This window comes from Paracoccus alkenifer, assembly GCF_900108405.1.
In the GTDB taxonomy this organism is placed as follows: domain Bacteria; phylum Pseudomonadota; class Alphaproteobacteria; order Rhodobacterales; family Rhodobacteraceae; genus Paracoccus; species Paracoccus alkenifer.
Map to the genome: position 1 here is coordinate 166293 of NZ_FNXG01000002.1, position 53775 is coordinate 220067.

The following is a 53775-nucleotide window of genomic DNA, read 5'->3' on the forward strand; positions in this document are numbered from 1 at the left end:
GTGCTGGCGCGCGGCCATGTGACCAAGCCGATCTTTTCGCGCGAGGGTGCGGGGGTGGTGATCGTCGAGGACGGGCGCGAAACCGCCCGCGCCCCCGACGACAGCTATTCCCACCATCCGCAGGTGGTGCAGGCGCTGGCGACCCTGCCCGAATTCGACGGCTTCCACCCGGTGCTGGGCGCCTGGATGGTGGGCGAGGACTGCGTCGGGCTGGGCCTGCGCGAGGACCGCGCCCGCATCACCCATAATCTTTCCCGTTTCAAACCGCATTTCATCGAAGGGTAAGGCCATGACCGCAACCTCTGACCGCCCCGCAACCACCCTCCGCCCCTCGAAGCGCTCGCGCCATGTGGCGCTGATGCTGGCGGGCGCTGCCGTGCTGACCCTTGCCGCGTGCGAGGACGACAAGGTCGATGCGCAGGCCTTTCCCGATCTCGACAGCTGCCTTGCCGCCGCGCAGACCGACGGGCTGTGGTTCAGCGCCGATGACTGCCGCACCCAGTTCGCCGCGGCCGCGCAGGAACATCTGGAAACCGCCCCGCGCTACGAATCGCGCGAGCTGTGTGAACAGGAACACGGGGTGGGCGCCTGCGGGGCCGACCCGGCGGCGGGCGAGGCGGGGGCGCAGCAGGGCGGCGGGTTCAGCTTCATGCCGCTGCTGATGGGCTATATGATGGGTTCGATGCTGGCGCGGGGCGGCGGCGTGTTCAGCCAGCCGATGGTGCGTTCGCCCGGCGGATATTCCACCCCCTCGGGCAACCAGAGCTTCGCCAGCAACGCGGGCACGGGCAAGGTGCCGGCCGCCACCTTCAACCGCGCACCCTCGACCATCGGCAAGCCGCCGATGAGCCAGGCGCAGGTGGCGCAGCGCGGCGGCTTCGGCGCCTCTGCGACCTCGCGGACCGGTGGCGCGCGCAGTTCGGGCGGCTAGGGCGGCCTCTTATTCCTTGTAGAAATATCCCGGGGCGTCCGAGCGCCCGGAAACGGTCCGGTTAACCGTTTTCAACAAGTGCGGCCGTGGCAGCGGCCCGGGGGGCGAGCAGCCCCCGGTCCGGCCCTGCCGGTGCCGGCGCGCCTCTGCCCTTGCACCTTGGCTGCAATAGTCGCAGGGTCCGCCGGTGTTTTTTCGTCACTCGTCAGGCCCGCCATGCCCCCTGTAAACCAGTCCGCCCATATCCGCGAAATCTGCGCGCTGGCGCCGGTGATTCCGGTGCTTGTCGTCGAGGATGCCGCCTGGGCGGTGCCGCTGGCGCAGGCGCTGGTCGCGGGCGGCTTGCCGGTGCTTGAGGTGACGCTGCGCACCCCGGCGGCGCTGGATGCGATCGCGGCGATGGTGCAGGTGCCGGGTGCGATCGTGGGGGCGGGCACGGTGCTGGGCGCGCAGGACGCCCGCGCCGCCCGCGCGGCAGGGGCCGGGTTCGCGGTCTCGCCGGGGATGACCGGCGCACTTGCCGCCGCCTGCGCGGAAACCGGGTTGCCGCTGCTGCCCGGCGTCGCCACCGCGTCCGAGGTGATGCAGGCGCAAGAGGCCGGGTTCGACGCGCTCAAGTTCTTTCCGGCCGGGCCGGCGGGAGGGGCGGGTTATCTCAAGGCGCTGGCCGGGCCGCTGCCGCGAATCGGCTTTTGTCCCACGGGCGACATCTCGGCGCAGAACGCCACCGCCTATCTCAGCCTGCCGAACGTGCTGTGCGTCGGCGGCAGCTGGGTCGCGCCCGCGGCGATGATGCGCGCGGGCGACTGGGCGGGGATCGAGGCGCTGGCCCGGCAGGCGGCCGAACTGGGCGCGGGGCTTGAGCGATGACCGCCGCTGTCGCCGACACCCCGCAAAACCGCCGCCGTGCCTGGTCGAACCTGTGGGTGCTGGCCGCCGCACAGGCGCTGGTGGGCTCGCAGATGTCGATGGTCTTCATCACGGCAGGGCTGGCGGGGGCGATGATCGCGCCCAACCCGTGCCTTGCGACGCTGCCGGTGTCGATGACGATGCTGGGCTCGACCATCTCGGCGCGGTTCCTGTCGGGCTTCATGGCGCGCCACGGGCGCAGGCTGGGGTTTACGCTGGCCTGCATGATCGCGGCTCTGGGCGCGGGCGTGGCCTTTGTCGGGCTGGAATGGAGCAGCTTCCTGCTGTTCACCCTCGGCTGCACCCTGATCGGCGCCTATATGTCGGCGCAGGGGTTTTACCGCTTCGCCGTCGCCGATGTCGCACCCGAGCCGTTGCAGCCGCGCATGATCAGCCTTGTGCAGGCGGGAGGGCTGGTCTCGGCGCTGATCGGACCGCAGCTGGCCAGCATCACGGCCGAGGCCTCGGCCGTGCCCTTTGCGATGACCTTTGCGGTCATCATCGGGCTGAACCTGCTGGGTCCGCTGATCTTTTCGCTTCTGCGCATCCCGCTGCCGCCAAGCTCCGGCAGCGGCGCGAATGCCGCAACCCGCCCCGGCCGCAGCACGTCCGAGCTGCTGCGCACCCCTGAAATCGCGGTCGCGATCATCTGCGCCATGGTGTCCTATGCGTTGATGAACCTGGTGATGACCTCGACCCCGCTGGCGATCGTGGGCTGCGGCTTTGGCACCTCGGATGCAGCGAATGTGACGGCGGCGCATATCATCGCGATGTTCGCGCCCGCGTTTTTCACCGGCAGCCTGATCACCCGCTTTGGCGCGGAACGGGTGGTGGCGACGGGGCTGGTGATCCTGGCGGGGGCGGGTGCGGTGGCGCTGAGCGGCGTGTCGCTGGACAAGTTCTACCTGGCGCTGATCCTGCTGGGGGTGGGCTGGAATTTCGGCTTTATCGGCGCGACCGCCATGGTCACCGCCGCCCACCGCCCCGAGGAACGCGGCCGCGTGCAGGGCATCAACGACACCATCGTGTTCGGCGGGGTGTTCCTGGCGTCGCTGTCCTCGGGGGCGCTGATGGGGTGCAGCGGAGGGACCGCGGAACAGGGCTGGTCGGCGGTCAACCTGGCGATGGTGCCGTTCCTGATCCTGGCCGGGGGCGCGCTGATCTGGCTGACCCTGCGCCCGCGCGAGACCGCGTGAACCCTGCACCAAGGCGCAAGGCGGCGCGGCCGGAACGGGTATTTGGACCAGAAAGAAATCCCCGTTCAGGCCCGGCCGAGGGCTTCTTTCTGGTTCAAATACCCATGTCACCGCGGTGCCGGCACAAGCTGGCCTAGAACAGGGATCCCTGATCCGGTTTCCGGCGCGACACCCGTTTTTGCGGTTTTTCCGGCTGTGCGGGGGGCGGTTCGGTTTCGGGGCGCACCGGCAGGCGGCCGTCGTGGAATTCCAGTTCCAGCCGCCCCGCCGCCCCGGCTGTCGCGGCCGAGGTGAGCAGCTGCCCCTTGGGCCCCCGCACGATGGCAAAGCCGCGTTTGAGGGTCTCGGCGTGGCCCAGGGTCTGGCGCAGCCGGTCCAGCGTCTCAAGCGCGGCGCGGCGTTCCGCCGTCAGCCTTGGCGCCAGCGCATCGAGCCGCTGTCCGGCCTCGGCCAGCCGGGCGTGTGCGTCCAGCTGGCTGCGCCTTGTGCGGGTCTGCACCGCCTCCAGCCGCGCGGTGGCCGAGGCCAGCCGCCGCTGTGCCGCCATCTGCGCCATGCGCACCGCGCCCGGGCGCAGCATCGGCAGCGCCGTGCGGCGGCGTTGCAGCTCGCGCGCGGGGGCCTGCGCCAGCGCCGTGCCGGTGCGGGTCAGCGCCTCGCGTCGGCTGGCCATGAACTGGCGCAGCGCCGACAGCGGCAGATGCAGCGAATCGGTGCGGTGGCGACAGTCGCGCACAAACCCGCGCAGTGCCGATTCCAGCCGCGGCCCGGTCAGGTCCAGCCGTTGCCGCGCCGGTTCCATCAGCGCCTGCGGCCGCCCCAGCGCGCGGCCCATGTCGCCCAGCCGCTGGGCGGGCAGCTCGATCCGCGCGCGCGTCGCCCGCAGCAGCCGCGCCTGCGTTTCGGCCATGCGCGCGGCCAGATCACCCAGCACCGGCACCGCCATTTCCGCCGCCGCCGTGGGGGTGGGGGCGCGCAGGTCGGCGGCGTGGTCGATCAGCGTGGTGTCGGTTTCATGGCCCACCGCCGAGATCAGCGGGATCGTCCCCGCCGCCACCGCGCGGATCACCGCTTCGTCGTTGAAGCCCCACAGATCCTCGACCGAGCCGCCGCCGCGCGCCACGATGATCAGGTCGGGGCGCGGCACCGGCCCGCCGGGTGCGATCGCGTTCAGCCGGGTGATCGCGTCGGCCACCTGCGGCGCGCAGGCGCTGCCCTGCACCGCCACCGGCCAGATCAGCACCCGCGACGGGAACCGGTCGCGCAGCCGGTGCAGGATGTCGCGGATCACCGCGCCTGAGGGCGAGGTCACCACCGCGATCACCCCGGGCAGGAACGGGATCGGACGCTTGCGGGCGGGGTCGAACAGCCCCTCGGCCGCCAGCGCCCGGCGGCGCTGTTCCAGCATCGCCATCAGCGCACCGACGCCCGCAGGCTCGATCTGCTCGACGATCAGCTGGTATTTCGACTGGCCGGGATAGGTGGTCAGCCGGCCGGTGGCGATGATCTCCATCCCTTCTTCGGGGCGGTGGGCCAGCCTTGCGGCCTGTCCCTTCCAGCAGATCCCGGCGATGCTGGCGTTGTCGTCCTTGAGGTCGAAATACAGATGCCCCGAGGCCGGGCGCGACACCCGCCCCACCTCTCCGCGCACGCGCACGCGGCCGAATTCGCCCTCGATCACGCGTTTGACCGCGCCCGACAGCTCGGAAACGCTAAGCGCCGGGGCGTTGCCGCCAGCGCCCTCGCCGGTGCCTTCGGGGGTGTCGGATTCGAACAGGTTCATCCCTGCTTGATGGACCGGGGCGGCGCGCGGGGCAAGCGGCAGGGGGCTGGACAGTGCGGCGCGGATCGTTACCCCTTGGGCCCTGGAAACAAAGGGGGGAGGGGGCCGATGGATCTGGCACATCTGAACCGGCGCGGGCTGGTGCTGGTCGGCTGCGGCCGCATGGGCGGCGCGCTGTTGCAGGGCTGGCTGGCGCGGGGACTGGCGCCGGGGGCGGTGCATGTCATCGACCCGAATGCGCCCGCTTGGGTGGCGGAACGGGGCGTTTCGGTCAACGGGGCGCTGCCGGCTGATCCGGCGGTGCTGGTGCTGGCGGTCAAGCCGCAGATGATGGGGGATGTGCTGGCGGGGCTTGGGGCTGCCTCGGGGGCGCTGGTGGTGTCGGTTGCCGCGGGGGTGACGCTGGCGGCTTACGGGCGCGCCTTTCCGGGGGCGGCGGTGGTGCGGGCGATGCCGAACACCCCGGCCGCGATCGGTCAGGGGATCACCGCCATTGTCGGCAATGCGCAGGCCGATGCCGCGGCGCTGGATCTGGCGCAGTCGTTGATGGAGGCCGTGGGCCGCGTCGTGCGGCTGGGGGACGAATCGCAGATGGACGCGGTGACGGCGGTGTCGGGTTCCGGCCCCGCCTATGTATTCCACCTGATCGAGACGCTGGCCGCCGCAGGCGCGGCCGAGGGACTGCCCGCCGATCTGGCGCTGGACCTTGCCAGCGCCACCGTCGCGGGCGCCGGCGCGCTGGCCATGCAAGAGGGTGGCGATCCCGCGCGGCTGCGCGAGGCGGTGACCTCGCCCGCGGGCACCACCGCGGCGGGGCTTTCGCAGCTGATGGACCCGGAAACCGGGCTGGGGCCGCTGATCGCCCGCACCGTCGCCGCCGCCGCCGCCCGCGGGCGCGAGTTGGGGCAATGAGCGACGCCGGGGCCGCGACCCCGCAGATCGCCTGGGACGATTTCGCCCGCGTCGACATTCGCGTGGGCACCGTGACCCGCGCCGAGCCCTACCCCGAGGCGCGGGTTCCCGCGATCAAGCTGTGGGTGGATTTCGGCGAGCTGGGCGAAAAGCGCAGCTCGGCGCAGATCACCCGCCATTACGACCCGGCCGAGCTGATCGGGCGGCAGGTGCTCGCCGTGGTCAATTTCCCGGCGCGTCAGATCGGCAAGGTTCGTTCCGAGGTGCTGGTGCTGGGCCTGCCCGACGCGGCGGGCGAGGTGGTTCTGATCGGCCCCGACCGGCCGATCCCCGATGGAGGAAGGCTTTACTGATGCGACTGTTGGTGACACGGCGGATGACCGAACGCGCCGAGGCGGCGATAAGTGCCGAGTTCGACGCCGATTTCCGCGACGAGACCACCCCTCTGACCGAGGCCGAGGCGCTGGCTGCGCTGCGCGACTATGATGCGGTGCTGCCGACGCTGGGCGATCCGTTCAACGCCTCGGTGCTGGGGGCGGGGGATTTGCGGGCCGGGATGCTGGCCAATTTCGGCGCCGGTTATAATCACATCGACGTCGAGGCCGCGCGCGCCGCTGGGATCGCGGTCAGCAACACCCCCGAGGTGGTGACGGAATCGACCGCCGACATCGCGCTTGCGCTGATCCTGATGGTGGCGCGCCGGGCGGGCGAGGGCGAGCGGTTGCTGCGCGCCGGCGGCTGGACCGGCTGGCACCCGACGCAGATGCTGGGGCGCAACGTTTCAGGCGCAACGGTGGGCATCGTCGGCATGGGCCGCATCGGGCAGGCCATTGCCCGGCGCTGCCATCACGGTTTCGGCATGCGGGTGGTGTTTCACAATCGCTCAACGGTGTCGGGGCTGGAGTTCCCGGCGACGCAGCTGCCGTTGCCCGAGGTTCTGGCGCAGGCGGATTTTGTGGTGCTGGCGGTGCCCGGCGGCGGCGCAAGCCGGCATCTGATCGGCGCGCCTGAACTCGCGGCGATGCAGCGGGGCGCGTTCCTGATCAATATCGCCCGCGGCGACGTGGTGGACGAATCCGCCCTGATCGCCGCCCTGCAAGAGCGCAGGATCGCCGGTGCCGGGCTGGATGTCTATGAACACGAGCCGCAGGTTCCCGCGGCGCTGGTCGCGCTGGAAAACGCGGTGCTGCTGCCCCATCTGGGCACCGCCGCCGACGAGGTGCGCACCGCCATGGCCCTGCGGGCGCTGGACAACCTGCTGGCCTGGCGGGCGGGGCGCGAGCCGGGCGACCGTGTGGCCTGAGCCGCCCGCCTTCGGAACCATCCAGGGGTGGAGGCGTTCAATTCCCGTAAACGCAACCGCACAACGGAGACTGCGCAATGAACTGGGATGTCATCGAAGGCAAATGGGGTCAGCTCAAGGGTTCGGTCAAGGAACAATGGGGCGACCTGACCGATGACGAGCTGACCGAGATCGACGGCAAGCGCGACAAGCTGGCCGGCAAGTTGCAGGAACGCTATGGCTGGGCCAAGGATGAGGTCGAAACCAAGATGAATGATTTCTTCGGCCGCCACATGTGATCCGGGCCATGGCCGGATGAAGAAGAGGCGCCTTGCGGGGCGCCTCTTTTGCAATGATGCGCCCAAACCGGCGGCGCGGTTGCAAGCGGGGACTCGCCCGACCCTTGGCGTGGCTGTCCTCGCTGGGAGCGGTCGGCCTGAGTGTTTTCGGGGCGCTCGGGGGCCGCAGGGGATATTTGGGGCAAGATGAAAGAGCCTGGCGGCGGTAAAAGGGGGCCTGCGTGACGGAATACCGGCGTTATGCGATTTATGATCCGGGGCCGGAGGCGCTGGCCGATTTCGGGGCCGAGTGGCTGGGCTGGGACACTCGGCGCGGGTGCGAGACCCGGGGCCTGGGCGGCGCGCTGGCGGACAGCCCGCGCCGCTACGGGTTTCACGCCACCATCAAGGCGCCGTTCCGGCTGGCGCCGGGCTGCTCGCCCTTGGCTCTGGTCGCGGCGTTCGAGCGGGTCTGCGCCGGGCTGGCGCCGGTCGCGGCCCAGCCGGGGTTGCAGCTGCGCCGGATCGCCGGGGTTCTGGCGCTGGTGTTCGACCCGCAGCCCGTTGCCGTGGGGGCGCTTGCCGCCGCGGTGGTTCGCGGGCTGGACGGGTTTCGCGCCCCCCTGACCCCCGAGGAACGCGCCCGCCGCCGCCCCGAGCTGTTGACCGCGGCGCAGCGCGCGCTGCTGGACCGCTGGGGCTATCCTTGGGTGATGGAGGAGTTCCGCTATCACATGACCCTGACCGGCGCCTTGTCCTCTGATGCCGAGCTGGGCGCGCGCCAGCGGCTGGCGCCGCTGCTGGCGGGGTTGCTGCCATGCCCGCATCCGATCAGCGCGCTGGCGCTGATGGGTGAGGACGGCGCCGGGCGATTCCACCTGCTGCACCACGCCGACCTGCGGGGCTGAGGGGTCACGCTGCGGGTCCGATCAACGCCCGGACGCGGCGCCAGGCCGGCACCAGCACCGCATTGCTGAACGGGATCAGCAGCAGCCCCAGCACCAGCCCGAACATCCCGTCGAGCGTCGCCGTGACCAGCCAGCTCAGCACCCGCCCGGCCTGCGGGACCGCATGGCCGGCGAACTCGGACCAGTGGCGGACCGTTTCATACGGCAGGCCCAGCCCCAGGGTTTCCAGCCCGTGCAGCACGATATTGCCCCCGACCCACAGCATCGCCGCGGTGCCGACCCCCGTCAGCGCCTGCATGAACCCGGGCATCGCCTTGACCAGCCTGCGCCCGGCGCTTTGCAGCCAGCCCCCGCGGGTGCGTGCCAGCGCCAGCCCATAGTCGTCCGCCTTGACGATCAGCGCCACCGCCCCATAGACGGCGCTGGTGATCGCCAGCGCCACCACCAGCAGCACCGCGGCGCGCATCACCAGCCCCTGCCCGGGCGGAATCGCCGCCAGCGCGATGGTCATGATTTCCGCCGACAGGATGAAGTCGGTCTTGATCGCGCCGGCGACCCTGGTCTCTTCGAGAAAGGTCGGATCGTCGGGCGGGGCCGCGTCCTGCGGGTCGTGCGCGGGGTGCGGACCGAAGGCGTGCCAGATTTTCTCGGCGCCCTCGAAACACAGATAGGCGCCGCCCAGCATCAGCAGCGGGGTGATGAGCCACGGCGCGAATTGCGACAGGATCAGCGCCGCGGGCAGCAGGATCACCACCTTGTTGAACACCGACCCCTTGGCGATGCGCCAGACGATCGGGATCTCGCGGCTGGCGTCGAAGCCGTGGACGTATTTGGGCGTGACCGCCGCATCGTCGATCACCGCGCCCGCGGCCTTGGCCCCGGCCTTGGCGGACATTCCGGCCACGTCATCCACCGATGCCGCCGCCACCTTGGCGATCCCCGCCACATCGTCGAGAAGTGCGATCAGTCCGCTCATTCCGCCTGTCGTCCCCTGAAGTTTTCGCGGTGCTGCCCGACCCCGCCCAAGCCGCGCCGCGCGACAGCGAACGCACCGGGCCGAGTTTCGGTTCGGCGATGGTCGGCCGCCGGAACGCCTTGCGCAAGCGGCAAGGATGTTCCATCACCGGGCCTGAGGACTGAAAGGACGTGGAACGATGGCCGATCTGGATGTGAATGCGAAACCCACCGAAGAGATCGACATCCGCGACGTCTTCGGCATCGACAGCGACATGAAGGTCAAAGGGTTCGCGCAACGCACCGAGCGGGTGCCGGACCTGGACCTGACCTATAAATTCGACCCCGACACGACCCTGGCGATTCTGGCCGGTTTCGTCTATAACCGCCGGGTGATGATCCAGGGCTATCACGGCACCGGCAAATCCACCCATATCGAGCAGGTGGCGGCCCGGCTGAACTGGCCCTGCGTGCGGGTGAACCTGGACAGCCACGTCAGCCGCATCGACCTGATCGGCAAGGATGCGATCAAGCTGGTGGACGGCAAGCAGGTGACCGTGTTCCACGAGGGCATCCTGCCCTGGGCGCTGCGCAACCCCACCGCCATCGTGTTCGACGAATACGACGCCGGCCGCGCCGATGTGATGTTCGTGATCCAGCGCGTGCTTGAGGCCGACGGCAAGCTGACCCTGCTGGACCAGAACGAGGTCATCACCCCCAACCCGTATTTCCGCCTGTTCGCCACCGCCAACACCGTGGGTCTGGGCGACACCACCGGGCTTTACCACGGCACCCAGCAGATCAACCAGGGCCAGATGGACCGCTGGTCGCTGGTCTCGACCCTGAACTATCTCAGCCACGACGCCGAGGTGGCGATCGTGCTGTCCAAGAACCCGGCCTACAACACCGAAAAGGGCCGTCGCACCATCAGCCAGATGGTGACGTTGGCCGACCTGACCCGCACCGCCTTCATGCAGGGCGACCTGTCCACGGTGATGTCGCCCCGCACGGTGATCGCCTGGGCGCAGAACGCCCGCATCTTCGGCGACAATATCGGCTATGCCTTCCGCCTGACCTTCCTGAACAAATGCGACGAGCTGGAGCGCCAGACGGTCGCCGAGTTCTATCAGCGCCTGTTCGACGAGGAACTGCCCGAAAGCGCGGTGGTCAAGGCGGGGTAGGTCAGGCGGGGGTGGGGGCGCTGCCCCCGTCGCTGCGCGACTCCCCCGGGATATTTGGGGCAAGATGAAAGTGCAAAAAGGCGCCGCTGTCGGGGCGCCTTTGCTGTTTCAGCCCTCGCGCGCGGCTTTGGTCGCCCTGGTCCACCAGACCAGCTCGTCCAGCATCGCGTCCAGCGAGGGTTTCAGGATGCCCTCGATCTCGGACAGGGGGGCGTTCTGGCCGCCGCTCCAGACCTTGAAAAAGTCGCTGCCGCCGATGTGGACGGCGTTGCGCAGCGGCACCATCTGCACCTCGACCATCACGTTGCGCAGATGTTCCAGCGCGCGGGCGCCACCCATCGAGCCATAGGCCAGCGCGCCGCCGGGCTTTCGGTTCCAGCCCACGTAATCCTGATCGAATGCGTTCTTCAGCGCCGCCGGCATCGAGTGGTTGTATTCGGCCAGCACGAACAGATAGCCGTCAAAACCCGCCACCTTTTCCTGCCAGCGCTGCGCGCGTTCGTCCTGCGACGGCGCCCACAGGTTCGAGGCGGCCTCGTCAAAGAACGGCAGATCCTGGTCGCGCAGGTCGACCAGTTCGAAATCCAGTTCCGGGTGGTTGGCGACCTGCGCCATCAGCCAGGCGGCGGGTTTGTCGGCAAAGCGTGCCTTGCGGGTCGAGCTGATGATGACGGCGATTCTGGGCTTGGACATAGTGGTTTCCGTAATTAACATGGTTTCCATAAGATACTTCGGATCAGTTAGAGACCTGCGCCGGACCCCGCAAGAAGGCACCGAAATGATACCAACCGACACCCATGACACCGGCACCTGCCAGCGCATCAGCGAATTGCTGTCCCGCATCGGCGATAAATGGACGCTGCTGATCGTGCGCGCGCTGGGGCAGGGGCCGAAACGGTTCTCGGCGCTCAAGCGCGAACTGGGCAGCATCTCGCAGAAGATGCTGACGCGGACGCTGCGCAACCTGGAACGCGACGGGTTCGTCAGCCGGACGGTGACGCCGGTGACGCCGCCGCAGGTGGAATATGCGCTGACCCCGATGGGGCTGGACCTGTTTTGCCCGATTGCGGCGCTGGCCGAGTGGACCTTTGCCCATGCCGATGCGATCGACGCGGCGCGCCATGCCTATGATGCGCGCCACCCCGACGCAGGTTACCGGCCTGCGTGATCCATCAGGGCGCGGAACAGCTCGGGCGGCAGGTTCTGCGGGTCGGTGATGGTGATGGTGGCGCCCGGCGGCAGCGCCTCGGGTGATTCGGCCGGCGCAATCCCGCCGCCGGAATGGCGCGCCAGCGGCGGCAGGCTTGGCATTCCGGCCCCTGCCGCCACCGGCCCCTGCGCGGCCAGCGCGCCCGCCTGCGCCTCGGCCAGCCGCGAATCAAGCTCGCGGCGCCGGTCCGCCTCGATCCGGGTCAGCTGCGCGTCCACCTGCGCCTGCACGTCGGCCTGGATCTGCGCGGTGACCGCACCCAGCTGCGCGTTCACCGCCTCGACCCCGGCCGAAAACCCCTCGCGCCAGGCCGCCTGTGCCGCCGCGCCGCACTCGGGCGTGTCGGCCGCAAGCGGCAGGGGCAGCAGCGCCGCCGCCAGAACCAGCATCGCCCGCATCACGACTCCTTTCCGTGTCTGCCCACCGAACGCCCCGCCCCGGCGCCGGTTTCATTGTTTCTTCATCACCCAAATATCCCGGGGTCCGGGGGCTGGCCCCCGGTCCGGCGGCAATGCTTATGGACAGCCGCCGCCGAACGGCTCAAAACACTACCATGAAAAGATCCGACAACCCCGCCGATCCGTTCAAGAAGGCCCTGGCCGAGGCCACGCGCGCGCTGGCCGACGAGCATGAGCTGACCGTCACCTTCACCGCCGACCCCTCGGGGGTGGCGGGCGACACCATGCGCCTGCCGCAGGTCAGCCGGCGCATGACCCGCGACGAGATCCTTCAGGCCCGCGGCACCGCCGACGCGCTGGCGATGAAGCTGCGCCACCACGACCCCGCGACCCACGCCCGCTATGTCCCCGCCGGCCCGATGGCGCGCGAGCTTTACGAGGCGATGGAGACTGCCCGTTGCGAGGCTTTGGGCGCGCGCGACATGCCCGGGGCGCTGTCGAATATCGACGCAAAGCTGGGGGCCGAGGCCGAGCGGCGCGGGTTCGCGCAGATCAAGTCGCCTTCGGACGCGCCGCTGGCGGCGGCGGCGGGCTATATCCTGCGCCAGGCCGCCACTGGCCGGCCGCTGCCCCATGCGGCGCAGCATGTCGCGGACCTTTGGCGCCCCTTTGTCGAACAGCAGGCCGGCGAGGCGCTGGCCGACATCGACGCGGCGCTGCCCGATCAGGCGGCCTTTGCCCGGCTGGCGCGGCGGATGATCGCCGATCTCGGCTATGGCGACCAGCTGGGCGACGACCCCGACCAGCCCGAACCCGACGCCCCCGACGAGGATGCCGAACAGCAGCAGGAATCGGGCAGCGAGGAATCCGCCGAACAGGCCGATGCCGAAGATACCGAGGCCAGCCCAGAGCGCAGCCAGGAACGCACCCAGGACGAACGCCAGGCTCAGGTCAGCCTTGACGACCAGTCCGACGAGGAACTGGTCGAGGACGCCGAGCAGCCCGACAGCGAAATGCCGCCCGAGCTGCCGCCCCCGGTCAGCGACGCCAGCCCCGATTACCGCGTCTATACCCAGATTTTCGACGAGGAAATCCGCGCCGAGGATCTGGCCGATCCGGCCGAACTGGAACGGCTGCGCGCCTATCTCGACAAGCAGTTGGAACCGCTGCGCGGCGCGGTCAGCCGGCTGGCCAACAAGCTGCAACGCCGCCTGCAAGCCCAGCAGAACCGCAGCTGGGAATTCGACAAGGAAGAAGGGGTGCTGGACGCCGGCCGTCTGGCGCGCGTGGTCGCCAACCCGACGACTCCGCTGTCCTTCAAGGTCGAAAAGGACACCGAGTTCCGCGACACCGTGGTGACGATCCTCATCGACAACTCGGGCTCGATGCGCGGGCGCCCGATCAGCATCGCCGCGATCTGCGCCGATGTGCTGGCGCGCACGCTGGAACGCTGCTCGGTCAAGGTCGAGCTGCTGGGCTTTACCACGCGCGCGTGGAAAGGCGGGCAAAGCCGGGAAAAATGGCTGAAAGACGGGCGCCCGGCCGGGCCGGGGCGGCTGAACGACCTGCGCCACATCATCTACAAGGGCGCGGATGCGCCGTGGCGGCGGGTGCGGCCGAACCTTGGCCTGATGATGAAAGAGGGGCTGCTCAAGGAAAACATCGACGGCGAGGCGCTGGAATGGGCGCATCGGCGGCTGGTCAAGCGGGCCGAGGCGCGGCGCATCCTGATGGTGATTTCGGACGGCGCGCCGGTGGACGATTCCACCCTGTCGGTGAACCCGGCGAATTATCTGGAAAAACACCTGCGCGACGTGATCGCCATGGTCGAGCGGCGGCGGCAGGTCGAACTGATCGCCATTGGCATCGGCCACGACGTGACCCGCTATTACCAGCGCGCGGTGACCATCACCGACGTGGAACAGCTGGCCGGCGCGATGACCGAACAGCTGGCCGCGCTGTTCGAGGCCGACCCCCGCAAGCGCGCCCGCGCCATGGCGGTGGGCGGTCGGCGGGGTTTCTGAGGGCGGCCCCGTGGGGGGCAGGAGGTTTCGCGATGCTGAACAGCCGTTTGCCGCGTCGTGCGGTGCTGGCGCTGGCGGCGCCGGCGGCGTTGTCGGCCTGCGGGCTGACGGCTGCGCGCTTTACCGCCGACCCGCCGCCCGCGGGGGTCGCGGCCGCGCCGCCCGGCTACGGGACGATCCGCGTCTGGGGCGATCAGCCCGGCCCGCCGGACCTGCTGGAAAGCGATCCGGCGTATGGGCTGCTGTCCTCGGCCGCGCGGGTGGACCTGCTGGCGCTGTCGGGCGGCAGCGACGGCGGCGCTTACGGCGCCGGGTTCCTCAAGGGCTGGAGCGAGCGCGGCGACCGGCCGCGTTTCGATTACGTCACCGGGGTCTCGACCGGGGCGCTGATCGCGCCGCTGGCGTTTCTGGGGTCGCATTACGACCCGCATCTGGAACATTTCTATACCGAGACCCGCTCGGCCGATGTGCTGCTGCTGAAACCGTTGCAGGTATTGACCGGCGCACCCGCTGTCGGTGATCCGGCGCCGCTGCGCCGGCGCATCGCGGCCATCGTGTCGCCCCGGATGGTCGATGCGATCGCGGCCGAACGCGAACGGGGCCGGATCCTGCTGATCGGCACCACCAATCTGGACGCGCAGCGGCAGGTGGTCTGGGATATCGGGCGCATTGCGGCCTCGGGGCAGCCCGACCGGGTCGAGTTGATCCGGCAGGTGCTGCTGGCCTCGGCCTCGATCCCCGGGGCGTTCCCGCCGGTGCCGATCGAGGTGGTGGCGGACGGGCGGCGCTATGCGGAATTGCATGTCGATGGCGGTGTGACCCACGGCATCTTTGCCTATCCGCCATGGGTCCGGCCGCCGCGCGGGCGCGGGCAGCGCAATCTGTGGGTGATCCGCAACTCCAAGCTGGCGCCGGAACTGCGGGCGACCGGCGGCTCGGCGGTGGCGGTGGTCGAACGCGGGCTGGACACGATGATCAAGTCGCAGGCCCACAGCGACATGGACACCATCGCCCGGCAGGCCAGCCGCGACGGGTTCCGGCTGCGGATGACCGCGGTGCCGCCGGATTTCCCCTATATCTCCAGCGTGCCGTTCGATCCGCTTTACATGCAGACGCTGTTTCGCACCGGCCATGCCGCCGGGCTGTCGGGCCGCGCCTGGGCCGAGGATATCGCGCCGCTGCTGGGCGCGGCCGCGCCGCAGGCGGCGATGGAGGGCTGACCATGTGGCAGGATTTCGGCAATGCCGCCGACCCCTCCGCGGCAGGACCGCGGGTGGCGGCGCTGCGCGGGCTGATGGCACGCGAGGGGCTGGAGGCGGTGATCGTGCCGCGCGCCGATGCGTATCAGGGCGAATATGTCGCTGATTCGGACGCGCGGCTGCGCTGGCTGACCGGGTTTTCCGGCAGCGCCGGCTTTGCCATTATCACCGCGTTGCAGGCGGGGGTGTTCATCGACGGCCGCTACCGCGTGCAGGTGCGGGCTGAAACCGACTCGGCGGTCTTTACTCCGGTGCCATGGCCCGAGACCTCGGCCGCCGCCTGGCTGCGCGAGGCGCTGCCCCATGGCGGCGTGCTGGGGTTCGATGCGTGGCTGCACAGCCGCACCGAGATCGAGACGCTGTCCCGCGGGCTGGACGGCAGCGGCATCACCCTGCGCACGATCCCGAACCCGGTCGATGCGATCTGGCCTGAGCGCCCGGCGCCGCCGCAGGGGGCCGCACGGGTGCATGACGCGGCGCTGGCCGGGGCGACCTCGGCCCAGCGGCGCGAGGCGGTGGCGCAGGCGCTGCGCGCCGAGGGGCAGGGGGCGACGGTGCTGACCCTGCCCGATTCCATCGCCTGGCTGCTGAACATTCGCGGCGCCGACATTCCCCGCAACCCGGTGGTGCAGGCGTTTGCCACGGTGGATGCCAAAGGCCGGGTCGGGCTTTACGCCGATCCCGGGAAATTCGACGCCGAGGTTCGCGCGCATCTGGGCAACGGCGTGACCATCGCGCCCCCTGACCAGTTCGCCGCCGGGCTGGCGGCGCTGCCGGGCGCCGTCCGGCTGGACCCCGACAGCGCCCCCGAGGCGGTGTTTCGCGCGCTTGAAACCGCAGGGCGCGAGATCGCCCGCGCCCGCGACCCGGTGGCGCTGCCCAAGGCCCGCAAGACCCCGGCCGAGCTTTCGGGGATGCGCGCCGCCCATCGCCGCGACGCGGTGGCGATGATCCGGGCGCTTTCCTGGATCGACGCGCAGGCGCCGGGCAGTTTCAGCGAAATCGACGTGGTGCGCGCACTGGAAGGGTTCCGGCGCGAGGCCGGCGCCATCGACATCAGCTTCGACACCATCTGCGGGGCCGGGCCGAACGGCGCCATCGTGCATTACCGCGTGACCGAGGCCACCGACCGCACCATCCGTCCGGGCGATCTGCTGCTGCTCGATTCGGGCGGGCAATATCCCGACGGCACCACCGACATCACCCGCACCATCGCCACCGGCCCGGCGTCCGAGGTGGCGCGCGATGCCTATACCCGCGTGTTGCAAGGGATGATCGGGCTGAGCCGGCTGCGCTTTCCCCGCGGCATGGCCGGGCGCGACATCGAGGCGGTGGCGCGGGCGCCCTTGTGGACCGCGGGGCTGGATTTCGACCACGGCACCGGCCACGGCGTCGGCGCGGCGCTGTGCGTCCACGAAGGGCCGCTGCGGATTTCCCGGCGATCCGAGCTGCCGCTGGAGCCGGGGATGATCTTTTCCAACGAGCCCGGCTATTACCGCGAGGGCGAATGGGGCATCCGCATCGAGAACCTGATCGCGGTGGAACCCGCCCCCAGCCCCGACGGCCGCGACATGCTGGGGTTCGAGACCCTGACCCTGGTGCCCATCGACCGCCGGTTGATCGAGCCGGGGATGCTGAGCCGCGCCGAGACCGCCTGGCTTGACGCCTATCACGCAAGGGTGCGGGCCGAGATCGGCCCCCTGCTGCCCGAGGGGCTGCGCGGCTGGCTGGAGCAGGCGACGGCGCCTTTGTAGCCGTGCGGGCGGCTGGGGGGTGCGGGCGGTCGGGGGCGCTGCCCCCGTCGTCTGCGGCCACTGCCGTGGCCTTGTTCGCTGAAAACAGTCCACAGGACTGTTTTCCGGGCGCTCACAAGCCACGGGATATTTGGGGCAAGATGAAAGCGCCTGTTGCCGCAGGGACGCGATCCGGTCTTGAGAGCGGCGGGACGCGGTGGCAGATTTATCCGCGACCTTGAGGAGTCTGACGATGCCCATTCCCGAGAATGTCCTGTCCGAATTGCGCGCCGTTCTGGGCGAGCGGCTGTCCACCGGCGAATCCGAACGCGCGCTGCATGGCGCGTCCGAGACGTTCCACCGCGCGCCGCCGCCCGATGCGGTGGCCTTTCCGTTGAACACGGGCGAGGTTTCGGCGATCCTGCGGATCTGCAACGCCCATGGCGTGCCGGTGATCGGCTGGGGCACCGGCACCTCGTTGGAAGGCCACGCGCTGGCGATCCATGGCGGGCTGGTGGTGGACCTGATGCGGATGGACCGCGTGCTTGAGGTGCGCCCCGAGGACATGCTGGCCGTGGTCCAGCCCGGCGTGACGCGCGAGGGGCTGAACACCGAGCTGCGCGCAACCGGGTTGATGTTCCCGCTGGACCCCGGCGCCAATGCCAGTCTGGGCGGCATGGCCGCGACCCGCGCCAGCGGCACCACCGCGGTGCGTTACGGCACCATGCGCCAGAACGTGCTGGCGCTTGAGGTCGTGCTGGCCGACGGGCGGGTGATCCGCACCGGCACGCGGGCGGCGAAATCCAGCGCCGGCTATGACCTGACCGCGCTGATGGTGGGGTCCGAAGGCACGCTGGGCATCATCACCGAGCTGACCCTGCGGCTTTACGGCCAGCCCGAAGAGGTCGCGGCCGCCGTCTGCGCGTTCCCGACCCTGACCGAGGCGGTGACCTGCGTCGCGCAGACCATGCAGATGGGCATTCCCATGGCGCGGATCGAATTCATGAACCCGCTGGCGATGCGCGCGATCAACCTTGAGCTGGGGACCGAGCGTTACCCTGAAAAACCGCATCTGCTGGTCGAGTTCACCGGCTCGCCCGATTCGGTCAAGGCCGATGCCGAGGCGTTCGGGGCGCTGGCCGAGGATAACGGCGGCGAGAGGTTCGAGTGGGCCTCGGACCGGGATGAACGCAACCGGCTGTGGGCGGCGCGCCATGCCGCATACACCGCCACGCTCAAGCTGCGGCCCGGGGCGACGGGGGTGACGACGGATATCTGCGTGCCGATGTCGGAACTGCCCGGCGCGGTGGCCGCCGCCGCGGCGGACATGGAAAAGGCCGGCATCTTCGGCAATATCGTGGGCCATGTCGGCGACGGCAATTTCCACATGCTGATGCTGGTCGAGCCGGGCAACGAAGCCGAGATCGCAAGCGCCAAGCGCATCGCCCGCGGCATGGCCGAGCGCGCGCTGAAGGTCGGCGGCACGATCAGCGGCGAACACGGGGTGGGCATCGGCAAGCTGGACCTGATGCGCGATCAGCACGGCGACGATGCCATTGCCGTGATGCAGGCGATCAAGCTGGCGCTGGATCCCAACAACATCATGAACCCGGGCAAGCTGGTGCCGGGGATCGGCTGAAACGCGCACCCGGCCTGACGCTTTCGTGATCCTGCGCCGGGGCCGCGCCGAAAGTCCCGGCGTGGCTTTGGTCGCTGGCCTGTGGAATAATCCGGCCAAAGATACAAAAGAAACTGCACGAGGCGGGACATGAGACAGTGGGTCAGGGCGGCTGCCTTGGTGGCGGTGACGGCGCTTGCCGCCTGTGGCGGCGGCGGGCCGCGCGGCATCGTCGGCGGCAGCTATACGGGCGGCGCCGTGCCGGCCTTTGGCGACACCGCCCCCCATGTCTGGAAACACGGCCACCCCTATAACCTGCCGGTGCATGGCGTCGATGTCTCGCGCTATCAGGGCAATGTGGACTGGCACGCCGCCCGCCGCGCCGGCGTCAGTTTCGCCTTTATCAAGGCGACCGAGGGGGGCGATCATTCCGACCCGAATTTCCGCCGCTACTGGGCCGACGCCAGGGCCGCGGGCGTGCCGCGCGGGGCGTATCATTTCTATTACTTCTGCCGCGGCGGGGCCGAGCAGGCCGCATGGTTCATCGCCAATGTGCCGCGCGAACGCGGCGCGCTGCCGCCGGTGCTGGATCTGGAATGGAACCACGCCTCGCGCAACTGCCGCCACAAGCCCTCGGCCGCCGAGGTGCAGCGCGAGGTCTCGGCCTTTCTGTCGGTCATCACCCAGTATTACGGGCAGCGGCCGATCATCTACACCACGGTTGATTTCTACCGCGACACCAATATCCGTCACCTGAACGCCGAGTTCTGGCTGCGCTCGGTCGCCGACCACCCGCGCGAGACCTATCCGGGCCAGCGCTGGACCTTCTGGCAATATACCGGCACCGGCACCGCGCCGGGGTTCCGGGGCAATGTCGATCTGAACGCCTTTGCCGGGAACCGGGCGCAGTGGAACATGTGGCTGGGATCGAGGATGCAGCGGTAATTGGGCCGTCCGGGCGCCACGCTCTGGGCCGAGTTCGCGGCGCTGTTCATCGGCGCGCCGCTGGCCATCGCGCTGCTGCTGCCGCCCCGGCTGATGTTTCTGGCGCTGTTCGGGTTCACGCTGGCCGGGCTGGGGCTGCTGTGGTGGACCGGCAATTTCGACTGGCGCAACCTGATCCGCGGCTGGGGCAGGGTGCATTGGGCGGCCTCGGCGCTGTTCGGGCTGGCGGTGGCGGCGGTGGGGCTGGCGATCATGCGCTGGGGCAACCCCGGGTTCCTGCCGCATCTGTCGCCCGAGCGGCTGCGGTTCCTGGCGCTGCTGTGGTGTCTTTACCCGCTGCTGTCGGCGCTGCCGCAAGAGCTGATCTTTCGCGCGCTGTTCTTTCACCGCTACGGGCGGCTGTTTCCCACCCCCGGCCGGGCGGCGCTGGCCAATGCGGCGCTGTTTTCGCTGGCGCATCTGATGTATTGGTCGTGGGTCGTGGCGGCGCTGACCTTTGCCGGCGGCTGGATCTTTGCGCGGACCTATCTGCGCCGCGGCTTTCCGGCCGCCTGGGTGTTGCACGCCATCGCCGGCAATGTGCTGTTCACCGTCGGCATGGGCCGGTATTTCTGGTCCGGCAACGTGGTGGCGCCGTTCTAGTCGTCGCTGCTGCTTGACTTGGCGCCGCTGGCGGCGTTGATGCGGGACCGAAAACAAAGGGGACGCGCCATGAACGCCTATCGCAGCCACACCTGCGGCCAGTTGACCGCCGCCGACGCCGGGAACTCCGTGCGCCTGTCGGGCTGGGTGCATCGGGTGCGCGATCACGGAGGCGTGCTGTTCATCGACCTGCGCGACCATTACGGCATCACGCAGGTGATCGCCGACAGCGATTCCCCCGCCTTTCCGGTGCTGGAGCGGCTGCGCGCCGAAACCGTGATCCGCATCGACGGGCAGGTAAAGCCGCGCGACGCCAGCCTTGTGAACCCCAAGCTGCCCACCGGCGAGATCGAGGTCTACGCGACCGGGGTCGAGGTGCTTGGCCCCGCCGACGAGCTGCCCCTGCCGGTGTTCGGCGACCACGACTACCCCGAGGAAACCCGGCTGGCCTATCGCTTCATCGACCTGCGCCGCGAATCCCTGCACGACAACATCATGCTGCGGTCGCGGGTGGTGAAATGGCTGCGCGACCGCATGTGGGATCAGGGCTTTACCGAGTTCCAGACCCCGATCATCACCGCGTCCAGCCCCGAGGGGGCGCGCGACTTTCTGGTGCCCTCGCGGCTGCATCCGGGCAAGTTCTATGCGCTGCCGCAGGCGCCGCAGCAGTTCAAGCAGCTGATCATGGTCGCGGGCTTCGACCGCTATTTCCAGATCGCGCCGTGCTTTCGCGACGAAGACCCGCGCGCCGACCGCTCGCCGACCGATTTCTATCAGCTTGACGTGGAAATGTCCTTTGTCGAGCAAGAGGACGTGTTCGCCGCCATCCAGCCGGTCATTCAGGGGCTGTTCGAGGAATTCGGCAACGGCCGCCGCGTCGATGCCGACTGGCCGCTGATCCCCTATGCGGAATCGATGCTGAAATACGGCACCGACAAGCCCGACCTGCGCAACCCGATCGAGATGCAGGTGGTTTCCGACCACTTCCGCGGCTCGGGCTTTGGCATCTTCGCCAAGCTGCTGGAACAGGACGGCACCGAGGTCCGCGCGATTCCGGCCCCCGGCGGCGGCTCGCGCAAATTTGCCGACCGGATGAATGCGTTCGCGCAGAAGGAAGGTCTGCCGGGGATGGGGTATATTTTCTGGCGGAAGGCCGAGGGCGGGCAGACCGAGGCCGCCGGCCCCATCGCCAAGGCGCTTGGCCACGAGCCGACCGAGGCGATCCGCACCCAGCTGGGGCTGGGCGAGGGCGACGCGGTGTTCTTTCTTGGTGGTCGCCCCGAAAGCTTCGAGGCGGTTGCCGGTCGCGCCCGCACCGAGATCGGCCGCGAGTTGGGGCTGATCGACGAAAACCAGTTCAAATTCGCCTGGATCGTCGATTTCCCGATGTATGAGAAGACCGACGAGGGGAAAATCGACTTTTCCCACAACCCGTTTTCCATGCCGCAGGGCGGGCTGGAGGCGCTGAACGGCGACCCGCTGGCGGTCAAGGGCTATCAATACGACCTGGCCTGCAACGGCTATGAGCTGGTCAGCGGCGCGATCCGCAACCACAAGCCGGAAATCATGTTCAAGGCGTTCGAGCTGGCCGGCTATCCGGCCTCCGAGGTTGAAAAGCGTTTCGGCGGCATGGTCAAGGCGTTCCGCTATGGTGCCCCCCCTCACGGGGGTTGCGCGGCGGGGATCGACCGCATCGTGATGCTGCTGGCCGATGAGCAGAACATCCGCGAGGTCATCATGTTCCCGATGAACCAGCGCGCCGAGGATCTGATGATGGGCGCGCCGAGCGAGCCGACCAACGAGCAACTGCGCGAACTGCGCCTGCGGGTGCTGCCGAAGGACGCCTGAAACCGGGCAATGCCACGGGGCCGGGGCGCTGCCCGATACCGCCGGACCGGGGCGCTGCCCCGGACCCCGGGATATTTGCATGATGAAGAATTTGCCGTGGGCGGCGCGGTTGATCGTGTCAGGCGGCGTGTTTGCGGCCGGGGCGCGTCAGCCGGCCATGGCCACCGCGACCTCGTGCCAGCCTTCCCAGATCATCCGCAGGGCGACGAACAGGATGATCGCCAGCCCGATCCATGCGATCCAGCGAAAGCGGTTGATCAGACGTGCGATCCAGGTCGAGGCCAGCCCCATCAGCGCGATCGACAGCACCAGCCCGATCACCAGCACGTCCAGGTGATGGCGCGCCGCGCCGGCCACTGCCAGCACGTTGTCCAGCGACATCGACACATCCGCGACGATGATCTGCGTCACCGCCTGTCCCAGCGACTTGCGCTTGTCCTGGGCGGGGCGCTCGGCGATGCTGACATCGGCGCCGGCCAGCGCCTCATGTGCGGCCACATGGTCGTGGCCCGCGCCGGCGCGCAGTTCGCGCCACATCTTCCACGACACCCACAGCAGCAGGATGCCGCCCGCCAGCAGCAGCCCGGTGATCGCCAGCAATTGCGTGGTGATCAGGGCAAAGCCGATGCGCATGACGGTGGCGGCGCCGATCCCGATCAGGATCGCCTTGTTGCGCTGCTCGCGCGGCAGCCCGGCGGCGGCCAGCCCGATAACGATGGCGTTGTCGCCCGCCAGCACAAGGTCGATTGCGATGACCTGGAACAGCGCTCCGATCCAGTCGCCGGTCAAGAAGTGCATATCGTTCCTTTCCTGCTGTCTGGCCGGGCGCGCGGGGCGGCATTACCGGACCTCGGCGGCGGGTTGCCGCCGGTTGTCGCCGGATAAACCTCGCGAAAGCCAAGCGCAATGGGACGCAGGCGGGCAGGGGGCGGGCTTGCGGGGGTTTCAGCCGTGCCCGCCGCGTCATTGCCGCCGCGTGGCGTCAGTCCTGCGGGGTCGCCGGGGCGTCGGGTGCGTCAGGCTGTGGTGCCCCGTCCAGTGTCCCGCGCTGCGGCTTGTGGTGCATCTGCGGGCCGCAATTCGCCGCCTCTGCGCCCTCGGGCAGCAGCGTCCAGACCGTCTCGACCGTTGCGGTGATGGTCAGCTGGCCGGCCTCGATCGGCGTGGCTTGCGCATCGGCGCTGGCGCGGGCGGCCATCATCTGCGGCCGAGGCCCGCCGATGGTCGAGGCATCGCTCAGCGACCGCAGCGGGCCCAGCTGCATCCCGGCGGCCTGCGCCATGACCTCGGCCCGGCGGCGGGCTTCGGCGACGGCATCCGCGCGGGCCTGATCCTCGGCGGCCGAGCCATCCTCGCGCGCGAAGCTGATCCCCTGCACGTCGGTGGCGCCGGCCGCGACCAATGCGTCGAGCAGCGGCCCCAGCTGCGCGATGTCGCGCACCTGCGCCGTCACGATGTTCTGCGCCTGATAGCCGGTGATCCGGGGCGGCTGGCCCTGGCGCGAATAATCTTGCAGCGGTGCGAGGTTCAGCCCCTGGGTCTGCAAGTCCTCGGCCGCGATGCCCTGCCCGCGCAGCGCCTCGATGATCGCGCCTTGCCGGGTGGCGTTGTCGGACATGGCCTGCGCGGCGGTTTCGGCCTGGGTGGTGACGCCCAGCGATACGGTGGCAAGGTCAGGGGCGACATGGACCCGCGCCTCGCCCTGCACGCCCAGCGTGGCGGGCTGCATCAGGCCCGGCCCGCAATGCCCAGCCCCCTGCCATCCTGCCCCGGGATGCGCGGCGGCAGGGGTAACCGCCAGCAGGGCCAGCACCCCCGCCAGCAGCGCCGAACCGCGGCCGGAACCGGAAAAATCTCGTGAAACCGCAGACATATGGATTCCTTTCAGCCGGGCTTTGGACAGGCCCCGGCGCCGGGGCCGGGGGCCACAGCTTCGGCAACGCGCGTTTGCGCGCAAGGGTCCCTCACGATATGGTGTTTCCCTTTGCACGGGCGGGCAACTGCGGTATCCATGGGACGAGCAGTCAACGGACCGGATCGCGACCAACGACGACCGGCCAGAACAGAAAAGCCCCGGCCATGAACATGCGGTCCGCGCCCGATTTCGCCCTGTCGTTCAGCAGCGATGCTGTGCATCTGCTGGAACGGGCCGCCGCGCCCGGCCAGCGTTCCCGCTGGACCGAGATTTCGGTCGCGGCTTTCGACGCGCCGGATTTCCGGGCCGAGATGGCGCGGCTGCGCCGGCTGGCGGCCAATGGACCCGATGCGCGGGTGGCGCTGATCATTCCCGAGGACCAGATCCTGTATACCTCGCTGCCGGCCGGGGCCGCGCCGGACGAGGATCTTGGCCGCGCGCTGGACGGGCTGACCCCCTATCCGGTGGCCGAGCTGTCGTGGGACTGGCGCCCCGAGGATCGCGGCCGGATGCGGGTTGCCGCCGTGGCCCGGCAGACCCTGCGCGAGGCCGAGGATTTCGCCCGCAGCCACGGCTTTGCCGCCGACGGTTTTCTGGGCGATCCGGCCGAGGACCAGTTCCCGACCGCGCCGCAGTTCCACGATGCGGCGGGGCCGGGGGTGGGGCTGGGGGCGGGGGTGGCGGTCGGGCCGGACGACAGGGCTGTGCAGCACGCCGCCGGGGATCTGGACCTGCACGGCGATCTGGCCGAAACGGATACAGGGGCCGGCGACGACAAGACCGCCCCGGAACGCCCGGCCATCGCCGAGCCTGTCGGCCAAGCCGATCAGGCCGCCAGCGCCGAGCTTGCGCAGTCGGCAAGCGCTGTCTCTGGGGATAAGGCGGGCGTCGGGGCAAATCCGGCGCCGCCCGCGGACCAGCCTGCTGGCGACCCGGCTGGGGGAAAGGCGGGTCAGGCTGCTGCAACCATCTTGGCCGTTGCCGGCGCGGGGGCGACGGTTGCCAAGGCTGATGCTGCCCCGGCAATTGCGGGCGCCAAGGCCGATGCGGCCCCCGGCTCGCAGGACGTTCCAGCTGCCCCCCCGGTGCAAGCTACACAGGCCGCTGCCAGCACAGGCGCCGCCGTTGCTGCGGGCGCCGGCGCCAAGGCCGCGGCTCTTCGGCCTGCCGGTGCTGCGGCCGATCTCAAACCTGCGGCACCCGCGCCCGAGGTGACCGCTTTCCTGCCCGACGATCTTGTGGCCGCAAAGCCCGGCAAGGCGGGGTCCGCGCGTCCGGCGCCCCCGGCCCCGCCCTCGGATCTGATCGCCGAGCACGAAGCGCCGGCGCTGCCGCGCAAGCCCGCTGCGCTGTCGCCGCGGGCGCAGGCGGTGCTGGACCGCGCCGCTGCCGCGCGGCTGGCGCGGGGCGAGGCCGCGCCGCTGCCCGACCGCCACCCCGGTTCCCGCGGCGGCATCGGCGCGCTGCTGGTGATGCTGGGGGCGCTGCTGCTGGGGCTGACGCTGATCTGGGCCTTTGTGACGCCGCCGGGCGCGGGGCGGGATGATCTTGCCGCCGCAGCGCCGGGTGCGCCGTCCGAGGCCACCGCCGCCGCGCCGTCCGTCGCTGCCGCCCCGGACTTGCCCGAACCCGCCGTCGCGTCGGGCGAGGCTGCCCCCGGCGGGGCTGTGTCGGGCGGGGCTGCGGCCCCCGGCGCGCCCCGTGATGGGCTGATCGCCGAGCCGTCCGCAAGGGACGCCGCCACCGCACCGCTGATGTCGGACGAGACCCCGCCCCCGGCGGTCGCCGCGATGCCGCATCCCGCGGCTGCGGTCCCCGCGCCGGATGGGCCGCCGGCCGAGAGCAACCCCGAGACCACCGCCCTTGCCCCCGCAGCGTCGGGCGGGCAGGGGACGGCCGCGCCCGTGCCTGACGTGGTTTCGCCCCCGGCGGATGCAGCCGGGGCCTCTGCTCAGGCCGGGCCTTCGGCTGTGGCCGGCACCGCGGTTTCGGATGCCCCGGCGGCGGATGCTGTCCCGGCCCAAGCCGATCCGGCGGCTGCGCCCGCGGTTGCCGCACAAGATGCGACCGCCAGTGGCGCGGCGGGAACGCCTGCGGCCACGGCGCCTGCCACCGCCACCACGCTGCGCCCGTCGGTTGCGCCGCGCAGGCAGCCGGCGGCGGCCCCGCCAGCCGCAACGGCGGACCAGCTGCCCGCGGTGGTGCCGGGACGCAGCTCGCTGACGCGCTCGGAACGCCCCAGCAGCCGCCCCGCGGTGCGCCGGACGCCGCCTGCTGCTGCTGCCGCCACCGCAGCCGCGCCGGCGCGTGCCGCCGCCCCGGCAGCACCCCCCGCGCAGCCGCGGGCCGCGGCGCCCGCTGCGACCTCGCGCCCTGCCGCAGCCTCGCGCCCGCCCGCCCGCCGGGCGACGCCCGCTGCCGCCCCCGCACCTGCCGCCGCTGCACCTGCCGCCGTCGCCCCAGCCGCCCCCGCGCCTGCTGCAACATCCTCGCGCCCTAGCGGCCGCCCCGCCCCGCGCCCCGAGGAAGGCTCGGCCAACGAAGCCCTGACCGCGGCTGAAATGACCCCCGCCGAGGCCGCCGAGGCCGATGCGCTGCTGGCCGATCTTTACGCCTTCAATCCCGGGCTGCGGCGGTTGTCGCCGCCGGCAACCGCGCGCGGCCCGCTGTTCGCCGAAGCCCGCCCGACCCGGCGTCCGGCCATTGCCGCCGCCGTCGATGCGGCGGTGGCCGAGGCAGTGGCTGGCCGGCCCTCTGCTGCACCCTCGGCCACCGTCGCAGCGCAGGCGCCGGCGCGCGCCACCGCCTCGGTCGGGAACCGTCCCAGCCCGCGACCCCCGCGCGGCACCGCCCCCGCGCTTGCCAATGCGCTGGCCGAGGCCGTTGCCAGCGCCAACCCCGCCGCCGGCCGGCCGCTGGCCTCGACCGGCGCCCCGGTGCGCAAGCCCGCGCGCACCGCCACGGCGCTGGCCCCCATGCGCGACAGCGAGGCCGAGGCCGTGGCCATCGCCGCCGCGGCCGCGATGCGCCCCGTGTCCCCGACAGCCGCGCCCCCCGCAGCCGTGCCCCCCGCCGCCGCTGCACCCACGCCCCCCGCCGACGACAGCGCACAGCGCGCCCGCGACGAGGAACTGCAACGCCAGGCCGAGGAACGCGCCCGCGCCCGCGCCCAGACCGACGCGCAGGCCGAGGCCCAGGCCCGCGCCCAGGCCGAAGCCCGCGCCCGCGCCCAGGCCGAGGCCGAGCGCAAGGCCGCCATCGCCTCGCAAGGCTCGTATCGCCCGCCCGAGATGGACGACGAGCCAGAGGTGGCGCAGAAACCCGCACAGGGCACCTCTGGCGGCGAGGTGGCGCGCAACGCCACCCAGCGCGGCTTTGAATCGGGCAAGACCCAGGTCATCGGGATCATCGGCGCCGGCCGTGCCAGCCGCGGGCTGATCCGCCTGCGCAACGGCCGCATCGTCACCGTGCGCATCGGCGACAAGATCGACGGCGGCGCCATCAACAAGATCGGCGACGGCAAGATCAGCTATGTCAAGGGCGGGCGCACCTACAACCTGCCGATCATGAACGGCAAGTAAGCCCGCCGGAACCGCAAGGCGCCACTTGCCGTGCGGCCCGTGCGGCAATAGAACCGGCGCAACCCTGCCGGAGGCCAGAATGCTCGACCATCTTACCTATACCGCACCCGAACCCAAGGTCATCGCCGGGGCAAAGGGCGACTGGGAACTGGTGATCGGGCTAGAGGTCCACGCGCAGGTCGCCTCGAACGCCAAGCTGTTTTCGGGGGCCTCGACCGCGTTCGGCGCGGAACCCAACAGCAACGTCAGCTTTGTCGATGCGGCGATGCCGGGGATGCTGCCGGTCATCAACGAATTCTGCGTGGAACAGGCGGTGCGCACCGGGCTGGGGCTGAACGCCGCGATCAACCTGTTTTCCGCCTTTGACCGCAAGAATTATTTCTACCCTGACTTGCCGCAGGGCTATCAGATCAGCCAGCTTTACCACCCCATCGTGGGCGAGGGCGAAATCATCGTCGACATGGCCCCCGGCATCGCCCGCCGGGTCAGGATCGAACGCATCCATCTGGAACAGGACGCCGGCAAGTCGATCCACGACATGGACCCGAACCTGTCCTTCGTCGACCTGAACCGCACCGGCGTCGCCTTGATGGAGATCGTTTCCCGCCCCGACATCCGCGGCCCCGAGGAAGCGGCGGCCTATGTCGGCAAGCTGCGCCAGATCATGCGCTATCTGGGCACCTGCGACGGCAACATGCAAGAAGGCAGCCTGCGTGCCGACGTCAACGTGTCGGTGTGCAAGCCCGGCGCCTATGAACGCTTTGTCGAGACCGGCGATTTCAGCCATCTGGGCACGCGCTGCGAGATCAAGAACATGAACTCGATGCGCTTTATCCAGCAGGCGGTCGAGTATGAGGCCCGCCGCCAGATCGCCATCATCGAGGACGGCGGCGAGGTGGTGCAGGAAACCCGGCTTTACGACCCCGACAAGGGCGAAACCCGGTCGATGCGCTCGAAAGAGGATGCGCATGATTACCGCTATTTCCCCGACCCCGACCTGCTGCCGCTGGAAATCGAACAGGCATGGGTGGACGGGATCGCCGCTGCGATGCCCGAGTTGCCCGACGCGAAAAAGGCCCGTTTCGTGCGCGAGCTGGGGCTGTCGGAATATGACGCCGGCGTGCTGACCGCCGAGGTCGAGAACGCCGATTACTTCGAGGCCGTGGCGCAGGGCCGCGACGGCAAGCAGGCGGCGAACTGGGTCATCAACGAGCTGTTCGGCCGGCTGAACAAACAGGGGCTGGCGATCGCCGACAGCCCGGTCAGCGCCGCGCAGCTGGGCGGCGTGATCGACCTGATCGCCTCGGGCGAGATCTCGGGCAAGATGGCCAAGGATCTGTTCGAGATCGTCTGGACCGAAGGCGGCGACCCCGCCGAAATCGCCGCCGCGCGCGGGATGAAACAGGTCACCGACCTTGGCGCCATCGAGGCCGCGGTGGATGAAATCATCGCCGCCAACCCGGCGCAGGTCGAAAAGGCGCGGGCAAACCCCAAGCTGGCCGGCTGGTTCGTCGGTCAGGTGCTGAAAGCCACCGGCGGCAAGGCCAATCCGGCAGCGGTGCAGGAGCTGGTGGCAAAAAAGCTGGGCGGCTGAGGTCCGCACCTGCGGGCGAATGTCGCATGGGCGGCGGGCGGGAGGATGCCTATTCCGATCAAAACAATCGGGATAGGCCCATGCTGCACGATATCCTTCGCCTGATCCATCTGCTGTGCGCCATGTGCTTTGGTGGTGCGATCATCACCGAGGTGCTGGCGCTTGGCCCGCTGCGCCACGTGGTCTCGCAATCCGAATTCACGCGCATGGAATACCTGCTGTTTCGCCGTATCCGGCGCAGCTATCCCCCTATCGTGGTGGCGCTGTTTGCGACCGGCTTTGTCATGTATGCCGAGTTTCTGGGCGCCGCCGGCGGCTGGGGGCCGTTTCTGGACACCAGCTTCGGGCTGTTGCTGACGGTCAAGATGGGGCTGGCGCTGGGGCTGGCCGCGATCTTTCTGTCGGCGCCTTTCGTCTTCATGCCGGGGGCCGCCACCGGCCTGCGCGGGCGGTTGCGGCATTTCCTGCTGATCAGCGGCAGCGACCGGGATTTCGTCAGCGCCCGCTTTGCGGCGGTGCATTACCTGGCGTTCCTGCTGGTGATCTCGATCGTGGTGCTGGCGCGGCTGATCTACATGATCTGAGGCCCGCGCCAGAGGTTTCGCGCAAGCGCGCGGCGCCGCTTGCGGGCGCCGCGGGCCGTTCACTCGGCCAGTTTTGCCAGCCGCAGGGCCTCGGCGAATTGCTCTTCGGTCAGGACTTCGCGCCAATGATCGACGCAGGCGGACCGCATCATCACCAGATCGGCCTCGGCATCGCCGATCTGACGCGCCAGCTCTTGCCGTTCCTCGACCGGCGCCCCGGCGATGATCTGCTGGCGCAGCTGCTCGCGCAGCGCCACCGCTGCCTGTTCGCGGGCGACTCGATTGACCGGCCCGGTTTCCATCCATGCCTTGACGGCGGCGCGCTGCTCGTCGTTCAGCTGCAACGCATCGGCATTCTGCGCCACCGTCGGGGTCAGCACGACCACCGGCTGGGACAACCCGGCTTCTTGCGCGTTGAACGGCGCTTGCGCCGCGCTGGCCATGGGCAGGGCCAGCGCCAGCGCGGCGGCAACCAGAACATGTTTCATCTCATATACTCCGAATATGCGAACTATCGCAGTATATGTTAACGCAAGGCCCGTTCGATGCGACATCGCGCCCATCGGCGAAAGCCCGCGCCTGATGAACGCGAAAACTGCGCGCATGTCTGGCGAGCGGGGGCAGGATGGATTATTCCTGATCCGCGAAACCCAGCGGAGGCACAGGTGCAGCACGAAGAATATACGGTGATCCCAGCCCCTTCCCGCGGCGAAAAGGCGCCGGGCGCGCGTTCGGGCGCCGAACGCTTTGCCCATGCGCTGACGGTCGAGATCAACCGCATGGCCGCGGCGGGGTGGGAATATATCCGCGCCGAAACCCTGCCTTGCGACGAACGCAGCGGCCTGACCAGCCGCACCACGGTCTATCACAACGTGCTGGTGTTCCGCCGCCGACTGCCGCCGCCACCAGCGGCGCAAGAGCCCCAGCCCGTGTCGCGCACGCCCCAAGCTGCGCCCGCGACCCCATCGGCCGGGGCACCCGCCGCCGCCTCTGCCGTCCCACAGGCGCCTGCGGCTCGGCATGCCGACCTCGACGACCCGGGCGCCGCCCCGGCCGATCCTGCGCCGGGGGTGCATGATGCCGGCCCGGCCCCGGCATTTGTCCAGCGCCCGCCGCTTGCGGCCCGCACCGACGCTCAAGCCGGGTCCGAGCCGCCCAACGGCAACCGACTGGGCCCCGCCTCTCGCTGATTGCCCCGCCGGGCGCGGCCGGAACGCCCACGCCGGGTGATGTGGCCATAGCCTCCGGCGGGGATATTTGGGCAAGGAAGAACGCGCGCGGGCCGGGCTCGACCCGAGCCGCGCGCTTTGCTTATTCGTGTTCGACGGGCGATCCGTCCTCTTCCTCGAACAGCTGCCCGGCATTGGCGGCATCCGCCGACAGCCAGACCTTGCCGCCGTCCAATGAGGCCACGGCGGCCAGCCGCACATAATGGTGGTGGCTGCTGTCCTGCCCGTGCTCGCGGTCCTTGCGGGTCATCTTGATGCGGTCGCCGTCCATGTGATCGACCTTGCCGACATGCACCCCGTCGGCTCCGACGATTTCCATGTGTTCACTGATGTCGCTGGCGTTGACCATGACGCTTCTCCTTTCGGTCGGGTGATGCCGGTCAACGCGCGGCCGCCGGAATCGGTCCCGGGCGGCAGCGCTGATTCTTCATCATGAAAATATCCCGGGGGTGCGGGGGCAGCGCCCCCGTGCGGCGGTGACGCAGGCCCTGCGGCCCCGATCAGCGCGGCTGCGCCAGCCCCAGATGCGCCAGCAGCGCCTGCATCGGCGCGGTGGCGGCGGCGCTGCGGTTGGCCAGCAGCGTGGCCTGGCTGGCGTGGATCAGCGCGTCGGGCAGGATCTTCAGGTGGTTGGCGCGCAGCGTCTCGCCCGAGCTGGTGATGTCGGCAATGGCCTCGGCGGTCAGGTTGGCCACTGTGCCCTCGGTCGCGCCCTGGCTGTCGACCAGCTGATAATCCGCGACCTCGTGTTCGGACAGAAACGCGCGCACCAGCCGGTGATATTTGGTGGCGATGCGCAGCCGAAACCCGTGGGCGGCGCGGAAATCGCGGGCGATGGCGGCGAAATCGTCCAGACCTTCGCAGTCGCGCCAGCAGGACGGCACCGCCAGCACCAGATCGGCATGGCCGAAGCCCATCGGCGCCAGCTCGACCACGTCCGAGCGCCAGCCGGCCAGCTTCTCGCGCACCAGATCCGTGCCGGTCACGCCCAGCTGGATGCGGCCGGCGGCGAGTTCGCGCGGGATCTCGCCCGCCGACAGCAGCACCAGCGACAGCCCGTCGATTCCCTCGGCGCGGGCGGCGTATTCGCGGTCCGACCCCGCGCGCGACAGGCGGATGCCGCGGGCGCAGAACCACTCGAAGCTCTGCTCCATCAGACGACCCTTGGAGGGCAGGCCCAGCTTCAGCATTCCGCGCCCTCCAGTTCCGCGACCAGCCCGGGGCGGATGATGCCGCCGACGGCCGGGATCGCCGCGCCTGCGCCCAGCACCCGGGTCAGCGCATCATAGCGCCCCCCCGAGGCGACCGGTGGCCAGTCGGTCCGCCCCTGACCCGCCCGCCCCTCGGCGGTAAAGCTGAAGGTCATGCCGTCGTAATATTCCATGGTCTGCCGCCCGTGGCTGGCGTCGAAACGCACCTGCGCCGGGTCGATGCCGCGCGCGGCAATCGCCGCCAGCCGCGCCGCCAGCCGCTCGACCGCGGGGGCGATGGCGGGCAGGTGATCGGCCAGCACCCGCAACTCGTCCAGCGCAGCGGGCGCGGGGCCGGCGACGGAAAACAGCCGGTGCAGCCGCTCGTGCCACTCGGGGGGCAGGGGCGGGCCCTCGGCGGCGGTCTCAAGCCTTGCGATACGGGACAGCATCTCGGCCTCGGTCCGCAGCCCGGTCCAGGGGGCGCCGTTGATCGCAAAGCGTCGCGGGGTCTCGGGTGCGGAAAACCGTTCCAGCAGCCGCTGAAACCGCCGCGGTCGCCAGATGTGATGCGCAAGCATCGCCCGGCGCGGCCCGGACAGCGGCAGCCCGGCCACCGCGTCCAGCAACAGCTGCATGTCGCCCATGGTGGCGGTCAGCCGGCAGGGGGCAAGGGCGGTGTGGAACAGCGCGAACACCTCGGCATCGGCGTCGGGATCGCGGGAAAACAGCTCGAACCCGGCTTGCAGATATTCGTTGTCGCGGGGGTGGTCAGGGCGGGTGTCGCCGTGGTCCTGCTTGCGAAACACCTCGCCCAGATAGCAGTAGCGGGCGGGTTCCGCGCCGCCCGCCATGTGCATCCGCACCACCGGCACGGTGAAATCGGGGCGCAGCACCACCTCGCCCCTGATCGGGTCGGTGGTCAGATAGGCGCGGGCGCGGATGTCCTCGCCATACAGATCCAGCAGCGTGTCGGCGGGCAGCAGGATGTCGGGCGCGACCTCGACCGCGCCGGCCGCGCGGAACGCGTCGAGGATGCGCCGGCCGACCGCGGCCTTGGCGGTGCGGGGGATCATTGCGCCCCCGTCTCGCGCGCCAGCATCCTGCGCACGGTGGCGACCAGATCGGCGCGGGGAACCTCGACCTGCGCGGGCTGGGATTTCCATTCCTCGACCGAGGCTTGCGCGGCGATCTTGGCGCCAAGGATCAAGTCCTTGACCTGAACCACGCCGCGCGCGGCCTCGTCCCCGCCCTGGATGATGGCAACCGGAGAGCCGCGCTTGTCGGCGTATTTCAACTGGTTGCCGAAGTTTTTCGGGTTGCCCAGATAGACCTCGGCCCGGATGCCGGCGACGCGCAGCTCGGCGGCCATGGCGTGGTAATCGCCCATCCGCTCGCGGTCCATGACGGTGACCACCACCGGGCCTTGCGCCTGCGCCCCGGCCAACCCCTTTTCACGCAGCGCCGCCAGCAGCCGGTCCACCCCGATGGAAACCCCGGTCGCCGGCACCTTCTGCCCGGTAAAGCGTTCCACCAGATCGTCATAGCGCCCGCCGCCCGCGACGGACCCGAACTGCCGCTTGCGCCCCTTGTCGTCAAGGATTTCAAAGGTCAGCTCGGCCTCGAACACCGGGCCGGTGTAATAGCCAAGGCCGCGCACCACCGAGGGGTCGATGACCACGCGGTCGGGGCCCATGCCGCTCGCGTCCAGCAGCGCCGCGATCTGGGCCAGCTCGTCCACGCCCTCGGCCCCCACCACCGATCCGCCCACCGCCGCCCGCAGATTGTCCAGCGTGGCGGCGTTGGTCGCGCCCTTTGAGGTCAGAAAGGCGATCACCGGCTCGGCCTGCGCCGCATCCAGCCCCACGCCGTCGATTTCCGCGCCCGAGGCGTCCTTGCGCCCGGTGGTCAGCAGCTCGCGCACACCGGATTCGCCCACCTTGTCGAACTTGTCGATGGTGCGCAGCACGTCGGCGGCGGTGTCGGGGTCGGAAACCCCCATCGAGTCCAGCACCCCGTTCAGCACCTTGCGGTTGTTGACCCGCACGAGGTAATCGCCGCGCGCGATCCCCGCGGCCTCCAGCGCGTCGGCCAGCATGGCGATGATTTCCGCATCCGCCGCCACGCTTGCCGCGCCCACGGTGTCGGCATCGCATTGATAGAACTGCCGGTAACGCCCCGGCCCCGGCTTTTCATTGCGCCAGACCGGTCCCATCGCATAGCGCCGATAGGGCGTCGGCAGGTCGTTGCGATACTGCGCCGCGACGCGCGCAAGCGGCGCGGTCAGGTCATAGCGCAGCGCCAGCCAGTCGCCGGAACCGCCGCCGGGCACGGATTCTTCCTGCCACGCGAACACGCCGGCGTTGGGGCGGTCCACGTCGGGCAGGAATTTCCCCAGCGCCTCGACCGTCTCGATGCCGCTGGTTTCCAGCGCGTCAAAGCCGTGCAGATGATAGACCGCGGCGATCCGGTCCAGCATCTCCTTGCGTTCGGTGACGTCCGGCCCGAAATAGTCGCGAAAGCCCTTGGGCGTTTCGGCGCGCGGGCGGCGCGGTTTGGGATCCTTGGCCATGGGCATATTCCTGCTGTGCGGGGACCGATTAGCGGAAGGGGGCGGCATGGACAAGTTGCAGGCGCTGGAAGAGAGGGTCGCGCATCTTCAGCGCATGGTCGAGGATCTGTCCGACGTGGTCGCGCGGCAGGACGCCACGCTGCGCGCGATGTCGCGCCGCGTCGGGCTGCTGATGGAGCGTGAGGCCGAGCGTGAACTGGCCGAGGGGCAGATCCCGCTGGCCGACCAGCGCCCGCCGCATTGGTAAGCGATTACAGCCCGACCAGCGCCCGGGCGAACTCGTCCGGCTCGAACGCGTCCAGATCGTCGATCTGTTCGCCCACCCCGATGGCGTGGATCGGCAGGCCGTAGCGGTCGGCCAGCGCCACCAGCACGCCGCCACGCGCGGTGCCGTCAAGCTTGGTCATCACCAGCCCCGACACATCGGCCATGCGGCGGAACGCCTCGACCTGGCTCAGCGCGTTCTGGCCGGTGGTGGCGTCCAGCACCAGCAGGGTGTTGTGGGGGGCGGTCTCGTCCTTCTTGCGGATGACGCGGACGATCTTGGCCAGCTCCTCCATCAGGTCGGCGCGGTTTTGCAGGCGGCCGGCGGTGTCGATCAGCAGCAGGTCGGCGCCGTCGGATTCGGCCCGCACCATCGCGTCATAGGCAAGGCTGGCCGGGTCCGAGCCCTGCGGCGCCACCAGCACCGGCACGCCGGCGCGGTCGCCCCAGACCTGCAACTGCTCGACCGCGGCGGCGCGGAACGTGTCGCAGGCCGCAATCACCACGGTCTTGCCCGCCGCCCGCAGCTGGCTGGCCAGCTTGCCGATGGTGGTGGTCTTGCCCGAGCCGTTGACGCCGACCACCAGCACCACCTGCGGTTTGCGGGGATACAGCGGCAGCGGCTGCGCGACCGGGGCCATGATGCGGGTGATCTCGTCCGCCAGCGCCTGTTTCAGCTCGGTGGCGCCGATGCGGCGGCCCATGCGGCCCTCGGCGATATTGGCGGTGACGCGCAGGGCGGTTTCAGTCCCCATGTCGGCGGCGATCAGCATGTCCTCGAGTTCTTCGAGCATGGCGTCGTCCAGCTCGCGCCGCGGCTCGGCCGGCGCGGTCTCTCGCCCCAGCAGCCGGCCCATCAGCCCGGGCCGCTCAGTCTCGGGGGGCGGGGTCGTCACCGGCGCCTCGGGCGCGGCTTCGGCCACGATGTCATCCAGCCCCGTGCCGATCCTGGCCGAGGATTTGGTCAGACGCTCGCGCAGCTTGGAAAAAAACGACATGGCCCCGCCCTTTCGCCCGGATGTGGGATGGCCGGATAGCTAGCCATCCCGCGCCCAAAGGGAAACCCCGCCCGCGTGTTTCTTCATCATGGAAATATCCCGGGGGAGCGCGCAGCGCGGGGGCAGCGCCCCCTTTTTTACCCGTCCAGCCGGGGCTGCCAGTCCTCGACCCGGCCGCTGTCCAGCCGCCGCGCCGCCAGATCGCGCCAGCTGGGGGACAGCGGCGCCAGCGAGGCCATCGCCTGTAACTCGGCGCGGTTCTGGCGGTCGATGTAAAGCACCCGGTGCAGGCGGGTCAGCGTCCAGTCCGGCGCGCGGCGTTCCACCAGCGCCAGCGCGTCGTCGGGGGCAACCTCGCCGGGTTCCAGCACGCGGTAATACCAGCCGCTGCGCCCGGTCTGCTGGACCAGCCGCGCCATGTCGCGGCGGTCGAAACGCAGGTTCAGCTTCCAGCAGGGCTGGCGGGCCTGGCTGACCTCGATCAGCGCCGATCCCAGCCGGAACACGTCGCCGACCGCGACATCCGACTCGGACAGCCCGAGGGTCGACAGGTTTTCGCCGAAACCGCCGGGGCGCAGTGCCGGCAGATCGCCCAGTTCCGCGCGCCAGACCGGATAATGCCCGGCGTCGTAATGATGCACGGCCTTTTCCGGGCCGCCGTGGCGGCGCAGGTCGGCCTGTTCATCGCCGGCAAAGCCGGTCGGGCCAAGCAGCAGCACCCGGCCGGCCGGGCGCTTGTCGATGCCGCTTTGCACGCCGGGGGCAAGCTCGGCGGCCGGTCCGATACGCAGGGATGAAAGCGGAATCATGGCACCATCATCGCGAAAAGGAACGGGCGGCGAAAGCCTCGCCGCCCGTCCGAAGTCTGAAAATCCGCTGGCCCGAAAGCCGGCCGGCTCAGGCGCGGCCCATATAGATGTCGACCAGCTTGCCCAGCATGTCCAGCGCATCCTCGCGCGAGCGCTGGAAGCTGTTGCGCCCGATGATCGAGCCGTTGCCGCCGCCGTCGCGGATGGCGCGTGCGTCGTCATAGACCGCATCCGCGCCCTTGGCGGCCCCGCCCGAGAACACCACCAGCCGCCGCCCGGCAAAGGCCGCGTCCATGCAGTGCTTCACCCGCGCGGCCTGGGTCGAGATGTCGATCCCCTGTTCTTCATAGACCTTTTTTGCGTCCTTGTTTTCCAGATGGTCGGTGGACAGCTTGATCTTGATGACATGGGCGCCCAGCAGCGCGGCCATCTGCGCGGCATAGGCAGCGATGTCGATCGCGGTCTCGCCGTCCTTGGAAATCCCCTCGCCGCGCGGATAGGACCAGATCACCGTCGGAATCCCGACGCTTGCTGCCTCGGCCCGCAGTTCGGAAATTTCCTCGAACATGTCCAGCGCCATGTCCGAGCCGGGGTAGATGGTGAAACCGATGGCGGCGCAGCCCAGCCGCAGCGCGTCCTGCACGGTCGCGGTCACGGCCTGGTTCTTGCCGGCAGTGTCCGACATCAGGCTGTTGGCGCTGTTGCATTTCAGGATGGTCGGGATCTGCCCGGCAAAGCTGTCGGCGCCGGCCTCAAGCATCCCCAGCGGCGCGGCATAGGCGTTCAGCCCGGCGTCGATGGCCAGCTGATAGTGGTAATGCGGGTCATAGCCCGCCGGGTTCTTGGCAAAGCTGCGGGCGGGGCCGTGCTCGAAGCCCTGATCGACCGGCAGGATGATCATCTTGCCGGTGCCGCCCAGTTTCCCGTTCATCAGCATCCGGGCCAGATTGCCCTTTACGCCGGGGTTCTCGCCCTCGTAGTTGGCGAGGATCTTCTTGACGGTATCGGTCATCTGCATCGGACTGGCTCCGCTGGTTCAATGGATTGATGGATTGGCCGTGTCCATATCAGACGGGCGCCAAAGCGAAAGGGCGGTTGCGCTAACGCCCACCCGAACCAACGCCCGCCCGAACCGGGGGGAACGCGGGGCGGGGCCGGGACGTTCGGTGGCAAAGCATCACAAATCGGAGGGCCGACCGCCATGTCCTTTAACGAAGACGACCCAGCCCGTTCCGTGCGCAAGCATCGGCCGGCGATCTGGGGAATAATCATCGCCGTGGCAATCGCCGTGCTGCTGGCTGTGGTGCTGCTGCCGCTGGGCAGCGGCGACGACCCGCTGCGGGGCGAGGTGGTGGCGCCGGGCGGCACCGCTGCGCCCGTCTCTGATAGTGCCGTGCCCAACCCTACGGTGACGCCGCCGGGCGGCCAGCCGGCCGAGGAAGCCCCGGTCCTGCCCGATGCCGCCGCGCCTGACGCAGCCGCGCCCGGCATCGCGGGCGAGCCCGAGACCCCCGGCAACTGAGACGGAAGGGGGCCGGCCGAGGGGGCGCAGCACCCCCCCGTTTGCGTCGCGCTAGCGCCTTGAGGCGATCAGCGCGGCGACGCCGGGCAGATCCTTGCCCTCCATCCATTCCAGAAACGCGCCGCCGGCGGTCGAGATAAAGGTGAAATCTTCGGCGGCCCCGGCCTTGTTCAGCGCGGCCACCGTGTCGCCGCCGCCCGCGACCGAGACCAGCCGCCCCTCGCGCGTCAGTTCGGCCGCGGCTGCGGCTGCGGCGTTGGTGGCGGCGTCAAAGGGTTCGATCTCGAACGCGCCCAGCGGGCCGTTCCAGATCAGCGTGCGGCTTTGGGCAAAGACCTCGCGGATTTTCGCGACCGTGGCGGGGCCGGCGTCGAGGATCATCGCGTCAGCGGGGCAGGCGTCCGCGGCGACCACCTCATGCGGGGCATTCGCGGCAAACTCGCGCGCCACCACCACATCGACCGGCAGGTGGATGGTGCAGCCCGCGCTCTTGGCGTCAGACAGGATCTGCCGGGCGGTGTCGGCCATGTCGCGCTCGGCCAGGCTTTTGCCGACCTCAATCCCTTGGGCCACCAGGAAGGTGTTGGCCATGCCGCCGCCGATCACCAGGTGATCGACCTTGCGGATCAGGTTCGACAGCAGGTCGAGCTTGGTCGAGACCTTGGCCCCCCCGACCACCGCCACCACCGGCCGTTCCGGGTTCCCCAACGCGGCGTCCAGCGCGTTCAGTTCCGCCTCCATCAGCAGCCCGGCGGCCGAGGGCAGCAGCCGCGCCAGCCCCTCGGTCGAGGCGTGGGCGCGATGGGCGGCGGAAAACGCGTCGTTGACGTAAACCTGCCCAAGCGCGGCGAGGGAGGCGGCGAAAACCTGCTCATTGGTTTCCTCGCCCGGATAGAAACGGGTGTTTTCCAGCAGCAGCACGTCGCCGGGTTTCAGCGCGGCGACCGCGCGTTTGGCGTCGCCGCCCACCGCCTCGGGGGCAAAGGCGACCGTCTGGCCCAATGCGGCCTCAAGCGCGGGGACGATCTGGCGCAGGCTCATCGAATCGACGCGCTGGCCCTTGGGGCGGTCGAAATGCGCCAGCAGCACGGGAATCCCGCCCTTTTCCTGGATTTTCCTGACGGTCGGCACGATCTTTTCGATCCGCGTCGCATCCGTGACCTGACCGTTTTCCATGGGAACATTCACGTCCACCCGGGTCAGCACGACCTTGCCGTCCAGCTCCATGTCGTCCAGCGTGTTGAAGCGCGCCATCGGCTTTCTCCTGCAATGCGGGATCGGCCCGCGTTCGTCACACGCGTTGTCCGTCAAGCGGTCCAGCGCGTCAACTCTGCGTCAGGACGAGTTGATGATTCCGCGCGGACCTGTGGCGCCGAGGGCGTTGCGCGCCCGCCGCGCGCGGCCTAGACCTTGCCCGCACCCAACCAAAGGAAAGATCCGATGGCCGAGATCAAGGACCCCGAGAACACGATCATCATCGAGCTGAAGGACGGCCCGGTGATCGTCGAGCTGCTGACCGACATCGCCCCCAAACATGCCGAGCGGATGAAAGAGCTGGCGCGGGCCGGCAAATACGACAATGTCGCCTTTCACCGGGTGATCGACGGTTTCATGGCCCAGACCGGCGACGTGGAACACGCCAACATGGAAAGCGGCTGGAACCCCGGGCGCGCGGGCACCGGCGGCTCGGACCTGCCGGACCTGCCGGCGGAATTTTCGCGCATCCCGCACGCGCGGGGCACGCTGGGCGCCGCGCGGTCGCAAAACCCCAACAGCGCGAACAGCCAGTTCTTTATCAACTTCAAGGACAATGATTTCCTGAACGGGCAGTATACCGTCTACGGGCAGGTGATTTCCGGGATGGAGCATGTGGACAAGATCGCCCGGGGCGAGCCGCCGGCCAGCCCGGACCGGATGATCTCGGTCAAGGTCGCTGCCGATGCGTAAGCTGCTGATTTCCGTGGCGCTGGCGGCCGGTGCCGCCGGCATGGCGGCCGCGCAGGACGTGGCGGCGCCGCCCTCTGATGACGGCCCCGGCCCGAACATGGTGATCGAGGTGGCCGACGCCTCGGGCGCGGCCAAGGGCACCATCGTGCTGGACCTGAACCCGGAAAAAGCCCCGAACCACGTCGCGCGGCTGACCGAGCTTGCGCGCGCGGGCGCCTATGACGGGGTGGTGTTCCACCGCGTGATCGAGGGGTTCATGGCGCAGACCGGCGATGTCGAGTTCGGCAAGCACGGGGACGACCTGTCCCGCGCCGGGATGGGCGGGTCGGACCAGCCCGACCTCAAGGCCGAGTTCAACGACCAGAGCTTCATGGCCGGCACCGTGGGCATGGCCCGCAGCCCAAGCCCCAACAGCGCCAACAGCCAGTTTTTCATCGACCTGGCCCCGGCGCCGTTCCTTGACGGGCAATACACCGTCGTCGGCCGGCTGATCGAGGGCTGGGACGTGCTGAACGCGATCAAGAAGGGCGATCCGAACATGAACGGATCGGTGAAAGAGCCCGATTATATGGCGAAGGTCACGATCGTCGAGTGATCCGGGCCTGACCGGGAACAACGGCCGGTGCGGGGAACCCCTCGCGCCGGCCTTTTCGTTGGCGCGCGCCCTCAGCCGCGGGGGGCGGCAGAGCCTTGCAGCGGCTCGAACCGGATCGATTCGCCGCAGCCGCAGGCTTCGGTGACATTGGGGTTCACAAAGCGGAAGCCGCTGTCCAGCAGCCCGGTTTCATAGTCGATCACCGTGCCGAACAGGAACATCTGCGCGGCCGGCGCGATCAGCACCCGTGCCTCGCCCTGTTCCACCACCTCGTCGTTGGGGGCGGCGGTCTCGGCCAGTTCCATCGTGTATTCCATGCCCGCGCAGCCGCCTTTTTTCAGGCCGATCCGCAGCCCGGCCGCGCCCTTGTCGGCCATGAGCCGGGCGATCCGCGCCTCGGCGGCTTGGGTGATGCTGACGGCAGCTTTGCCGGGGATCGAGAACATCTTGGACCTTTCGGGCTGGCCGGTTTCGTCGGGCAGGGTCCAACATAGTCAGCCGGGGGGCGGCACTCAAGATGGGGGCGGCGGGGCAGGCGGGGTCTTTGCCGGGCGGGCCGGGCGAGGCCGGACCGGGGCTCTGCCCCGGACCCCGGGATATTTCCGGACAGAAGATGAGGCATGGGCCTTGTCCGCCGGGGGCCGCAGCAAAAAGGGCCGCCCCGAGGGGCGGCCCTGTCGTCGTCCGGGTGGTGCGGGTCAGGCCAGCGAGTTGTCGATGCCCTTGCAGGCCTCGACCAGGCCCTTTACCGCGTCGATGGATTTTTGCATCATCGCCTGTTCATCGGCGTCCAGTTCGATGTCGATGATCTTTTCGATGCCGCCGGCGCCGATCACGGTCGGCACGCCCACATACATTCCGTTCAGCCCGTAAGCGCCGTCCACCCAGGCCGCGCAGGGCAGGACGCGTTTCTGGTCGCGCAGGTAAGCCTCGGCCATCTCGATGGCGCTGGTGGCGGGGGCGTAGAAGGCGCTGCCGGTCTTCAGCAGGCCGACGATCTCGGCGCCGCCGTCGCGGGTGCGCTGGACGATGGCGTCCAGTTTTTCCTGCGTGGTCCAGCCCATCTTGACCAGATCGGGCAGCGGGATGCCGGCGACGGTGGAATAGCGCGCCAGCGGCACCATGGTGTCGCCGTGCCCGCCCAGCACGAAGGCGGTGACGTCGCGCATCGAGACGCCGAATTCGAGGCTGAGGAAATGCCGGAACCGCGCCGAATCCAGCACGCCGGCCATGCCGACCACCTTTTCATGCGGCAGGCCGCTGAATTCGCGCAGCGCCCAGACCATCGCGTCCAGCGGGTTGGTAATGCAGATGACAAAGGCGTTCGGCGCGTGCGCGGCGATGCCTTCGCCCACCGACTTCATCACCTTGAGGTTGATGCCCAGCAGGTCGTCGCGGCTCATCCCCGGCTTGCGCGGCACGCCTGCGGTCACGATGCACACATCGGCGCCGGCGATGTCGGCGTAGTCGTTGGTGCCCTTGAAGCTGCCGTCGAACCCCTCGGACGGCCCCGATTCGGCGATGTCCAGCGCCTTGCCCTGGGGCGTGCCCTCGGAGATGTCGAACAGCACGACATCCCCCAGTTCCTTGATGGCGGCGAGATGCGCCAGCGTTCCACCGATCTGACCGGCGCCGATAAGGGCGATCTTGGGACGGGCCATGGAGTTCCTCCGTTTGGCTGATGGATTTCCCGCCCGACTAGACCCTTGCCCCCGACCGCGCAAGGCGTAGGACGGGCCGCCGGGGCGGTGTTTGCGCTAAATCCGCCCGGGCGGGACAGCAGGCGAAAGGCTGGCAAGGTGGAGGGGCAAGGTGGAATTGACGGGCGGGGCATGGGCGTTGCTGGTGCTGGCATCGGCGCTGGTGGGGCTGTCCAAGGGCGGGCTGTCGATGGTGTCGATGCTGGGGGTGCCGATCCTGTCGCTGGTGATGTCGCCGGTGCAGGCGGCCGGCGTGCTGCTGCCGGTGTTCGTCGTGTCCGACATGTTCGGGCTGATCGCCTATCGTCGCCACTGGGACCGCCGCGTCGTCGCCTGCCTGATGCCGGGCGCGGTGGCGGGCGTGGCGCTGGGCTGGGCCACCGCCAGCCTTGTGGACGAACGCTGGGTCGGCGGTATCGTCGGCGTGATCGGGCTGAGTTTCGCGCTGGTCACGCTGCTGCGCCGGGCGCCGGCCGAAGGCCCGCAGCGCCGTGCCGAGTGGGGCAGGGGCAGCCTGTGGGGGCTGGCCGCGGGCTATACCAGCTTTGTCAGCCATTCCGGCGCGCCGCCCTATCAGGTCTATGTGCAGCCGCTGCGGCTGGGCAAGGAAAGCTATGCCGGCACGGTCACCGTGTTCTTTGCGGTGGTGAATGCGGTCAAGCTGATCCCATACGCCGCGCTGGGGCAGCTGGGCAGCGCCAATCTGGGCGCGGCGGCGGTGATGATGCCGGTTGCGGCCGCCAGCGTCGGGCTGGGGGTGTGGCTGGTGCGGGTGATCCCGCAGCGGGCGTTCTATCTGTTCATCACCTGGGCGCTGCTGGGGGTTTCGATCATGCTGATCCGCGATGCGCTGGTCTGAGCGGGGGTGATACGCTGCATTGCAGCAGCTTGGGGCTTGCCGTTTCTGGCGGAAGCGGGCAGGCAGACGAACGATTCTTGCGCGTTGAATGAAAGGCCCGGCCCATGACCCGCCCCTATCGCTCGGTTCTCTATATTCCTGCCGCCAATCAGCGCGCCATGGACAAGGCGCGGACGCTGGCGGCCGATGCGATCATCTTTGACCTCGAGGACGCGGTGGCGCCCGCCGAAAAGCCCGGCGCGCGCGAGCTGCTGCGTGCCGCATTGGCGCAGGATTACGGCGGGCGGGCGCGGATCCTGCGCATCAACGGTTTCGACACCGAATGGGGGCGCGACGATGCCACCTTTGCCGCCGGTCTTGCCGACAGCGCCGATGCGGTGCTGGTCCCCAAGGTCAGCCGCCCCGAGGATCTGGACGCGGTCGCCGCGATCACCGGCGACCTGCCGCTGTGGGCGATGATGGAAACCGCGCTGGGGATGCTGAACGCCGCCGCCATTGCCGCGCATCCGCGGCTGCAAGGGATGGTGATGGGCACCAACGACCTTGCCAAGGAACTGGGCAGCCGTCACCGCCCCGACCGGCTGGGGATGCAGGCCGGGCTGGGGCTGTGCCTGCTGGCCGCCCGCGCCCATGGGCTTGTGATCGTGGACGGGGTGTTCAACGCCTTCAAGGACGACGAGGGCTTGCGCGCGGAATGCGAACAGGGCCGCGACATGGGTTTCGACGGCAAGACCCTGATCCACCCCGCGCAGCTTGACATCGCCAACGCCGCTTTCGCCCCCACTGATGCCGAGATCGACCTGTCGCGCCGCCAGATCGAGGCGTTCGATGCCGCCATCGCCGAGGGCAAGGCCGTGGCTGTGGTCGATGGTCGCATCGTGGAAAACCTGCATGTTGAGACCGCCCGCAAAACCCTTGCCCGTGCCGAGGCGATTGCCGCGCTGGCCGGGTAATGGCAGGCTGAGCGCAGCCATATAAAGGAGCCGCCGATGTTCTTGCTGATCCTGGGGGTCGCGCTGTGGTGGGGCGCGCATCTGTTCAAGCGGTTGGCGCCCGGCACCCGCCGCGGTCTGGGCCAGTCCGGCAAGGGCATGGTCGCGGCGGCGCTGATCCTGTCGGTGGTGCTGATGGTGATCGGCTATCGCGCGGCCGATGCGGTGACGTGGTGGGCTGCCGGCCCCGCGCTCAAGGGCATCAACAACCTGCTGGTGCTGGTCGCGTTCTTCCTGTTCGCCTCGTCGGGGATAAAGAACCGCATCGGCACCCAGATGCGCCACCCGCAGCTGGTGGGGTTTTCGCTGTGGGCATTCGCGCATCTTCTGACCAACGGCGACCTGCCCTCGCTGGTGCTGTTCGGCGGGCTGCTGGCCTGGGCGCTGGTGGAAATCGCCGTCATCAACCGCAGCCGGCCCGGCTGGACGCCGCCGCAGCACCAGACCTCGATCCGCAAGGAAGCCATCGCCGCCATCGCCACGCTGGTGGTCTATGGGGTGGTCGCGGGCATCCATATCCTGCTGGGCGTCAACCCCTTTGGCGCCTGAGGAAAGGACCCGGCATGGCCACGATCTATCGCCTGCTGACCGAGGACGACACCTCGGCCTTCTGCCACAAGATCAGCCTGGCGCTGTCGAAAGGCTGGGTGCTGCATGGTGCGCCCAGCATCTCTTACGACGCCACGCGCGGGGTGATGCGCTGCGCGCAGGCGGTGACCAAGGAAATCGACGGGGACTATCACCCCGACATGAAGCTGGGTGAGCAATGAGCAAGACCAATCCGGGCCGTTTCTTCGAGGATTACCGCGTCGGCGATGTGATCCGCCACGCCGTTCCGCGCACCGTGGCCGAGGGCGAACGCGCGCTTTACCATGCGCTGTATCCGGCGCGGGGGGCGATCTATTCCTCGGATGATTTCGCCGCCGCCTGCGGGCTGGACGGCAGCCCGATGGACGACCTGATCGCGTTCCACACCGTGTTCGGCAAGACCGTGCCGGATGTGTCGCTGAACGCGGTGGCGAACCTTGGCTATGCCGAGGGGCGCTGGCTGCGCCCCGTCTGGCCCGGCGACACGCTGCGCGCCGAATCGCAGGTGATCGGGGTCAAGCAGAACTCGAACGGCACGTCCGGCACCGTCTATGTCCGCACCCGCGGCCTGAACCAGCAGGACGAGGTGGTGCTGGAATATGTGCGCTGGGTGATGGTGCGCAAGCGCGACGCCGCCAGCCCCGCCCCCGATCCGGTGGTGCCGGACCTGGCCCGCGTGGTCCCCGCCGCCGATCTGGTGATCCCCGAGGGGCTGGATTTCAGCGATTACGATTTCGAGCTGGCCGGAGAGCCGCATCGCTGGGGCGATTACGCGGTGGGCGAGATCATCGACCATGTGGACGCGGTGACCGTGGAAGAGGCCGAGCACATGCTGGCCACCCGCCTGTGGCAGAACACCGCCAAGGTGCATTTCGACGCCACCTTCCGCGAGGACGGGCGGCGGCTGATCTATGGCGGCCATGTCATCAGCCTGGGCCGCGCGCTGTCCTTCAACGGGCTGGCGAATGCGCAGATGATCGTGGCGCTGAACGGCGGCGCCCACGCGAACCCCTGTTTCGCCGGCGATACCGTGCGGGCCTGGTCCGAGGTGCTGGAGCTGGCCGAAACGCCCGCCCCCGGCATCGGCGCGATCCGGCTGCGGCTGGTCGCCCACAAGGGCGCAGCGGGCGACACCACCCTGCGAGGCGAGGGCGGGAAATACGCGCCGCATGTGCTGCTCGATCTGGATTACTGGGCGCTGATCCCGCGCTGACGAAGACCATCGCCCGCATTGTGGCGGGCGGCAAAAGGCAAGGAAATTCCATGCACGAGATGAAACCGCGCCTCAATTACTTCAAGGCCGCGCCGGCGCTGTTTCAGGCGCAGCTGGCACTGAACAAGGCGGTCGAGGACAGCGGGCTGGACCGTGGCCTGCTGCATCTGATCAAGGTGCGCGCCTCGCAGATCAACGGCTGCGCCTATTGCCTGGACATGCATACGCAGGAAGCCCGCGCGGACGGGGAGACCGAGCAGCGGCTGCATGTGATCTCGGCCTGGCGCGAATCTCCGGCGTTCTCGGCCGGTGAGCGGGCGGCCTTGGCCTGGACCGAGGCGGTGACGCTGATCTCGAACGGCCCGATCCCTGATTCGCTTTACGACGAGGTTCGGGCGCAGTTTTCCGAGGCCGATCTGGTGGCGCTGACCATGGCGATCACCGTCATCAACAGCTGGAACCGGTTCGCGGTGTCGTTCCGGGCGGTCCACAAGATCCGCGACTGAACCGCGCCGCACCCCACGCCGCCCCACCGCCGGGCCGCGGCCGCGCGTGGCGCGCGCTGGGGCAATCCTGCCGACCTGCCGGTGCCACGCGCATCGGCGGGTCGTTTTCATTCCCGCACCGCGGCCGGGGCCGAAGCGCAGGTTTACGCCGCATTGCGGCAAGCTCTTTCACGTTCTTGCTGCAAGGCCGCGGATTTTGTGATCACTGACCGCGGGCTTGTGATCACGAATGGCGCTAACATGGGCGAAACCGGGGCGGGGGTTGATCTGGACCGTGACAGCGCCCAAAGGATGACTAGACAGACTCTCGAACTCAAGCCAGCCCGCGCGCCAGCTTGGCCCGCGCTTTTTCGGACAAGGAGCGCCCATGGGAGACATCCCTCGCGGAAACCGCCCGCTTTCGCCGCATCTCAGCGTCTACAAGCTGCCGATCGCTGCGATCACATCCATCATGACCCGGATCACCGGGCAGGCGCTGGTCGCCGGGCTGCTGCTGGTGGTCTGGTGGCTGGTCGCAGCCGCAACCGGGCCGCGGGCATTCGCCACCGCCGACTGGGTGCTGCGCAGCTGGATCGGCTATCTGGTGCTGCTCGGCTCGGTCTGGGCGCTGTGGTATCATTTCCTCGCCGGGATCCGGCATTTCTTTTATGACGCGCGGCTGCTGATGACCAAGCCGCAGGCGAAACAGGCCAGCTGGGTGCTGATCTGGGGCTCGGTCGGGCTGACGCTGCTGACCCTGCTGCTGTTCGTGATCGGATAAGGGGACGACTCATGCGCTATATTACCCCCCGCAAGGCCGCCAAGGGACTGGGCGCCGCCGGCCCCGGCGCCTCGACCGCCCATCACTGGGGCATGACCGTCAGCTCGTCCGCGCTGCTGATCCTGACGCCGGCCTTCATCCTTGTGATCGCCTCGGCCATCGGGCTGCCGCATGACGCGGTGGCGGGCTATTTCAGCCGCCCCTATCCCGCGATCGTGACCGCGCTGTTCCTGATCGTGGGAATGCATCACTATATCAACGGCACCCGCATCCTGATCGACGACTATCTCGATCATGCCGAGCGCAAGGTCGCCATCATCCTGTCGCATCTGTTCGGCTGGGCCGTCATCGCCGCGGTCGCCTATGCGCTGGTGCGCATGGCGCTGTCGCCGGTCGCCGCCGTCGTCGTCGTTTCCTGAGGTTCCCATGTCCGCATACGAATACCAGACGCATGATTACGACGTGGTGGTGGTCGGCGCCGGCGGCGCGGGACTGCGCGCCACGCTGGGCATGGCCGAGCAGGGGTTCAAGACCGCCTGCGTGACCAAGGTTTTCCCGACCCGCAGCCACACCGTCGCGGCGCAGGGCGGCATCGCCGCCAGCCTGTCCAACATGGGCCCCGACAACTGGCAGTGGCACATGTATGACACCGTCAAGGGCTCGGACTGGCTGGGCGACACCGACGCCATGGAATACCTGGCGCGCGAGGCCCCCAAGGCCGTCTATGAGCTGGAACATTACGGCGTGCCGTTTTCGCGCACCGAAGAGGGCAAGATCTATCAGCGCCCCTTTGGCGGCCACACCACCGAGTTCGGCGAAGGCCCGCCCGTGCAGCGCACCTGCGCCGCCGCCGACCGCACCGGCCACGCCATCCTGCACACGCTTTACGGCCAGAGCCTCAAGGAAAAGGCCGAGTTCTTCATCGAATATTTCGCCATCGACCTGGTGATCACTGACGGCGCCTGCACCGGCGTTGTGTGCTGGAAACTGGACGACGGCACCATCCATGTCTTCAACGCGAAAATGGTGGTGCTGGCGACCGGCGGCTACGGCCGCGCCTATTTCAGCGCGACCAGCGCCCATACCTGCACCGGCGACGGTGGCGGCATGGTGGCGCGCGCGGGCCTGCCCTTGCAGGACATGGAATTCGTGCAGTTCCACCCGACCGGCATCTACGGCTCGGGCTGCCTGATCACCGAGGGCGCGCGCGGCGAGGGCGGTTATCTGACCAACTCGGAAGGCGAGCGGTTCATGGAACGCTACGCGCCGACCTATAAGGATCTGGCGTCGCGCGACGTGGTCAGCCGCTGCATCACCATCGAGATCCGCGAGGGCCGCGGGGTGGGCGAGCACAAGGACCACATGTTCCTGAACCTGCAACATCTGCCGCCCGAGGCGCTGGCCGAACGTCTGCCCGGTATCTCGGAATCGGCGCGGATCTTTGCCGGGGTGGATGTCACCAAGGAACCGATCCCGATCCTGCCGACCGTGCATTACAACATGGGCGGGGTGCCGACGAACTATTGGGGCGAGGTGCTGAACCCGACGCAGGGCGAACCCGACCGCGTCTTCCCCGGGCTGATGGCGGTGGGCGAGGCCGGCTGCGCATCCGTTCACGGGGCGAACCGGCTTGGCTCGAACAGCCTGATCGACCTGGTGGTGTTCGGCCGCGCCGCGGCAATCCGCGCGGGTCAGGTGATCGACCGCAAGGCCGCGATCCCGGCGACCAACACGGCCGAGGTCGACCGCGCGCTGGACCGTTTCGACGCGCTGCGCCACGCCAAGGGCGGCACGCCCACGGCCGAGCTGCGCAACGAGATGCAGCGCACCATGCAGGCCGACGCGGCGGTGTTCCGCACCGACAAGACCCTGGCCGAAGGGGTCGAGAACATGACCCGGATCGCCGCCAAGCTTGACGATCTGCACGTCACCGACCGCAGCCTGATCTGGAACAGCGACCTGATGGAAACGCTGGAACTGACCAACCTGATGCCCAACGCCCTGGCGACCATCGTCGCCGCCGAGGCGCGCAAGGAAAGCCGCGGCGCCCACGCGCATGAGGACTATCCTGAGCGGGATGACGCCAACTGGCGCAAGCATTCGCTTGCATGGGTGGATGGAAATGACGTCAAACTGGCCTATCGGCCCGTCCACCTCGACCCGCTGACCGCGCCCGAGGAAGGGGGGATCGATCCTGTGAAGATCGCACCGAAAGCGAGGGTCTATTGATGCGCATTTCCATTCTTCCCGCCTTGGCCGCGGCCGCCGTTCTGGCCGGCTGCGTGGCGGTTCCGCCGACCGGGCCGATCGTGACCGCGCCGACGGCGCCGATCGTGACGCCCCCGGTCCAGCCCAGCAACGCGGTGGCGCGGCAGGTAGTCAGCTCTGAAATGGCGCGCCGGCTGCCCGGCCGCAATGTCGCGCCGCTGACCGATTGCGTGATGCAGAACGCGACCATGGCCGAACTGGCCGACATCGCCTCGTTGCAGGGTCAGTCGGGGGCCGCGGGTGCGGTCGCCGCGATCGTGTCGCGGCCCGCGACCGCGCAATGCATCCAGCGCGCGGCAGTCGCCTGATGAAGACGCGCGCGCATCTTGCGGCGGCGATGCTGCTGGGCGCGGCGGCGGTGGCGGGCTGCGCGCAGCAGCAAGTTTCCGTCGAGCAGGCCGAAAAGATCTGCCTTGCGGCCGCGTATGATGCCGCGTCCGGCCCCCGCGGCAATGTCGCGGTGGGCGTCGGCGGTGGCCGGCACTGGAGCAGTTCGGGCGTCGGGGTCAGCGTCTCGATGCCGATGGACCAGCTGATGCGCCGCGACCCCGCCGATGCCTTTGCCCAATGCGTCAAACAGCGCTCGGGCCAGTTGCCGACCCGCCCGCTGTATGAGCAGCCGGGCTGGAGGGGCTGAGGTGATGCGGCCCGCCGATTTCACATCCGGCGCAATGGATCGCGCGCCCGTCGCCGTTGGCGCCAAGCGGTCCGCGCGGGATGTGGCCGGCGCAATGTGCCACGGGCTTTTGCCGGTGTGCGGAGATTGCCGGTGAAGGACGGGCAGGCACCTATGGCGGCCGAAAAGGACCGCCCCGTCGCGGTCCCGGGCACCTATCTGTTCACGGCCGTCCGGAACGAGGCGCCTTTCCTGATCGAATGGATCGCCTATCACAAGGTGATCGGGTTCGAGAATATCATCGTCGCGGCCAATCCCTCGACGGATGGAACGGATGAATTGCTGGCTGCATTGGCCGAGGCGGGGGAAATCACGTTTGTCCCCCATGACCCGCCAGAGGGGGTCGGCCCGCAGCGCCATGCCGCCAGGCTGGCGAACGAGCGACAGCTGATCCCCGACGGGGCTTGGGCGAGTTGGCTGGATGCGGACGAGTTTTTGAACGTAAAATGTGGCAATGGCCGGCTGGAAGCGCTGATTGACGAGATTGGCCGTCGTGTCTGCATTCTTGTCCCTTGGCGCATTTTCGGTGACGGGGGGAACAAGACGTTTCAAGGGCGTCACCTGTCGGAAAGCTTCATCTTGGCATCCGCAGATGACTTTCCCCATAATCGTGAGGTAAAGTCTTTCTTCCGAAAGGGAAACGGGATTGTCGGGCTTTCCGTTCGCGGCATAAATCGCCCATTGCTTTCGGGCGATCCCGGGCTGGGCAAAGATTCGGTCATGACCGGGTCAGGGGCGGTGCTAAGTAATTCCGACATCAACAATCGCTGGCTCTCGGGCCGGGATTTCGCAAAAACGCGTCGGATTGACGAATCCGAGCATGGTTATTCCATTGCTCAAATCAATCATTACAGTATCAGGACCGCCGAACATTATCTGCTGAAGCGGATGCGCGGGCGCGGATACGAAGGTCACTCTGAAGGAGAGGCCAATACGCGGCATACGGCCGAGACCTATCACGAATACAACCGCAACGAATGCGAAGATCGCAGCATCCTGCGCTGGGAGGCTCAGACCGGGCGGGAAATGGACCGGATGCTGGCAATTCCCGCGGTCGGGCGGGCTTACGACCAGGCCATGGACAAAGTGCGGGCTGAAATCGCCCGACTACCGGCCGAAAAGCTGGCCGAATTGCGCACCCTGCCGGCACGCCCGGCAAAAGCCCGGCCCGCAGCCGATCCGGAAACAAGGCCCCCTGTCGCTGGCGCAGAAACCAGCTTCAAGCTGACCCTGCCCGACGACGCCGCTGAGGCGCTGCGCGGTGCCTATGCAGCCGCGCAGGTGGTGCTGGAATATGGCAGCGGCGGCTCGACCTTCCTTGCGCTGGATGCTGGGGTGGGCTTTGTCGCCAGCGTGGAAAGCGATGCGCAATGGGCCTTGGGCATCGGCGCGGCGCTGTCGGCGCGGTTTGCGCAGGGCCGCTTTCTGGTCCACCACGCCGATATCGGCCCGACGAAAGCATGGGGCCAGCCCGCCGACCGCAGCGGGTTCCGGCGCTATCATCTTTACGCCACGGAAATCTGGGACCACCCGCAATTCCGCCACCCCGACGTGGTGCTGATCGACGGGCGGTTCCGCGTGGCGTGTTTCCTGACCACGATGATCCGCTGCACCCGTCCGGTGACGGTGCTGTTCGACGACTACATCGACCGGCATTCCTATCACTGGATCGAGGAGCTGTTCCCGGTTCAGGACATGGCCGGGCGGATGGCCCGGTTCACTGTGGCGCCGCGCGCTCTGCCCCCCGAATACCTGACGCGGTTCGCCGCCGCATTCACCGATCCGCGTTGAGATCCAGCCAAGTTGAGGGCTGACGCCCCGAAAGGATAGCCAGATGGTCCAGCTTACCCTTCCTCAGAACAGCCGTATCCGGGTCGGCAAGACCTGGCCCAAGCCCGAGGGCGCGACCAGGCTGCGCCGCTTCAACATCTATCGCTGGGATCCCGACACCGGCGAAAACCCGCGGCTGGACAGCTACTGGATCGACGAGGCCAAATGCGGCCCGATGATTCTGGACGCGCTGATCAAGATCAAGACCGAGATCGACCCGACCCTGACCTTTCGCCGCTCGTGCCGCGAGGGGATCTGTGGATCCTGCGCGATGAACATCGGCGGCGGCAACCATCTGGCCTGTATCCATGGCATGGACGAGGTGGACGGCGACGTGAACATCTATCCGCTGCCGCATATGCCCGTGGTCAAGGATCTGATCCCCGACCTGACGCATTTCTACGCCCAGCACGCTGCGGTGCATCCCTATCTGATCACCGAGACGCCGACCCCGAACGAGGAATGGCGCCAGTCGATCGAGGACCGCAAGAAGCTGGACGGGCTGTATGAATGCATTCTGTGCGCCTGCTGCTCGACCGCCTGCCCGTCCTACTGGTGGAACGCCGACCGCTACATGGGTCCGGCCGCCCTGCTGCATGCCTATCGCTGGATCGTCGATTCGCGCGACGAGGCCACGGGCGAGCGGCTGGACGAGCTGGAAGACCCGTTCAAGGTCTATCGCTGCCACGCGATCATGAACTGCACCAACACCTGCCCCAAGGGGCTGAACCCGGCCAAGGCCATTGCCGAGATCAAGCATCTGATGGTTGACCGGATGGTGTGATCGCAAATTGTGATCACAATTGTGCCATAGTGACGCAGGCCGCCCCCACGGGCGGCCTTTTCCGTTGGATTTTATCGAGATTACGCGAATTTTATCGAAATGACCCGGCGTCACCCCCATGGCGGATGCTGCACTGCGGCATTAGATGGGGATCGGGAGGACACCATCTTTCCTTAGGTGATGACCATGACGAAAGAACTGTCGCAAGTTGAACGCCCGCAGGGGCTGATGGCCGATCTGGCCTTTGTGACCCGCTCGGTGCGGCAGCTGCCCAATCGGCGGGCGCTGGCGGTGCTGGACCAGATGTATGCCTATCACGATGCCGAAGCGCCGGTGGGCGCGGCGGAAACCGCCTTTGATACGGCTGCCTGAAACCGGCTGGACAAGATCCGGCTGGACAGGGTGCCGGCTGCAAGGCTGGGGGCGCCAGCCCGCATCGTTTCACAATCCCGCATGAACCGGGGCCGGGCAACCGGCCCTTTTTCATTTGGCGGTCATTCGGCGGCCCACGGGGGGTCAGTCGGGGGTCTCGGCCGACCCGGCCTCGTCGTCGCCCAGCTCTGCCGCCAGGAACCGCTCGAAATCGTCAAGGTCCAGCGGGTCCAGCTGACCAAAGCCCCGCATCCACACCGTTGCGGCGCGCATCCCCTCGGGGTCGAGCTTGCACCAGATGATCCGCCCGCGCCGTTCCTGCCGGATCAGCCCCGCCCCCGCCAGCGTCGCCAGATGTTTTGAAATCGCCGCCAGGCTGATCCCAAAGGGCGCGGCCACGTCCGTCACCGCCATGT

At 69.0% G+C, this 53775-nt stretch carries 58 protein-coding genes (2 of these 58 running past the window's edge); 40 read left to right on the forward strand and 18 right to left on the reverse strand.

Going from position 1 to position 53775, the window contains the following annotated elements; translation table 11 throughout:
• The 4 genes from BLW83_RS04970 to BLW83_RS04985 form a co-directional block, all read left to right on the forward strand.
• A protein-coding gene (locus tag BLW83_RS04970; RefSeq protein WP_090846252.1) for a glutathionylspermidine synthase family protein crosses the window boundary here: on the forward strand, positions 1-285 show its end. The gene continues 933 nt to the left of window position 1, outside the view; the window shows 285 of its 1218 coding nt (coding positions 934-1218); its start codon lies off the left edge, out of view; the stop codon is at positions 283-285.
• Positions 286-289: 4 nt separating this feature from the next.
• Positions 290-931, forward strand: coding sequence for a DUF1190 domain-containing protein (locus BLW83_RS04975; protein WP_090846254.1), 642 nt, complete (start codon positions 290-292; stop codon positions 929-931).
• A gap of 216 nt (positions 932-1147) precedes the next feature.
• A complete protein-coding gene (eda, locus tag BLW83_RS04980) occupies positions 1148-1801 on the forward strand; it encodes a bifunctional 4-hydroxy-2-oxoglutarate aldolase/2-dehydro-3-deoxy-phosphogluconate aldolase (RefSeq protein ID WP_090846256.1) in 654 nt (217 codons plus the stop codon).
• Complete coding sequence (locus BLW83_RS04985) at positions 1798-3036, forward strand: MFS transporter (RefSeq protein ID WP_090846260.1); 1239 nt, start codon at positions 1798-1800, stop codon at positions 3034-3036. Before eda ends, BLW83_RS04985 begins: the two co-directional genes overlap by 4 nt.
• A gap of 133 nt (positions 3037-3169) precedes the next feature.
• Here BLW83_RS04985 and xseA read toward each other — a convergent pair whose 3' ends face one another.
• A complete protein-coding gene (gene xseA / locus BLW83_RS04990) occupies positions 3170-4819 on the reverse strand; it encodes an exodeoxyribonuclease VII large subunit (protein ID WP_090846262.1) in 1650 nt (549 codons plus the stop codon).
• A 108-nt stretch (positions 4820-4927) separates the two neighbouring features.
• On the opposite strand from xseA, the gene proC reads away from it, so the two are divergent.
• From proC to BLW83_RS05015, 5 genes are all read left to right on the forward strand, one after another.
• Positions 4928-5731: a pyrroline-5-carboxylate reductase gene (proC, locus tag BLW83_RS04995; protein WP_090846263.1), complete on the forward strand. Its 804-nt coding sequence runs from the start codon at positions 4928-4930 to the stop codon at positions 5729-5731.
• The gene (locus BLW83_RS05000; protein WP_090846264.1) at positions 5728-6084 is read left to right on the forward strand and encodes a tRNA-binding protein; all 357 of its coding nucleotides are present in this window, start codon (positions 5728-5730) and stop codon (positions 6082-6084) included. Before proC ends, BLW83_RS05000 begins: the two co-directional genes overlap by 4 nt.
• Positions 6084-7034 (forward strand): 2-hydroxyacid dehydrogenase, encoded by a 951-nt coding sequence (locus BLW83_RS05005; protein WP_090846266.1) that lies wholly within the window; start codon positions 6084-6086, stop codon positions 7032-7034. Before BLW83_RS05000 ends, BLW83_RS05005 begins: the two co-directional genes overlap by 1 nt.
• A gap of 77 nt (positions 7035-7111) precedes the next feature.
• Positions 7112-7312, forward strand: coding sequence for a CsbD family protein (locus BLW83_RS05010; RefSeq protein WP_090846268.1), 201 nt, complete (start codon positions 7112-7114; stop codon positions 7310-7312).
• A gap of 221 nt (positions 7313-7533) precedes the next feature.
• Positions 7534-8199: a DUF1045 domain-containing protein gene (locus BLW83_RS05015; protein ID WP_090846270.1), complete on the forward strand. Its 666-nt coding sequence runs from the start codon at positions 7534-7536 to the stop codon at positions 8197-8199.
• A 4-nt stretch (positions 8200-8203) separates the two neighbouring features.
• Here the strand turns inward: BLW83_RS05015 and BLW83_RS05020 are convergent, their stop codons facing one another.
• The gene (locus tag BLW83_RS05020; RefSeq protein WP_090846272.1) at positions 8204-9175 is read right to left on the reverse strand and encodes a DUF808 domain-containing protein; all 972 of its coding nucleotides are present in this window, start codon (positions 9173-9175) and stop codon (positions 8204-8206) included.
• A 178-nt stretch (positions 9176-9353) separates the two neighbouring features.
• On the opposite strand from BLW83_RS05020, the gene cobS reads away from it, so the two are divergent.
• Positions 9354-10334: a cobaltochelatase subunit CobS gene (gene cobS, locus BLW83_RS05025; RefSeq protein ID WP_090846273.1), complete on the forward strand. Its 981-nt coding sequence runs from the start codon at positions 9354-9356 to the stop codon at positions 10332-10334.
• Positions 10335-10442: 108 nt separating this feature from the next.
• Here the strand turns inward: cobS and BLW83_RS05030 are convergent, their stop codons facing one another.
• Positions 10443-11027: an NADPH-dependent FMN reductase gene (locus BLW83_RS05030; RefSeq protein WP_090846275.1), complete on the reverse strand. Its 585-nt coding sequence runs from the start codon at positions 11025-11027 to the stop codon at positions 10443-10445.
• Positions 11028-11112: 85 nt separating this feature from the next.
• Between BLW83_RS05030 and BLW83_RS05035 the strand changes: the two genes are divergently transcribed.
• On the forward strand, positions 11113-11502 hold the full coding sequence (locus BLW83_RS05035; RefSeq protein WP_090846277.1) for a winged helix-turn-helix transcriptional regulator: 390 nt from the start codon (positions 11113-11115) through the stop codon (positions 11500-11502).
• Here BLW83_RS05035 and BLW83_RS05040 read toward each other — a convergent pair.
• A complete protein-coding gene (locus tag BLW83_RS05040) occupies positions 11487-11942 on the reverse strand; it encodes a hypothetical protein (protein ID WP_090846278.1) in 456 nt (151 codons plus the stop codon). The two genes, BLW83_RS05035 and BLW83_RS05040, sit on opposite strands and share 16 nt — an antisense overlap.
• 155 nt (positions 11943-12097) lie before the next feature.
• Here BLW83_RS05040 and cobT point away from each other — a divergent pair, with 155 nt between their 5' ends.
• From cobT to aspS, 7 genes are all read left to right on the forward strand, one after another.
• The gene (gene cobT / locus BLW83_RS05045; protein WP_090846280.1) at positions 12098-13966 is read left to right on the forward strand and encodes a cobaltochelatase subunit CobT; all 1869 of its coding nucleotides are present in this window, start codon (positions 12098-12100) and stop codon (positions 13964-13966) included.
• Between the two features lie 32 nt (positions 13967-13998).
• Positions 13999-15186, forward strand: a complete 1188-nt coding sequence (locus BLW83_RS05050; protein ID WP_090846281.1) for a patatin-like phospholipase family protein — start codon at positions 13999-14001, stop codon at positions 15184-15186.
• Between the two features lie 2 nt (positions 15187-15188).
• Positions 15189-16979 carry an aminopeptidase P family protein gene (locus BLW83_RS05055; RefSeq protein WP_090846283.1) on the forward strand — a complete coding sequence of 597 codons (1791 nt, stop codon included), beginning with the start codon at positions 15189-15191 and terminating at the stop codon, positions 16977-16979.
• 232 nt (positions 16980-17211) lie between these two features.
• Entirely contained in the window at positions 17212-18597 is a 1386-nt protein-coding gene (locus BLW83_RS05060) for an FAD-binding oxidoreductase (protein ID WP_090846285.1), read from the forward strand.
• Between the two features lie 129 nt (positions 18598-18726).
• Positions 18727-19521: a glycoside hydrolase family 25 protein gene (locus tag BLW83_RS05065; protein ID WP_090846287.1), complete on the forward strand. Its 795-nt coding sequence runs from the start codon at positions 18727-18729 to the stop codon at positions 19519-19521.
• A complete protein-coding gene (locus BLW83_RS05070; protein ID WP_245728641.1) occupies positions 19522-20163 on the forward strand; it encodes a CPBP family intramembrane glutamic endopeptidase in 642 nt (213 codons plus the stop codon). It begins immediately after the preceding gene.
• Between the two features lie 69 nt (positions 20164-20232).
• Complete coding sequence (gene aspS / locus BLW83_RS05075) at positions 20233-22011, forward strand: aspartate--tRNA ligase (RefSeq protein WP_090846289.1); 1779 nt, start codon at positions 20233-20235, stop codon at positions 22009-22011.
• Positions 22012-22158: 147 nt separating this feature from the next.
• Here the strand turns inward: aspS and BLW83_RS05080 are convergent, their stop codons facing one another.
• Positions 22159-22809, reverse strand: a complete 651-nt coding sequence (locus BLW83_RS05080; RefSeq protein ID WP_090846291.1) for a TerC family protein — start codon at positions 22807-22809, stop codon at positions 22159-22161.
• A gap of 184 nt (positions 22810-22993) precedes the next feature.
• Positions 22994-23884 carry an SIMPL domain-containing protein gene (locus BLW83_RS05085; RefSeq protein WP_090846293.1) on the reverse strand — a complete coding sequence of 297 codons (891 nt, stop codon included), beginning with the start codon at positions 23882-23884 and terminating at the stop codon, positions 22994-22996.
• 206 nt (positions 23885-24090) lie between these two features.
• On the opposite strand from BLW83_RS05085, the gene BLW83_RS05090 reads away from it, so the two are divergent.
• The 3 genes from BLW83_RS05090 (at position 24091) to BLW83_RS05100 (ending at position 29685) form a co-directional block, all read left to right on the forward strand.
• Entirely contained in the window at positions 24091-27507 is a 3417-nt protein-coding gene (locus BLW83_RS05090) for a hypothetical protein (RefSeq protein ID WP_090846294.1), read from the forward strand.
• A 79-nt stretch (positions 27508-27586) separates the two neighbouring features.
• Positions 27587-29101 (forward strand): Asp-tRNA(Asn)/Glu-tRNA(Gln) amidotransferase subunit GatB, encoded by a 1515-nt coding sequence (gene gatB / locus BLW83_RS05095; protein WP_090846296.1) that lies wholly within the window; start codon positions 27587-27589, stop codon positions 29099-29101.
• Positions 29102-29181: 80 nt separating this feature from the next.
• Positions 29182-29685, forward strand: coding sequence for a hypothetical protein (locus BLW83_RS05100; RefSeq protein WP_143042748.1), 504 nt, complete (start codon positions 29182-29184; stop codon positions 29683-29685).
• A gap of 59 nt (positions 29686-29744) precedes the next feature.
• On the opposite strand, the gene BLW83_RS05105 is transcribed toward BLW83_RS05100, so the two are convergent.
• Positions 29745-30173, reverse strand: a complete 429-nt coding sequence (locus tag BLW83_RS05105) for a hypothetical protein (RefSeq protein WP_090846300.1) — start codon at positions 30171-30173, stop codon at positions 29745-29747.
• Positions 30174-30350: 177 nt separating this feature from the next.
• Between BLW83_RS05105 and BLW83_RS05110 the strand changes: the two genes are divergently transcribed.
• Positions 30351-30875: a hypothetical protein gene (locus BLW83_RS05110; protein WP_090846302.1), complete on the forward strand. Its 525-nt coding sequence runs from the start codon at positions 30351-30353 to the stop codon at positions 30873-30875.
• Positions 30876-30996: 121 nt separating this feature from the next.
• Here the strand turns inward: BLW83_RS05110 and BLW83_RS05115 are convergent, their stop codons facing one another.
• From BLW83_RS05115 to hisS, 4 genes are all read right to left on the reverse strand, one after another.
• Positions 30997-31263 (reverse strand): DUF2171 domain-containing protein, encoded by a 267-nt coding sequence (locus tag BLW83_RS05115; RefSeq protein ID WP_090846304.1) that lies wholly within the window; start codon positions 31261-31263, stop codon positions 30997-30999.
• A 151-nt stretch (positions 31264-31414) separates the two neighbouring features.
• Positions 31415-32104 (reverse strand): ATP phosphoribosyltransferase, encoded by a 690-nt coding sequence (gene hisG / locus BLW83_RS05120; protein ID WP_090846306.1) that lies wholly within the window; start codon positions 32102-32104, stop codon positions 31415-31417.
• A complete protein-coding gene (locus BLW83_RS05125) occupies positions 32098-33180 on the reverse strand; it encodes an ATP phosphoribosyltransferase regulatory subunit (protein ID WP_090846308.1) in 1083 nt (360 codons plus the stop codon). The genes hisG and BLW83_RS05125 overlap by 7 nt, the downstream gene beginning before the upstream one ends.
• The gene (gene hisS, locus BLW83_RS05130) at positions 33177-34676 is read right to left on the reverse strand and encodes a histidine--tRNA ligase (RefSeq protein WP_090846310.1); all 1500 of its coding nucleotides are present in this window, start codon (positions 34674-34676) and stop codon (positions 33177-33179) included. Before hisS ends, BLW83_RS05125 begins: the two co-directional genes overlap by 4 nt.
• A gap of 46 nt (positions 34677-34722) precedes the next feature.
• Here hisS and BLW83_RS05135 point away from each other — a divergent pair, with 46 nt between their 5' ends.
• Positions 34723-34923 (forward strand): SlyX family protein, encoded by a 201-nt coding sequence (locus BLW83_RS05135; RefSeq protein WP_090846312.1) that lies wholly within the window; start codon positions 34723-34725, stop codon positions 34921-34923.
• A gap of 4 nt (positions 34924-34927) precedes the next feature.
• Here BLW83_RS05135 and ftsY read toward each other — a convergent pair whose 3' ends face one another.
• The 3 genes from ftsY to BLW83_RS05150 form a co-directional block, all read right to left on the reverse strand.
• Positions 34928-35938, reverse strand: coding sequence for a signal recognition particle-docking protein FtsY (ftsY, locus tag BLW83_RS05140; protein WP_090846314.1), 1011 nt, complete (start codon positions 35936-35938; stop codon positions 34928-34930).
• A gap of 137 nt (positions 35939-36075) precedes the next feature.
• Complete coding sequence (locus BLW83_RS05145; protein WP_090846316.1) at positions 36076-36747, reverse strand: MOSC domain-containing protein; 672 nt, start codon at positions 36745-36747, stop codon at positions 36076-36078.
• Between the two features lie 88 nt (positions 36748-36835).
• Positions 36836-37765, reverse strand: coding sequence for a class I fructose-bisphosphate aldolase (locus BLW83_RS05150; RefSeq protein WP_090846318.1), 930 nt, complete (start codon positions 37763-37765; stop codon positions 36836-36838).
• A gap of 183 nt (positions 37766-37948) precedes the next feature.
• On the opposite strand from BLW83_RS05150, the gene BLW83_RS05155 reads away from it, so the two are divergent.
• Positions 37949-38269 carry a hypothetical protein gene (locus tag BLW83_RS05155; protein ID WP_090846320.1) on the forward strand — a complete coding sequence of 107 codons (321 nt, stop codon included), beginning with the start codon at positions 37949-37951 and terminating at the stop codon, positions 38267-38269.
• Positions 38270-38320: 51 nt separating this feature from the next.
• Here BLW83_RS05155 and BLW83_RS05160 read toward each other — a convergent pair whose 3' ends face one another.
• Entirely contained in the window at positions 38321-39523 is a 1203-nt protein-coding gene (locus BLW83_RS05160; protein WP_090846322.1) for a phosphoglycerate kinase, read from the reverse strand.
• Between the two features lie 186 nt (positions 39524-39709).
• Here BLW83_RS05160 and BLW83_RS05165 point away from each other — a divergent pair, with 186 nt between their 5' ends.
• Together BLW83_RS05165 and BLW83_RS05170 are read left to right on the forward strand one after the other, a co-directional pair.
• Positions 39710-40216 (forward strand): peptidylprolyl isomerase, encoded by a 507-nt coding sequence (locus BLW83_RS05165; RefSeq protein ID WP_090846324.1) that lies wholly within the window; start codon positions 39710-39712, stop codon positions 40214-40216.
• Positions 40209-40811, forward strand: coding sequence for a peptidylprolyl isomerase (locus tag BLW83_RS05170; protein WP_090846328.1), 603 nt, complete (start codon positions 40209-40211; stop codon positions 40809-40811). The genes BLW83_RS05165 and BLW83_RS05170 overlap by 8 nt, the downstream gene beginning before the upstream one ends.
• A gap of 71 nt (positions 40812-40882) precedes the next feature.
• Here the strand turns inward: BLW83_RS05170 and BLW83_RS05175 are convergent, their stop codons facing one another.
• Together BLW83_RS05175 and mdh are read right to left on the reverse strand one after the other, a co-directional pair.
• The gene (locus BLW83_RS05175) at positions 40883-41257 is read right to left on the reverse strand and encodes a HesB/IscA family protein (RefSeq protein ID WP_090846330.1); all 375 of its coding nucleotides are present in this window, start codon (positions 41255-41257) and stop codon (positions 40883-40885) included.
• 252 nt (positions 41258-41509) lie between these two features.
• On the reverse strand, positions 41510-42472 hold the full coding sequence (mdh, locus tag BLW83_RS05180; RefSeq protein ID WP_090846333.1) for a malate dehydrogenase: 963 nt from the start codon (positions 42470-42472) through the stop codon (positions 41510-41512).
• A 151-nt stretch (positions 42473-42623) separates the two neighbouring features.
• Between mdh and BLW83_RS05185 the strand changes: the two genes are divergently transcribed.
• From BLW83_RS05185 to BLW83_RS05250, 14 genes are all read left to right on the forward strand, one after another.
• Positions 42624-43370, forward strand: coding sequence for a sulfite exporter TauE/SafE family protein (locus tag BLW83_RS05185; protein WP_425433937.1), 747 nt, complete (start codon positions 42624-42626; stop codon positions 43368-43370).
• A gap of 104 nt (positions 43371-43474) precedes the next feature.
• Complete coding sequence (locus tag BLW83_RS05190) at positions 43475-44323, forward strand: HpcH/HpaI aldolase/citrate lyase family protein (protein WP_090846337.1); 849 nt, start codon at positions 43475-43477, stop codon at positions 44321-44323.
• Between the two features lie 36 nt (positions 44324-44359).
• The gene (locus BLW83_RS05195) at positions 44360-44911 is read left to right on the forward strand and encodes an NnrU family protein (RefSeq protein WP_090846339.1); all 552 of its coding nucleotides are present in this window, start codon (positions 44360-44362) and stop codon (positions 44909-44911) included.
• Positions 44912-44925: 14 nt separating this feature from the next.
• Positions 44926-45132 (forward strand): DUF1737 domain-containing protein, encoded by a 207-nt coding sequence (locus tag BLW83_RS05200; RefSeq protein ID WP_090846341.1) that lies wholly within the window; start codon positions 44926-44928, stop codon positions 45130-45132.
• Positions 45129-46163: a MaoC family dehydratase gene (locus BLW83_RS05205; RefSeq protein ID WP_090846343.1), complete on the forward strand. Its 1035-nt coding sequence runs from the start codon at positions 45129-45131 to the stop codon at positions 46161-46163. The genes BLW83_RS05200 and BLW83_RS05205 overlap by 4 nt, the downstream gene beginning before the upstream one ends.
• Positions 46164-46213: 50 nt before the next feature.
• Positions 46214-46669, forward strand: coding sequence for a carboxymuconolactone decarboxylase family protein (locus BLW83_RS05210; protein ID WP_245728642.1), 456 nt, complete (start codon positions 46214-46216; stop codon positions 46667-46669).
• A gap of 367 nt (positions 46670-47036) precedes the next feature.
• The gene (gene sdhC / locus BLW83_RS05215) at positions 47037-47429 is read left to right on the forward strand and encodes a succinate dehydrogenase, cytochrome b556 subunit (RefSeq protein WP_090846345.1); all 393 of its coding nucleotides are present in this window, start codon (positions 47037-47039) and stop codon (positions 47427-47429) included.
• 11 nt (positions 47430-47440) lie between these two features.
• On the forward strand, positions 47441-47848 hold the full coding sequence (locus BLW83_RS05220; protein ID WP_090846347.1) for a succinate dehydrogenase, hydrophobic membrane anchor protein: 408 nt from the start codon (positions 47441-47443) through the stop codon (positions 47846-47848).
• Between the two features lie 7 nt (positions 47849-47855).
• On the forward strand, positions 47856-49658 hold the full coding sequence (gene sdhA, locus BLW83_RS05225) for a succinate dehydrogenase flavoprotein subunit (RefSeq protein WP_090846350.1): 1803 nt from the start codon (positions 47856-47858) through the stop codon (positions 49656-49658).
• Positions 49658-50005 carry a hypothetical protein gene (locus BLW83_RS05230; RefSeq protein WP_090846352.1) on the forward strand — a complete coding sequence of 116 codons (348 nt, stop codon included), beginning with the start codon at positions 49658-49660 and terminating at the stop codon, positions 50003-50005. Before sdhA ends, BLW83_RS05230 begins: the two co-directional genes overlap by 1 nt.
• The gene (locus BLW83_RS05235; protein ID WP_090846354.1) at positions 50005-50334 is read left to right on the forward strand and encodes a hypothetical protein; all 330 of its coding nucleotides are present in this window, start codon (positions 50005-50007) and stop codon (positions 50332-50334) included. Before BLW83_RS05230 ends, BLW83_RS05235 begins: the two co-directional genes overlap by 1 nt.
• 153 nt (positions 50335-50487) lie before the next feature.
• Entirely contained in the window at positions 50488-52164 is a 1677-nt protein-coding gene (locus BLW83_RS05240) for a glycosyltransferase family 2 protein (protein ID WP_090846356.1), read from the forward strand.
• A 43-nt stretch (positions 52165-52207) separates the two neighbouring features.
• The gene (locus BLW83_RS05245) at positions 52208-52987 is read left to right on the forward strand and encodes a succinate dehydrogenase iron-sulfur subunit (RefSeq protein ID WP_090846358.1); all 780 of its coding nucleotides are present in this window, start codon (positions 52208-52210) and stop codon (positions 52985-52987) included.
• A 180-nt stretch (positions 52988-53167) separates the two neighbouring features.
• Positions 53168-53359 carry a hypothetical protein gene (locus tag BLW83_RS05250; protein ID WP_090846360.1) on the forward strand — a complete coding sequence of 64 codons (192 nt, stop codon included), beginning with the start codon at positions 53168-53170 and terminating at the stop codon, positions 53357-53359.
• Between the two features lie 144 nt (positions 53360-53503).
• Here BLW83_RS05250 and BLW83_RS05255 read toward each other — a convergent pair whose 3' ends face one another.
• A protein-coding gene (locus BLW83_RS05255; RefSeq protein ID WP_090846362.1) for an ArsR/SmtB family transcription factor crosses the window boundary here: on the reverse strand, positions 53504-53775 show its 3' portion. Its footprint extends 88 nt past the window's final position; the window shows 272 of its 360 coding nt (coding positions 89-360); its start codon lies beyond the right edge, outside the window — the gene reads right to left on this strand; the stop codon is at positions 53504-53506.

Excerpts from the sequence above, each read along its gene's own strand:
- BLW83_RS04975 (WP_090846254.1), top strand. The coding sequence starts at position 290 with ATGACCGCAACCTCTGACCGCCCCGCAACCACCCTCCGCCCCTCGAAG.
- eda (WP_090846256.1), top strand. The coding sequence starts at position 1,148 with ATGCCCCCTGTAAACCAGTCCGCCCATATCCGCGAAATCTGCGCGCTG.
- BLW83_RS04985 (WP_090846260.1), top strand. The coding sequence starts at position 1,798 with ATGACCGCCGCTGTCGCCGACACCCCGCAAAACCGCCGCCGTGCCTGG.
- xseA (WP_090846262.1), bottom strand. The coding sequence starts at position 4,819 with ATGAACCTGTTCGAATCCGACACCCCCGAAGGCACCGGCGAGGGCGCT.
- proC (WP_090846263.1), top strand. The coding sequence starts at position 4,928 with ATGGATCTGGCACATCTGAACCGGCGCGGGCTGGTGCTGGTCGGCTGC.
- BLW83_RS05000 (WP_090846264.1), top strand. The coding sequence starts at position 5,728 with ATGAGCGACGCCGGGGCCGCGACCCCGCAGATCGCCTGGGACGATTTC.
- BLW83_RS05005 (WP_090846266.1), top strand. The coding sequence starts at position 6,084 with ATGCGACTGTTGGTGACACGGCGGATGACCGAACGCGCCGAGGCGGCG.
- BLW83_RS05010 (WP_090846268.1), top strand. The coding sequence starts at position 7,112 with ATGAACTGGGATGTCATCGAAGGCAAATGGGGTCAGCTCAAGGGTTCG.
- BLW83_RS05020 (WP_090846272.1), bottom strand. The coding sequence starts at position 9,175 with ATGAGCGGACTGATCGCACTTCTCGACGATGTGGCGGGGATCGCCAAG.
- cobS (WP_090846273.1), top strand. The coding sequence starts at position 9,354 with ATGGCCGATCTGGATGTGAATGCGAAACCCACCGAAGAGATCGACATC.
- BLW83_RS05030 (WP_090846275.1), bottom strand. The coding sequence starts at position 11,027 with ATGTCCAAGCCCAGAATCGCCGTCATCATCAGCTCGACCCGCAAGGCA.
- BLW83_RS05035 (WP_090846277.1), top strand. The coding sequence starts at position 11,113 with ATGATACCAACCGACACCCATGACACCGGCACCTGCCAGCGCATCAGC.
- BLW83_RS05040 (WP_090846278.1), bottom strand. The coding sequence starts at position 11,942 with ATGCGGGCGATGCTGGTTCTGGCGGCGGCGCTGCTGCCCCTGCCGCTT.
- cobT (WP_090846280.1), top strand. The coding sequence starts at position 12,098 with ATGAAAAGATCCGACAACCCCGCCGATCCGTTCAAGAAGGCCCTGGCC.
- BLW83_RS05050 (WP_090846281.1), top strand. The coding sequence starts at position 13,999 with ATGCTGAACAGCCGTTTGCCGCGTCGTGCGGTGCTGGCGCTGGCGGCG.
- BLW83_RS05055 (WP_090846283.1), top strand. The coding sequence starts at position 15,189 with ATGTGGCAGGATTTCGGCAATGCCGCCGACCCCTCCGCGGCAGGACCG.
- BLW83_RS05060 (WP_090846285.1), top strand. The coding sequence starts at position 17,212 with ATGCCCATTCCCGAGAATGTCCTGTCCGAATTGCGCGCCGTTCTGGGC.
- BLW83_RS05065 (WP_090846287.1), top strand. The coding sequence starts at position 18,727 with ATGAGACAGTGGGTCAGGGCGGCTGCCTTGGTGGCGGTGACGGCGCTT.
- aspS (WP_090846289.1), top strand. The coding sequence starts at position 20,233 with ATGAACGCCTATCGCAGCCACACCTGCGGCCAGTTGACCGCCGCCGAC.
- BLW83_RS05080 (WP_090846291.1), bottom strand. The coding sequence starts at position 22,809 with ATGCACTTCTTGACCGGCGACTGGATCGGAGCGCTGTTCCAGGTCATC.
- BLW83_RS05085 (WP_090846293.1), bottom strand. The coding sequence starts at position 23,884 with ATGTCTGCGGTTTCACGAGATTTTTCCGGTTCCGGCCGCGGTTCGGCG.
- BLW83_RS05090 (WP_090846294.1), top strand. The coding sequence starts at position 24,091 with ATGAACATGCGGTCCGCGCCCGATTTCGCCCTGTCGTTCAGCAGCGAT.
- gatB (WP_090846296.1), top strand. The coding sequence starts at position 27,587 with ATGCTCGACCATCTTACCTATACCGCACCCGAACCCAAGGTCATCGCC.
- BLW83_RS05100 (WP_143042748.1), top strand. The coding sequence starts at position 29,182 with ATGCTGCACGATATCCTTCGCCTGATCCATCTGCTGTGCGCCATGTGC.
- BLW83_RS05105 (WP_090846300.1), bottom strand. The coding sequence starts at position 30,173 with ATGAAACATGTTCTGGTTGCCGCCGCGCTGGCGCTGGCCCTGCCCATG.
- BLW83_RS05115 (WP_090846304.1), bottom strand. The coding sequence starts at position 31,263 with ATGGTCAACGCCAGCGACATCAGTGAACACATGGAAATCGTCGGAGCC.
- hisG (WP_090846306.1), bottom strand. The coding sequence starts at position 32,104 with ATGCTGAAGCTGGGCCTGCCCTCCAAGGGTCGTCTGATGGAGCAGAGC.
- BLW83_RS05125 (WP_090846308.1), bottom strand. The coding sequence starts at position 33,180 with ATGATCCCCCGCACCGCCAAGGCCGCGGTCGGCCGGCGCATCCTCGAC.
- hisS (WP_090846310.1), bottom strand. The coding sequence starts at position 34,676 with ATGGCCAAGGATCCCAAACCGCGCCGCCCGCGCGCCGAAACGCCCAAG.
- BLW83_RS05135 (WP_090846312.1), top strand. The coding sequence starts at position 34,723 with ATGGACAAGTTGCAGGCGCTGGAAGAGAGGGTCGCGCATCTTCAGCGC.
- ftsY (WP_090846314.1), bottom strand. The coding sequence starts at position 35,938 with ATGTCGTTTTTTTCCAAGCTGCGCGAGCGTCTGACCAAATCCTCGGCC.
- BLW83_RS05145 (WP_090846316.1), bottom strand. The coding sequence starts at position 36,747 with ATGATTCCGCTTTCATCCCTGCGTATCGGACCGGCCGCCGAGCTTGCC.
- BLW83_RS05150 (WP_090846318.1), bottom strand. The coding sequence starts at position 37,765 with ATGCAGATGACCGATACCGTCAAGAAGATCCTCGCCAACTACGAGGGC.
- BLW83_RS05155 (WP_090846320.1), top strand. The coding sequence starts at position 37,949 with ATGTCCTTTAACGAAGACGACCCAGCCCGTTCCGTGCGCAAGCATCGG.
- BLW83_RS05160 (WP_090846322.1), bottom strand. The coding sequence starts at position 39,523 with ATGGCGCGCTTCAACACGCTGGACGACATGGAGCTGGACGGCAAGGTC.
- BLW83_RS05165 (WP_090846324.1), top strand. The coding sequence starts at position 39,710 with ATGGCCGAGATCAAGGACCCCGAGAACACGATCATCATCGAGCTGAAG.
- BLW83_RS05170 (WP_090846328.1), top strand. The coding sequence starts at position 40,209 with ATGCGTAAGCTGCTGATTTCCGTGGCGCTGGCGGCCGGTGCCGCCGGC.
- BLW83_RS05175 (WP_090846330.1), bottom strand. The coding sequence starts at position 41,257 with ATGTTCTCGATCCCCGGCAAAGCTGCCGTCAGCATCACCCAAGCCGCC.
- mdh (WP_090846333.1), bottom strand. The coding sequence starts at position 42,472 with ATGGCCCGTCCCAAGATCGCCCTTATCGGCGCCGGTCAGATCGGTGGA.
- BLW83_RS05190 (WP_090846337.1), top strand. The coding sequence starts at position 43,475 with ATGACCCGCCCCTATCGCTCGGTTCTCTATATTCCTGCCGCCAATCAG.
- BLW83_RS05195 (WP_090846339.1), top strand. The coding sequence starts at position 44,360 with ATGTTCTTGCTGATCCTGGGGGTCGCGCTGTGGTGGGGCGCGCATCTG.
- BLW83_RS05200 (WP_090846341.1), top strand. The coding sequence starts at position 44,926 with ATGGCCACGATCTATCGCCTGCTGACCGAGGACGACACCTCGGCCTTC.
- BLW83_RS05205 (WP_090846343.1), top strand. The coding sequence starts at position 45,129 with ATGAGCAAGACCAATCCGGGCCGTTTCTTCGAGGATTACCGCGTCGGC.
- BLW83_RS05210 (WP_245728642.1), top strand. The coding sequence starts at position 46,214 with ATGCACGAGATGAAACCGCGCCTCAATTACTTCAAGGCCGCGCCGGCG.
- sdhC (WP_090846345.1), top strand. The coding sequence starts at position 47,037 with ATGGGAGACATCCCTCGCGGAAACCGCCCGCTTTCGCCGCATCTCAGC.
- BLW83_RS05220 (WP_090846347.1), top strand. The coding sequence starts at position 47,441 with ATGCGCTATATTACCCCCCGCAAGGCCGCCAAGGGACTGGGCGCCGCC.
- sdhA (WP_090846350.1), top strand. The coding sequence starts at position 47,856 with ATGTCCGCATACGAATACCAGACGCATGATTACGACGTGGTGGTGGTC.
- BLW83_RS05230 (WP_090846352.1), top strand. The coding sequence starts at position 49,658 with ATGCGCATTTCCATTCTTCCCGCCTTGGCCGCGGCCGCCGTTCTGGCC.
- BLW83_RS05235 (WP_090846354.1), top strand. The coding sequence starts at position 50,005 with ATGAAGACGCGCGCGCATCTTGCGGCGGCGATGCTGCTGGGCGCGGCG.
- BLW83_RS05240 (WP_090846356.1), top strand. The coding sequence starts at position 50,488 with ATGGCGGCCGAAAAGGACCGCCCCGTCGCGGTCCCGGGCACCTATCTG.
- BLW83_RS05245 (WP_090846358.1), top strand. The coding sequence starts at position 52,208 with ATGGTCCAGCTTACCCTTCCTCAGAACAGCCGTATCCGGGTCGGCAAG.
- BLW83_RS05250 (WP_090846360.1), top strand. The coding sequence starts at position 53,168 with ATGACCATGACGAAAGAACTGTCGCAAGTTGAACGCCCGCAGGGGCTG.